The sequence below is a fragment of the Micromonospora olivasterospora genome (assembly GCF_007830265.1).
GTDB classification, from domain to species: domain Bacteria; phylum Actinomycetota; class Actinomycetes; order Mycobacteriales; family Micromonosporaceae; genus Micromonospora; species Micromonospora olivasterospora.
Window position 1 is genome coordinate 3,383,249 of the sequence record NZ_VLKE01000001.1, and the last position, 57,671, is coordinate 3,440,919.

The following is a 57,671-nucleotide window of genomic DNA, read 5'->3' on the forward strand; positions in this document are numbered from 1 at the left end:
CACCAGCTCGACCGCTTGCTCACCACGTTTGGTCAGGCCCACACCGTCGGCTGAGGGGCTGCGGGCGGTGTCGCACCCATTGACAACGCTCGCCAACCTTTCCGTGCGCGCCCAGCAGAGCGAAGGTTGACCGGTCAACGGATCGGGCCTCGAGGCGCTGCTCGGGACACTCGGCCTGACCGCGGCCGACACCGGCGGAGGCGTACGGTTCGACCGGCCGTCCGCGTCGGCCGGGCCGTCGTCGCAGCCCGCGTCGGCCGGGCCGCTGGCGAAGACGTCCGGGTTCTTCGTGGACCCGAACTCCGAGCCGGCGAAGTGGGCCCGCGCCAACAAGAACGATCCCCGTGCCGCGAGGATCAGCGCGGAGATCGCGACCCGGCCGATCGCCAAGTGGTTCGGCGAGTGGTTCACCGACATCGGCACCTCGGTCGACAAATACGTCGACGCCGCCACGGCGGCCGGGAAACTGCCGGTCCTCGTCGCGTACACCCTGCCGGGCCGGGATGCGTGCAGCGGGTTCTCCGGTGGCGGCCAGAAGACACCCGCCGAGTACAAGAGGTGGTTCTCGGCGTTCGCCGGTGCCATCGGCGAACGCCCCGCCGTCGTCATCGTCGAACCCGACGCCCTCGGCGACGCCGAATGCATGTCCGCCGCGCAGATCGCCGTACGCAACGAGCTGCTGAACTTCGCCACCAGCGAGCTGCGCGCCAAGGCACCGCAGGCCTGGGCCTACCTCGACGCCGGCAACGTCGGCTGGGGCGAACCCGCCGAGATGGCGGCCCGCCTGCACGACGCCGGTGTCCGCAACGTGCGGGGCTTCGCCCTCAACGTGTCGAACTTCCACCCGACGGCGAAGACCGTGGAGCACGCCGAGAAGATCAACGCCCAGCTGAAAAACAAGGGCCACACCGCAGGCTTCGTCATCGACACCAGCCGCAACGGCAACGGCCACGCCGGCTCCTGGTGCAACCCCCCGAAGCGCAAACTCGGCTCGGCACCGCAGCCCGGCACCACCGGTGAGGACTACCGCCTCTGGATCAAGACCCCCGGCATCTCGGATGGCCCCTGCGGCACCGCGCCGGGCGTTCCGTCCGGCACGTACAGCCCCGAACTCGCGGTCAAACTCATCGACGGCAGCTGAGCAACACCACGAGGCCTCCCGGCCGCCCGCGGCCGGGTCGGCGGCCGGCCCAGCGTGATCAATCCGGAGATTCTGCGCGCTGCCCGGGACATGCTGCCCAACCCGGAGGCCAGCGTCGCCTCGATCGCCAAACTGCTCGGCGTCAGCCCCGGCACGCTCTACAACCACATCCCCGAGCTGCGCGCCGCCGGCCGGGCCCGGGCCGCGGCGATCACCGCTCCACGCCGCGGCGTCCGGGTGGGTGGGCATCATGGACAGGGTCAGGCCCAGCAGCGCCGCGCTCCACTGGTTCTCCTCGGTCTTGCTGTCCCCCGGGGTGACCGCGGTCCCGTCACGACGGGTCTCGTACAACTGGTTGCCGCTGGTCCCGATCAGGCCGGGATGCGGCAGCGGGGCGATTTCCGACGAAGGTCGTAGGCAGAATGCCGTCCTGCGCCAGATGGCACCACGCCCCCGGTCCCGCAGGCTTTTCCCAGGCACCGGGTGACGCCGCACGGATCCCTCCGGACACCCGATCGGCCTGGAAGGTAGCAGCCCGACATGCTTCGCCAAGATCCCGCCCGGCCCCGGGCGTCCCGCCTGCGCCGGCTCGGCGCGGCTCTGGTGGCGACGGTCGCCGTCGCCGCCACCGCCGCCGGGTGCGGCACCGCACCGACCGCCATGTCCGTTCCCACGCCACCCGCTCCCGGCGCGCCGGCCGACCCGGCCGCGCTGAACGCGGCCGACGTCGACGCCTGGCTCGACGGCCTGCTGCCCGCCGCGCTCCAGCGGACCGGCATCCCCGGCGCCACCGTCGCCGTCGTCCGCGACGGCGAGATCCTCACCACCCGTGGCTACGGCCACGCGGACACCGGCACCGGCACCGGCCAGCCGGTACCGGTCGACCCGGACCGGCACCTGTTCCGGGTCGGCTCGGTGTCGAAGCTGGTCACCGCCGTCGCCGTCCTCCAGCTCGTGCAGAGCGGCGATCTCGACCTCGACGCCGACGTCGACGAGTACCTGGACTTCACGCTGCCCCGCCGCTACGACGAGGCGGTCACGCTGCGGCACCTGCTGACCCACACCGCCGGGTTCGAGGAGCGCATCGCCGGGCTGATCGGCCTCGACGGCAGCAGCCCGGACCTGCGCGCGGCGTTGGCCACCGACCCGCCGGAGCAGATCTACCGGCCGGGCACCGTGCCCGCCTACTCCAACTACGGCAACGCGCTGGCCGGATACATCGTCGAGCACGTCAGCGGGACGCCGTTCGAGGAGTACGTCGACCGCAACGTGCTGGCCCGGGCCGGCATGGCGTCGTCGACGTTCGCGCAGCCGCTGCCCCCGGCCCTGGCCGACCGGATGGCCAGCGGCCACGACGCCGCCGGTGTCGCCGGTCCGTTCGAGATCGTCGGCATTCCCCCGGCGGGCGCGTTGAGCGCACCGGCCACCGACATGGCCCGGTTCATGCTGGCGCTGATCGGCGAACCGGTCGGCGAGGGTCCGCTGCTCGACGCCGCCACCCGCGAGCTGATGCAGCGTCCCGGGCTCGACGCCACCTCGCTCGGCACCCTCGCGGACGGCCCCCGGATGGCGCTGGGGCTGTTCGACGAGAGCCGCAACGGCCGACACATCCTCGGTCACGGCGGCGACACCATGTTCTTCCACTCGCACCTACAGATCTACCCCCGGGAGCGGGCCGGCATCTTCCTCTCGCTCAACGGCGGCGGCCGGGGCGAGCTGGACAGCCTCGAGCTGCGCCAGGCGGTGATGAACGGCTTCGCCGACCGCTACTTCCCGGGCACGTCGGAGCGACCGGCCGGCGTCGACGCGCAGACCAGCGCCGCACACGCCGCCGCCGCAGTCGGTACGTACACCGACTCGCGCGGTTTCGGCAGCAACTTCCTGACCACCATCGGCCTGGTCGGTCGGACCACCGTCAGCGTCGCCGACGATCACCGGCTGCTGTTCGAGCCGGGCCCGCTGTCGGCCACCCCGGCCCTGTACGAGGAGGTGGCTCCCTGGGTCTGGCGCGAGGTGGGCGGGCAGCGCACGCTGGCCATGCGGGTCGCCGACGACCGGGTGACGGCGATCAGCCACGACTCCGCGTTCACCCTGCTGCCGGTCGAGCCGGCACGGGCCACGGCGGTGGTCGTACCGGTGCTCGGTGCCGCCGTGCTGGTGCTTGCGCTGACCGTGCTCTCCTGGCCGTTCGGTGCCCTCGTCCGACGAGTGCTCGGTCGGCCACGCCGTGATCCGGCGGGGCGTACCGCGCGGGTGCTCAGCCGCGTCGCGGTCGCGGGTGCGCTGCTCGCGCTGATCGGCTGGGCGGTGAACATCGCGGCCGTCATGGGGTTGCAGGAGGTCTCCGCCGCCTCGCTGCGCACCGTGCAGGTGCTCCAGGTGATCGGCCTGCTCGGGGTGCTGCCCGCAGGGGTGCGGCTGGTCGACGACGTACGGCGGCGCGTCGGCTGGCACCGGGTCGCCGCCAGCGCCCTGATCCTGCTGGCCCTGGCCGGTACGGGCTGGTTCGCCGTCGAGTTCATGCTGCTCGCGCCTAGCATCTCCTACTGACGCGTCGATCCGGGACGGACCGGAGCAAGGAAGTCCACCGCATGAGCACCCACCCAGATCCGCAGGCCGAGGCGACGCCCCGGACGCCGCGGCTGACCAGGCGGCTTGACGAGCGGCTCACCCGGCTCGGCGTGACCGGCCGGTTCGCCCGGGACGGCCTGCTCGCGGCGGCCGTCACCGTGGCCACCCTGCTGCTGCTGGCGATGCTGTTCTGGATCGTCGCACCGGCGGAGGGTCTCGCCGTCGACCCGGCGCGGGCCTGGCTGGTGCTGGTGCTCTGCGGTGTGCAGGCGGTGCTGCTCTGCCTACGTCGGATCCGTCCGCTGCTCTGCCTCGCCCTGGTCGTCGCCCTGCAACTGGTGGTGGTCGGCCTGTCCCTGCCGGAGATGTCGATCCGGGGCCTCGCGCCGTTCGTCGCCGCGTACACCGTCGGCACGCTGCGGCCGGTCCGGACGGCGCTGCTGATCGCGGGGGTCGCCACGCTGGCGGAGACGGCGGGGGCGGTCGCCACCGCAGTCCTCGTCGCCCCCAACATCCTCCTCGCCACGCTCGGCAGCCTCACCGCGAGTGCCCTGACCTACCTCGGCGCGGCCTTCGTCGGTGGCTACGTCGCCACCTACCGGCGCTACGTCGAGCTGGTCCGGGTACGCGCCGAGGAGGCGGTCCGGGCACAGCAGGCCGGCGTGCAGGCGGCGATCGGCGCGGAACGGTCCCGGATGGCGCGGGAGCTGCACGACGTGGCCGCCCACCACCTCTCCGGCATGGTGGTGCAGGCGGCGGCGGTGGAGCGACTGATCGACCGCGACCCGGCGGCGGCCCGCGCCGGGGTGGCCTGGATCCGCGCCCAGGGCAAGCAGACCCTGGACAACCTGCGACTGGTGGTGGGGGTGCTGCGCGGACGGACCGGGGCGGAGGCGGGCGACGGCACGGTCCCGGTGCCCGGCCTGGCCGTCCTCGACGACCTCGTCCGCACCGCCGCTGACCTCGGCGGCCCGGTCGAGTTCGTCCGCGAGGGGCAACCGCGCGAGGTGCCGCCGATCGCCGACGTGGCGCTCTACCGGGTGGCGCAGGAGTCGCTCTCCAACGCCCGCCAGCACGCCCCCGGCGCCCCGGTCCGGGTGGCTCTGCGCTACCTCGACCGCCGGGTGACGCTCGAGGTACGCAACGACCCGCCGCCCCGGCGGCCCGAGCCGGCCACCCGCACCACCGGCGGCGTGGGCCTGGTGGGCATGCGGGAACGCGCACAGCTCATCGGTGCCGAGTTCACCGCCGGGCCGACCGCCGACGGCGGCTGGACGGTCACGGTGCACCTGCCGACCGCACCGGAGGTCGCCCGCGCCGCGACGGCGACCGCGCAGGGAGACCCGACATGATCAGGGTGATGCTCGTCGACGACCAGGCGGTGGTGCGGACCGGGTTCCGGGTCATCCTGGAACAGGCCGCGGACATCGAGGTGGTGGCCGAGGCGTCGAACGGCGACGCGGCGGTCGACCTGGCCCGCCGGCACTGGCCGGACGTGATCTGCATGGACGTCCGGATGCCCGGCGGCGACGGGCTCACCGCCACCCGCCGGATCGTCGGCGAGGCCACCGAGACGCCGCCCGCCGTGCTCGTGGTGACCACGTTCGACCTCGACGAGTACGTCTTCGGCGCGCTGGAGTCCGGTGCCAGCGGGTTCATCCTCAAGGACTGCGAACCCGAGGAGCTGATCGAGGCGGTATGCCGCCTGGCCGGCGGGTACGGGCTCGTCGACCAGGCGGTCACCCGCCGGGTGATCACCGAGTTCGCCCGCCGCACCGCCGCACCGCGTACCGATGCGGTGGCCGCGCACCAGCTCACCGCGCGGGAGGCCGAGATCGTCCGGCTGCTCGCCCAGGGTCTGTCGAACGTGGAGATCGCCACCGAGCTGTTCATCGAGACCAGCACCGTCAAGTCGCACCTCGGCCGGGCGATGGCCAAGATCGGTGTACGGGACCGGTTGCAGACGGTCGTCTGGGCGTACCAGAACGGTGTCGTGCCGCGCTGACGCGCCTGACCTGGTCCCGCTACGCCGGCGCGAACTTCAGCACCGGCCTGGACGCGGTCCACTCCCGCACACCGGAGCTGTCCACCACCCTGCCCGGCACTCCCACCGTGGTCGCTGAGGCCGGACACCACGGCAGTGGCGGCGAGGCCACCGCCGTCGACCCGGCCGCCACCGACCGGGTCCTCACCGTCGCCCGCACCGCCGGACTCACCGGACCGGTGGAGATCACCCCACCCGAGGACACCCGCTCCGCGTGGACCGTCACCCAGGTCGACAACACCTGGCCGGTACGGTTCGCCATCGGGTGGGCCCTGCCACTGTTCGGGCTCATGCTGCTCGCGTTCCTCGCCATCGACCTCGCTGTGGCCGCTTGGACGAGCCGCCGAGGAGGGCAGCGCCTGCCTGATGTGCCGGTGGCCGCCGACCTGGCGCTCCGCGCGCTTCTCCTGCGCCGGGCACTCCCGACGCGATCAGGATCCGTGGCCGGTCTGGCGAAGCCATGACGGTCACCAGGCCACGCGATCCGGGATGTCGCTGCTTGTACGACACCCGGTGGCACGCCGATCCCCTTTCGCCTCAAGCCGTCAGGATCTCGATCGCGCTTTTCCGAACTGTCGCCGGTGCCGAGTCCACCGAGCCTGAGTGGTAGGGCGGCTCCGGCGCGTACTCGATGATGAGCTGCACGGTCTGCGCCACGTCATCGCCACTGATCAGACCGGCCAGGGTCAACGCCATGTCGATGCCGGCCGACACGCCGGCCGCGGTCGCGTAGTGCCCGTCGATGACGACCCGATCCCTCGACGGTGTCACGCCGAACTCGGTGAGCATGTCCAGCGCAGCCCAGTGGGTGGTAGCCCGGCGGCCGGTGAGGAGGCCCGCTGCGGCGAGTATGAGGGCGCCGCTGCAGACGGACGTCGTCCAGGCGCTGGTCCGGTCGACATCCCGCAGCCATCGGTGCAGGGGTCCGTCGGACATCTGCGCCGACTGGCCGGGTCCGCCTCCGATGAGGACGACATCTGGACTGGTCACATCGTCGAGCGTCGCCATGGCTTCGATCAACAGGCTGCCCAGGTCGTTGCGGACGAGACCCGTGCGCTCGGCGACAAAGACAACCTCGACGTCCGGCAGGCGCCCCAGAACCTCGTAGGGTCCGACTACGTCCAGGGCGGTGAATCCGGGATAGAGAACAACGGCTACCTGCATGTCAGCGCTCCTTGATGAGGTGTGATGCCACTCCGGCTTTCGACTCTCGGGTGTCAGCCCGCTGAGCGAAACCGGTCCGGCCAGCTGCGTCATCGCGGTCGGCCCTCCCGCCGGGTGGCGGGGTGGCCGCTGCGAACACAAAATGCGGACGACCGGTCAGCGGATGGGTGGTCACTGCTCCGCGTACGCCGAAGACGTCGGCCAGATCTTGTCGTCGAACCCACCCGCCCAGGTCGAGATCACCAGGTCCGGAGACTGGGCCAACACCTGCTCGCGGGGCACCTCGAAGTTCTTGTTCAGCTTCAGCCCCGCGGTCGGGACCGCGTCGATCTTCGCGATCATGGTCGGATCGTCGGACACGCCGTACCGCTGACTGTTCGCCACGATGCGGTCCTGCACACCGAGCGCGATCATCGACTCGACCTCGGCCACCGACGCGCCGTTGGGCAGCACCACCCGACGCGGAGCCTGGTTGAACGTGACCTGGCGCCCACAGTTGTCGATCGTCAGCGGATACGTGGTACGAGGCCCGGCCGCCTCGGACGCGCCCGCCGACACCGCCGGCGCATCCGGCACCTTCGTCCCGGAACACGCGCCGAGCGGCAGGAGGATGCCGGCGGCCAGCGCCGTGCGGAAAAATCGGAAATCGCGGGTACGGCTCACCCACCTACCGGCTCGTGCCATCGGGAACTCGCCTTCTGCCGTCGAACCACGTCGGAATCCCGAAGCGCGGGCACCGGACGCCCGTGTCCAAGGCGGAATCCGTACGACCGGCATGCAGATAGTCGGAGCATCGGCACCGATGGTTCCCGACCACAGTTCCGGCCCGAGCAGAGGCTCGCGGGAGCACGTTCCTTTCGTGCGGCTACCGGCCGCGGCTGTCACCGCAACGGTCAACGCCTCCGCGCTGGGAACTGCGCCGACTCCGCACTGGACGGCCGATCCGGTGCAGCGCGAGTTCCTCGGGAACGGGAACGACGCCCGGCCCGCCCGCGGCGACCCACGCCTGGATGATCGCGGCGGTCCCATCGTCGACGATGCCGAACCAGGTCGGCCGGCCACCGGGGCGCCGACCCTGCGGCGACCGACGCACCACGACAACGTCGGCGTAGTCGCATCGACCGAGACACCGCGCGGTCCGGACGGTCGCGAGATCCGGACGATCAGTGGCGAGCGGCCACCTGCGACCGGCGCCCACGTCCGGATCCTGGCTCGCACCAGCGCCCGGGCTCCCACAACAGCAGCCGGCGCAGACGACCAGGGTCGCCATGAATCCCCCCGACCGCCCAATCGGACGGCAGCCTATGACACCGCCAGCCACGACGATCCGCGGGAGGACCACAGAGGATAGTCATGGAGCCTTGCGGCTTGGACGCATCTGTCGGGTTGCAGGATCGCGCTCGCCGCCCCCCTCCCTGTCGGCAGATGGATCGAGGATCGCATCAGCCAGCTAAGGCGTTCACCTATTGGTGCAGCAGACCCGATGCAGTTCAACGCCGTTCAGTGCACCTGGCTGCTCCCCGCCCCCTGGCGTCTCTCCCTTGCCGTCGACGCTCCGCCCACGTTGTGGGTCGCCGCTGCGTTCGCCGAACTCTCCCGGGCGGATCTGACCGCAGACCCGACACGGGAGGTTCAAGGCACCCGCCGATCCCACAACGCAACGGCGCCCGCACGGCTGCTCCCTGTTCCGCGGCCCGCCACGAACCGGCAACCCGGGGTTGATCTCCGGCGAGGATCGTCATGCCCCGCACAGACGTGATCGAACGAGAGGGCATCACCGTGGTGGACATCGATCGCAGGCGGTTCCTGAAGTTGACCGGCGCGGCCTCCGCCGCAGGCCTGGCCCACAGCCTGCTCGGCAGCGTCCAGCGGGCCGCGGCCATCGCCCCACAGGGCAGCACCGGAACGATCATGGACGTCGAACACGTGGTGATCCTGATGCAGGAGAACCGTTCGTTCGACCACTATCTCGCCTCGCTGCGCGGAGTCCGCGGCTTCGGCGACCCGCACCCGGTGCAGCTTCCCTCTGGGAAGTCCGTTTGGCACCAGGCGGACAGCAAGGGGGAGGTGCTCCCCTTCCACCCGCAGGTCGACGACCTGGGCGCCGCATTTTTGCAAGGCCTCGACCACGCCTGGCCGGGCGGCCAGAAGGCGGTCAACAACGGCCACTACGACCAGTGGATCCCCGCCAAGACACCCGCTACCATGGCCTACCTGTTGCGGCAGGACGCCGCGTTTCACTATGCGCTCGCCGATGCGTTCACCATCTGCGATGCGTACTACTGCTCGTTCATCGGCAACACCGACCCCAACCGCTACTACCTGTGGACCGGCTGGACCGGCAACGACGGCAAGGGCGGCGGACCGGTGCTCTACAACGACGAACTCGGCTACGACTGGCCGACCTACCCCGAACGACTGGAAGCGGCCGGGATCTCGTGGAAGATCTATCAGGACATCGGCAGTGGCCTGAACGCCGCCGGCTCCTGGGGCTGGGACAACGACGCCTACATCGGCAACTACGGCGACACCTCGTTGTTGTATTTCAACTCCTACCGCAACGCCCAGCCCGGCGACCCGCTGTACGAGAAGGCCCGCACCGGCACCGAGAACAGAAAGGGCCAAGACTACTTCGAGATCCTCGCCGCCGATGTGAAAGCCGACCGTCTGCCCCAGGTTTCCTGGGTCTCCGCCCCCGAGGCATTCACCGAGCACTCCAACTGGCCCACCAACTACGGTGCCTGGTACATCTCCAAGGTCCTGGACACCCTGACCAGCAACCCCGACGTGTGGGCCAAAACCGCGCTGTTCATCACCTACGACGAGAACGACGGCTTCTTCGACCACCTGGTGCCACCGCACCCGAACACCCCGATCGTTCCCGGCGCCTCCACAGTTTCCACCGAGCACGAGTTCTACCCCGGCAGCAGCCGCGCCAAGCCCGGCCCCTACGGCATGGGCCCTCGGGTACCGATGTTCGTGGTCTCACCCTGGTCCACCGGCGGCTACGTCTGCTCCGAGACCTTCGACCACACCTCGGTGATCCGTTTCCTGGAACAGCGGTTCGGCATCGCCGAACCGCAGATCACCCCCTGGCGGCGCACCGTTGCCGGCGACCTGACCTCGGCCTTCGACTTCTCCCGCAGCGTCACCGGACTCGCGGCCCTGCCAGACACCTCGGCGATGAAGCCGCAAGACCGGTTGCGGCACAAGACCTATTACCCACCCCGTCCGGTCAGCACGAAGATGCCGACCCAGGAGCCCGGTACCCGCCCGGCCCGGCCGCTCGGATACAACCTGAACGTCGTCGAGAAGCCCAGCAACCCGCTGGATCTCACGATCGTGAACAACGGATCCCTGGGTGCGCATTTCCAAGCCCGGCTAATCACCCCGGCCAGACAACCGCACAGCTACACCGTGGGCGCGGGCCACCAGCTCGACACCCAGCTGCCGGTCTCCGGCGCGTACGAGGTGCACCTGCACGGCCCCAACGGCTTCTTCCGCAAACTGGCTGGCGACACCCGCACCGACAGGGTCGCCGTCACTCTGCGACCGCTAGGCGACTCGGGCAAGCTCCGAGTGGAGATCAACGCCCCACACGACGCCACCGAAGTCACCGTCGCCGACGTCTACGCCGGGCCGGTCCGACTCCACGGCAACGGCAAGTACGCCGACCTGGACACACGCGACGCCGGTGGTTGGTACGACATCACCGTCACCGCCGGCAGTTTCGTCCGCGTCTTCGCCGGACACCTGGAAAACGGCTCCGCCAGCATCAGCGACCCCTCCCTCGGCTGACCCAGGCGTTCCCCACGGCCCGCGACCGCTCCAAAAGAGCCGTCGCGGGACCCGACCCAACCCCCCTCACCCAGAGAGGTAGCCAGGCTGCGAGGCACCCGACCCGCCGGCGGACCGCCTCGACCGGTAGCGGGTCGGGTCTCGACGGGTGTGCCGACCGGGGGCTCAGGAATGGGTGGGGTACCGGTACCGGATCAGCTGGGAGTTCTACTTCGCCTTCGGCGCCGCGCTGATCCCCGTCCTGAACTGAACCGTCGCACGTCAACCGGTCCTGGCATCGTCGATGCCAGGACCGGTTGACAACGAGGAAACACCAGGCCAAGCACAGCCGGGTTCACGTAGCTGCGCCGGTCACCTGGGGTCCTACACCCGCCCCAACCCGCTGAAGCGTGGAAGCGGTAGCTGCCGGCGGGACCTCGCCGGCCCGGGGACGACATATGGGAGCCCCACTTGACCATGGTGTGCGAGTCGGTGCCACGACGTGTCCGACACGCCTGACCAGACTCGTCATCTGCGAGTTCATCCTCAGCTTCGGCTGTGGCCATCCGGACAGCCGCGTGTGTTCGTTGACCCGGCCTAGTTTCCGCATTAGGCGCCGCGTGGCGCCTGTCCTGCTCTGAGGGGAAATTCATGTCCACTCGTATCCGCACGCGTTCGGCTGCGGCGGCGGTCGTATTGCTGGCCGGCGCTGTCGGCGCCGGCGTGGTCAGCAGCACGCCGGCGACCGCGGCGGGCGGCAACAACGGTCGGATCAAGAACGTCATCTACCTGCTCGGCGACGGTATGGGTCGCACCCACGTCACCGCAGCCCGCGAGCGCTTCTACGGCGCCGCCGGACACCTGGCGATGGAGACCATGCCGGTCGTCGGGCAGGTCAGCACCTACGCGGTGGAGAAGAACTCCGGCCAGCCGGGTGCCGCCGACTTCGCCCCGAACTATGTCACCGACTCCGCGTCGGCGGCGACCGCGTGGGCGTCGGGAGTCAAGACCTACAACGCGGCCCTCGGGGTCGATGGCAAGGGGAAGGTCGTTCCGACGGTGATGGAGCTGGCCAAGCAGGCCGGCTACCGCACCGGGAACGTGTCCACCGCCGAGATCACCGACGCGACCCCGGCCGGCCAGATGAGCCACGCCCTGGCGCGCGGCTGCCAGGGCCCCAGCTACTCCGCGGCGGCTTGCCAGGACACCAGGGTCACCGGTGACCTGCTGCCCACGTCTGATGTTCGGGTTACCCCGATCGCGGACCAGATCGCCCGTAACGGCACCTCCGACGTCATCCTCGGCGGTGGCCTGGCCCGGTTCGACGCCGCGGACGAGAAGGCCCTGAAGGAGCAGGGCTACACCCTGCTGGGTTCCCCGGCCAGCCAGACGGTCGCCACCCGTGGCGACCTGGCCGCCACGCGCGGCGGCAAGGTGTTCGGGTTGTTCAACAAGGGCAACCTGACCATCGAGAAGTACAAGCGGGAGCACCCGGACTCGCCGCAGGCCGCGGAGCCGGCACTGCCGGAGATGACCAGCAAGGCCATCGACCTGCTCGCCGGCAACAACGGCGGCGGCAAGGGCTTCTACCTGCAGGTCGAGGGCGCGCTGATCGACAAGCGGTCGCACGCCAACGACGCGGCCCAGACGCTGGAGGAGATGAAGGCGTTCGACGACGCGGTGAAGGTGGCGTTGGACTTCGCCAAGCGTGACGGGCACACCCTGGTCATCGTCACCGCCGACCACGAGTGCGCCGGATTCAACATCATCGAGAAGGGCAGCTTCACCAACGCGGAGGCCGCCGCCCCGCCGGTCAACGTCGACGGCGGCAACACGGCCAACAACTCCACCCCCACCCGACCGAGTGGCAACGTCAAGGACCCGAACCGGTCGACCGGCATCATCAACGGCGCCGGCGCCACTGATCCGCGGAACTTCGCCCCCGCCACGTTCCGCACCCCGGATGACCCCGCCGCCGTCCGCGACGGGTCGCCCGAGGCCAGCCTCTGGCTCACCTACCTGTCCGGCAACCACACCGGCGCCGACGTGCCGGTGTTCGCCTACGGCGCCGGCGCTGAGGCCATGGCCGGCAGCATCGACAACACCGCCCTGTTCGCCGTCGTCGGCCGCGCCCTCAGCCTGACCAACTGAACACCCCTGCCACGGGTGGGTCGGAAGCCACACGGGCTTCCGACCCACCCGCTCCACACGAGGAGAGACCCGTGCCGAACAAACGGCATCTCACCCTGGCTGGCCTGCTGGCCGCCGCAGTGGGGCTAGCCGCCACCACCGCCTGCTCCGACCAGCCCGACGCCGAGCACGCTCCAGCCCCGGCCGCAGCGGTGAAGACCGCGTTTCCAGGGCTGACACCCGCCTCCGGCGAGCCGACGCTGCCAAGGCTCAGCCGGCAGCATCCTGCCCCCGGCACCGTCACCACCGTTCCGGGCCCCTTCGACGACCGCTTCGACTTCGCCGACCTGACCCTGAACCGTGACACGGTCGGCGGATCGATCAAGGTCACCAGCGATGTCAGTGCGATCCTGGAGCTCCAGGTTGTCGCCGGCCTATACGACAGCAACGGACAGCTACTGCACACCGGCCGGTTCGTCCACCACCTCACCGAGGACGGACACGACCACGGGGCACCAGAAGAACGCGAACTGTTCAGCATCTCCATCCCCGGCCAGCTTCGCGGCCGGGTGGTGTCCGCCGCAGTGGGTGTCCCCGTCCTGGTGAACGAATAGCCCACCGACCGCCGTGGACGTGACTCGCTCGCATCCCCGGCGCCCACTGGTGTCGGGCTCGCCCGAGCGGCTCGAGGATCTGGAATGCCGCCACCACCGGGACTGACTTCCGGAGGCGGGCCGGCGGTGCGACCGGCCCGCCCCCGGAGGGCGCTCAGGCCAGCGGCAGGTAGACCCGGGCCCCGGCGGAGACGAACTCCTCGGACTTGTCCTTCATCCCCCGCGCGGCGTAGTCCTTCAGCTCCTGGGTGATCTTCATCGAGCAGAACTTCGGCCCGCACATCGAGCAGAAGTGCGCGGTCTTCGCCGGCTCCGCCGGCAGCGTCGCGTCGTGGTAGGACCGCGCGGTCTCCGGGTCCAGCGAGAGGTTGAACTGGTCCTCCCAGCGGAACTCGAAGCGCGCCGTGGAGAGCGCGTCGTCCCACGCCTGGGCCCCGGGGTGCCCCTTGGCCAGGTCCGCCGCGTGCGCCGCGATCTTGTACGCGATCACGCCCGCCTTGACGTCGTCCCGGTCGGGGAGCCCGAGGTGCTCCTTCGGGGTGACGTAGCAGAGCATCGCGGTGCCGAACATGCCGATCATCGCGGCGCCGATCGCCGAGGTGATGTGGTCGTACGCCGGAGCGATGTCCGTGGTCAGCGGGCCCAGCGTGTAGAAGGGCGCCTGGTGGCACCACTCCTGCTGGCGGTCCACGTTCTCCTTGATCTTGTGCATCGGCACGTGACCCGGTCCCTCGATCATCACCTGGACGTCGTACTCCCAGGCCACCTCGGTCAGCTCGCCGAGCGTCCTCAGCTCGGCGAACTGCGCCTCGTCGTTGGCGTCCGCGATGGAGCCCGGCCGCAGCCCGTCGCCGAGCGAGAACGTCACGTCGTAGCGGGCCAGGATCTCGCACAGCTCCCGGAAGTTGGTGTAGAGGAAGTTCTCCTCGTGGTGCGCCAGGCACCAGGCCGCCATGATCGAACCACCCCGGGAGACGATCCCGGTCACCCGGTCCACCGCCAGCGGCACGTACGGCAGCAGCACCCCGGCGTGCACCGTCATGTAGTCGACGCCCTGCTCGGCCTGCTCGATGACGGTCTCCCGGAACACCTCCCAGCTCAGCTTCACCGGGTCACCGCCGACCTTCTCCAGCGCCTGGTAGATCGGCACGGTGCCGATCGGCACCGGGGAGTTCCGCACGATCGCCTCGCGGGTCTCGTGGATCCGCTTGCCCGTGGACAGGTCCATCACGGTGTCCGCACCCCACCGGGTGGCCCAGGTCAGCTTCTCCACCTCCTCGGCGATGGAGGAGGTGACCGCAGAGGTGCCGATGTTGGCGTTCACCTTCACCAGGAACGCCTTGCCGATGATCGCCGGCTCGCACTCCGGGTGGTTGACGTTGAGCGGCAGCACGGCCCGCCCGGCCGCGATCTCGTCCCGGACGAAGTCGGGCGCGACGCCCTCCCGGATCGCCGCGAACTCCATCTCCGGGGTGACCACCCCCGCCCGGGCGTACGCGAGCTGCGTCGGGCGCTTCCCGTCCGCGCCCGCCAGCGGCGTCCCGGCGCCCCGCACCGGAGCGACGTCACCCCGCTCGGCGATCCACTTCCCGCGCAGCGGCGGCAGCCCGACCTCCGGGTCGGAGCCGGGACCGGAGGTGTCGTACAGGCGGACCGGCGGGTTGCCCCCGGTCAGCTCCACCTCGGCGAACGGCACCTGGAGATCCGGCCGCGTCCCCTCCACGTAGACCTTGCGTCGTGCCTGCATGACAGCCTCCCTGATGGTCAACAGGACCAGCCGAAGTGGTCCAGCGGGCCGCGTCCCGCGCCCAACTCCCAGTGCCGCGCGCCGGTCAGCGCGCGGGTCACGTACTCCTTCGCGGCGGCCACCGCGACCGGCACCGGATCGCCGGACGCCAGCCGGACGGCGATCGCCGCCGAGAACGAACAGCCCGTGCCGTGGCTGTGCCGGGTGGTTACCCGGGGCCCCCGTAGCAGCGTGGTCGTGCCGCCGCCGACCAGCACGTCCACCGACTCGCCGTCGGCGTCCAGGTCGCCGCCGGTCACCACCACGTGCGCCGGGCCACCGGCCGCGATGGCCTCGGCCGCCGAGACCATGTCCACGACCGTGGTTACCGGACGTCGGGCGAGGACGCCGGCCTCCGCGCAGTTCGGCGTCGCCACCTCGGCGTACGGGAGCAGCCGCTCGACCGCCTCCACCACGCCGAGCCGGTGCCCACTGGTGGCGACCAGCACCGGGTCGACGACCAGCCGGGGCAGCCGGCCCGCCTGCGCCGCCTCGGCCACCGCGTCGGCGACCGCCGGGGTGGCGAGCATGCCGGTCTTCACCGCGCGTACCGCGAAGTCGCCGAGCACGCTGTCCAACTGGTCGCGGACGGTCTGCGGGGGCAGTGGCAGGACGGCGTCGACGCCCCGGGTGTTCTGCGCGGTGACCGCGGTGATCACGCTGGTGCCGTACGCGCCGAGGGCGGCGAAGACCTTGAGGTCGGCCTGGATGCCGGCTCCTGCGCCGGAGTCGGATCCGGCGATGGTGAGTACTGTTCGCGGCGTCACGCCTTCCCCTCTCTGGTTGCGCTTGATCCCTCCGTGGGCACGGTCGGCCGCAGCCCTGTCGCGGGGACCGCCGTCGTTCGGTGCCGGCTGCGCGGCAGCGAGCCGACCGCCTCGCGGAAGTTCTCGGTCAGCGTGGTGGCTGCCTCGGTGGGGTGCTCGGCTCGCATGAGCGCGCCGAGCACGGCCACCCCGGTGGCGCCTGCCGCGACGCATGCGGTGACGTGGTCGGGGGTGTCGACTCCGCCCAGCGCCAGGACCGGCACCGGGCTGGTCGTGATCAGCTTGGCGAGACCGGTCGGCCGGAGGGGCGGGCCGTAGCCGGGTTTGGTCTTTGTCGGGAAGACCGGGGAGAGGGTGGCGTAGTCCTCTGTGCTGAGTCGGGCGAGTTCCGCCTGGTCGTGGCAGGAGCGGCCGACCAGTCCCGCGCACGGCGGCGGGTACGGGCCGGCCGCCGGCAGGTGCACGGCGTCCCCGCCGAGCGGGTCCGGGCCGGCCACGATCAACGCGCCGGCCACCTCGGCGAGGATCGCCCGCAGATCGGCGGCGAGGGCGAGGCGCTCGGCGCGCGGCAGGTCCTTCTCCCGCAGCACCACCCACCGCACCCCCCCACGGACGGCCCCGGCGACGACGTCGACGAGTGGCCCCCGCGCCACCCGCCGGTCCGTCAGCAGCACCACGCCCGACGGCACGGCGCGGCCCGGGATCCTGGAGGATTCCGGCCCCGCCACGGGCCACCTCCTGCCAAGATCTGGAGCCGAAGCTGCGACACTGCGGCCAACCGACCCCTGGCGGGGAGGATTCGCACCGGGATCCGCCGGAGCGAGGTGCGACGCGCGGCTCACAGGTCCGGCCGTCCCTCGTCCGGGGTGGAGGCGAGGGCGTGGAAGCGGCAGGCGATCCGGCCCGCCCGGTACGCGAGCCGTCCGGCCTCCACGGCGTACCGCATGGCGGTGGCCATCGCCACCGGGTCCGCCGCCCGGGTGACCGCGCTTGCCAGCAGCACCGCGTCGCAGCCCAGCTCCATGGCGAGCGCCGCGTCCGAGGCGGTGCCGATGCCGGCGTCGAGGATCACCGGCACGTCCACGCTCTGCCGGATCAGCCGGATGTGGTGCGGGTTGCTCACCCCCAGCCCGGAGCCGATCGGGGCGCCGGCCGGCATCACCGCCGCACACCCGACGTCGGCCAGCCGCCGGGCCAGCACCGGGTCGTCCGAGGTGTACGGCAGCACGGTGAAGCCGTCCGCGACCAGCTCCTCGGCCGCGCGCAGCAGCTCCACCCCGTCGGGCAGCAGAGTGCGGTCGTCTCCGATCACCTCCAGCTTCACCCAGTCGGTGCCGAACGCCTCCCGGGCCAGGTGGGCCACCTTCACCGCCTCCGACGCGGTGTAGCAGCCCGCGGTGTTCGGCAGCAGCCGTACGCCGCAGCGATCCAGCAGGTCGAGCAGCCCGCCGGCGGTGCCCGGGGCGGTGTTTACCCGGCGCAGCGCCACCGTGACCAGCTCGGTGCCGGAGGCCCGGACGGCCTGCTCCAGCACGTGCAGGTTGGCCGCGCCACCGGTGCCGAGGATGAGCCGGGAGCCGAAGCCGACCCCGCCGAGTTCGAAGGACACGCCGCTCACCCGCCCTGGGCGGCGCTGAGCACCTCGACCCGGTCGCCGTCGCGCAGCACGGTCACCGACCAGCCGCCGCGCGGCACGACCTCACCGTTGACCGCGACCGCGAGGCCGCGCTCCTGGTCGGTGACCGTGCGGACGACCTCCGCGAGGGTCGTCCCGCCGGGCAGGTCACGCCCCGTGCCGTTGACGATCAGTTGCACGTCTCCTCCTCGATGGCGGATGCGTCCGATCCCGGCCCGTGGTGGCCGGCGCGTCGGGTGCCGGCGAACCGGTCGGGGGTGAAGGGGGCGAGCAGCGGGTCCGGCTCGCCGGTGACGATCAGCTCGGTGACCAGGTCGGCGGTGATCGGGGTGAGCACGATGCCGTGCCGGTGGTGTCCGGTGGCGGCGAGCACGCCGGGCCGGCCGGGCAGCGCCCCGATGATCGGCGCGTTGTCCGGCGTACCGGGGCGCAGCCCGGCGGATGCCTCGGCCAGGTGGTACTCGGCCAGCTCGGGGACCAGGTCCACGGCGGCGCGGAGCAGCCGGAGCACCCCGCCGGCGGTCACCTCGGTGTCGGCGCACTCCTCGACGGTCGCTCCGACCACCACCTCGCCGCTGTCCCGGGGCACCAGGTAGACCGACTCGCCGTCGGCGTACCCCCGGACCACGTGCCGGAAGTCCGGCGCGCCGCGACCGGGCGCGCGGAGCCGCAGCACCTGGCCCTTCACCGGACGGACCGGGAGCCCGGTGAGCGCCGCCGCGCCGCAGCCGGCCGCGACCACGGTGACCCGGGCGTCCACCTCGGACAGGTCGCCGACAACACCCGGCCGCCACACCGCGCCGGCCTGCTCGGCGGCGGTCCGCAACGCGGCGACCAGCCGGCGCGGGTCGACCTGGTGGTCGCCGGGGGCGATCGCACCGCCGCGCACGCGCGGGGCCAGCGCCGGTTCGCGGTCCCGCAGCTCCGTCGGGCGCAGCGGCGTGATCGGCAGCCCCAACCCCTGCTGGTACGTCCAGAGTCGACGCGCCTCGGCCAGGTCGTCGGTGGTCAGCCCGACCACCAGGGTGCCGTCGGTGCGGTAGCCGAGATCGGTGCCGGCGGCCTCGGCCAGCTCGGCGGCGAAGCCGGGCCAGCGAGCGGCGGACTCGGTGAGCAGCCCGGTCAGCTGATGCTCCCCGAAGTACGCCTCGGCGACCGGCGCGAGCATCCCGGCCGCCACGTGCGACGCGCCCCTACCAGGGGCAGGATCGTGCACCGTCACGCGCAGTCCCCGGGACGCGCACCGCCACGCGACAGCCAGCCCGACCGGTCCCGCCCCCACGACAGCGACGTCCGGTCGGGTCAGCACGTCAGGGCCTCGATCAGGTCAGCAGTCGTGCGTGCGGGGTCGGGACTGGCGGAAATCGCCCCGACCACCGCCACCCCGTACGCCCCGGCGGCGCGCAACGCCGGCACCGACGCGGCGGTCACCCCGCCGATCGCGATGACCGGCACGTCCACCGCTCCGGCAACCGCGCGTACCCCCGCGGGGCCGATCGGCTCGGGCAGCCCGGCCTTGGTGGTGGTGGCGTGGCAGGGGCCGACGCCCAGGTAGCTCGCCCCGGCGGCGACCGCCTCGGCGGCGGCCACCGGTTCCCGGGCGGTCGCGCCGAGCACGGCGGTGGCGCCGAGCACCTGGCGGGCCGCCCGCACCGGCAGGTCGTCGGCGCCGACGTGGCCACCCGCCGCGTCCACCGCCAGCGCCACGTGCAGCCGGTCGTTGACCAGGCACGTCGCCCCGTACGGCCGGCACAGCGCGACCACCTGGCGGGCCAGCTCGTACGCCTCTCGGTCGGTGGCGTCGTCCTCCACCCGGACCTGGACGACCAGCTCGGCGCGGGCCACCGGCAGGGCGGCCCGCAGCACGCCGAGCGGATCCCGCCCCGGCCGGGTGTCGGTGATCAGATGCAGTCGTCCCAGGGACGGCACGGCAACACTCCTCCCTGCGCCGGCATTACCCGGATCAGGTTCGACGGTCGGGGGCTTCCAGCCCCCCTCTCAGCCCGGTACGCACCGGGCTCCCGTGGGTCACTTGCGGCCTACCATACGACGTTCCACCGGAACCGCCAAGGGTGGGTGACGCTTGTCCCACCCACGATCCCGGGTGGAGGCGGGGACAGCGCGCTTGCCGGAGTAGCGCTTTCCGCAGCCCTGATGGGCGCCGTCGCCGGGCCTGCGGCGGCCTGGGTGAGCGTGGGATCCAAGACGCAGTACCCGTCGGAAGGCGGCACCTGGCAGTACGGATTTTGGGACGTCAAGCTCCGTTCCTACTACACGGTGCTGGCGGTCCGTTGGTATCTGCGGTTCAATCTCTCGTGCCGGAATGTGGAGGAGTTGCTGGTCGAGCGGGATGTCGAGGTGGATCACGTTACGGTCTACCGGCGGGTGCAGCGGTTGCTGGTCGAGGTTCTCGCGCTGCGGCATGAGGTAGCGGTGCTCCGCCGACAGGTTCCCGGCCGGCCGCGGCCGTCCTGGCCGGAGAGAACCCGCGATGGGGACACCGCAGGATCCTCGGCGACGCCACCCGGTTCCCGTCCGCCGCGCACTTCAAGTCCTACCTCGGCCTGGCACCGCGGGCGTCGGAGACCGGCAACACCGATCGCAAGGGCCAGCCCATGTCCAAGGCCGGGTCCCCGGCTGGCCCGGTCCACCCTGATCCGCGCCGCGGACTGGGCCCGCAAACAGGACCCGCAAATGGCGCGGGTCTACCACCAGCAGATGGTCGAACGCGGCGCCGAGCACCTCAAGGCCTGCTGCGTTGTGGCCGCCCGGCTGGCCGAACGGCTCTGGGTGGTGATGCGCCGCCGCATGCCATACGTGATCTGCGACGTCGACGGCATCCCGGTCAGCGCGTTGGCGGCGTAGCGGGATTCCGCCGAAGCGGGCGACCAGTGGTTTCCTGCCCCGGTCCCGGGGGACGGTGACCTGGAAACAGGTCCGTGGCCCGTCGGGGGTGCCGATGACGGTCTTGTACTTGGCAACCAGCTTCGTGACGGTGGACCGAATCCCGTGACGACACCGGGCCGGACCGTGAACGAGAGGTCGTCGACGACGGTCTTCTCACCGTAGCGGCTCGTGAAGTTCTGGCTGACGATCATGTCTTCAATCCTTGAGATCGATCGTCTGCGCGGCGTCGGCCCGTGGTATCGCTTGTCACCGACCGTGGTATCGCTGCCCGCCGACCGTCGTACCCTCCGCGCCGAGCGTCCGCCTCGCACGCACGTGCGCGACGGCGTCGACGACCGTGAGCGCCATGGCGAGCGCGCCGTCGATCCCCGCGCGGTCGGCGGCCGGGCCGATCGCGTCGCTCGTGAACGCCGGCGTGTGCGGTGCCGAGGCGCAACCCTCGATCGCGATGATCGGATGGATCGCGGGCACGGCGTGCGAGACGTTGCCCATGTCGGTCGATCCGCGCGGCGCCCCCGCGTACGGCTGCGGCGAGCGACCGATCACGGCGAGGTTGCGATCCCACGCGCCGGCGAGCACGGGGTTCTGCACGACATCCGCGTAGGTCGGCTCGGCGTCCTCCCAGCTCCACTCGCATCCCGTGGCGACGGCGCCGCCCTCGAAGCACGCGAGGATCCGGCGTCGCGCGGTCTCGACGGCTTCCAGCGTGTCCGCACGCACTTCGACGCGGACGCGCGTTGCCGACGGGATGATGTTCGTCGCTTCGCCGCCCTCGGAGACGAAAGCGTTGGCCCGCGTGCCGTCGGGCAAGTGCTGCCGCAGGAGTCCGAGCGCGACGAGGCCGATCGTCGCGGCGTTCGCGGCGTTCACCCCGTCGGGGCTGGGTGCGCCCGCGTGACCTGGACGGCCTTGGAAGGACACGTCGAACCGCGCGACGGCCTGAGTACGCACGTCGGCGCAGCGCAGGTCGTGCCCCGGGCCGCCGTGCACCATGAGCGAGAAGTCGACGTCGTCCCACGCCCCGGCCTCGAGCATGAGGATCTTCCCGCCGCCGTGCTCTTCGGCCGGAGTGCCGAGGAGCTTCACGCGAAGGCCGATGGCGTCGGCGACGCTCGCGAGCGCGATCGCAGCTCCGGCACCGGCCGCGGCGATGACGTTGTGACCGCACGCGTGTCCGATGCCGGGAAGCGCATCGTACTCGGCGCAGATCGCGACGGTGATGTCGCCCTCGCCGTAGGTCGCATCGACCGCGGTGTCGAGCCCGAAGGCCCCTACGGTCGCCGTGAATCCGGCTGCACGGAGGGTGTCGGCCACGCGCGCGGCGGCGTGATGCTCGGCGAACGCGAGTTCGGGATTGCGGTGGATGTCGGCACTCAAGGCGATGATCGAGTCCTCCCATGCCGCCCGCGAGGCGAGCACGGCATCGCGGATCTCATCGGTCGCGTGGTCGGAAGGTTGCGGTGGTGAGATGGTCATCGGTCCTCGATCGTCTGGGCGGTGGGAAGGTCTGGTGCGGACTGCGGCGCGGCGGCGGGCGCTGTGGCCCGGATCCGCAGCCCGACGACCGCGAGGACGAGAGCTATTGCGAGGCAGATGGCCCACACGGCGAAGAACGACAGCGGGGTCGACTGGGCATCGGTCGTGGCGTCGGCGGTGCTCGCTGTCACGAACAGAGTCATGACGAGCGCGAAGACCGCACCGGCCGCCGCCCCCGCCGCCGTGCGTGCCGTGTTGAACAGTGCCGAGGCGATCCCCACCGAGTCCGCCGGTGCATTGCGCACGACGACGGCCGGAAGGACCGCGAGAAGGACGCCCGCCGAGACCCCGCCGATCGCCATGAAGGTGATGAACAGCGCGCTCACCCCCGCGAAGCAGATCATGAGAGCGAAGCTCGCGGCTGCGACTACTCCCGCGAGCGCGATTGCGCGCGACGCCGAGATCCTGCGTGCGAGGCGATCACCGATGAGCGTGCCGAGGAACGCCGCGAGCGCGTACAGGACGATGATCGCGCCGGCGGCCGCGGGCGCGATTCCGAGTCCGTAACCGTCGCGCGCGGAGTCGCCGAGGAGCCAGAGGAAGCTCGCCGTCTGCCCGCCGTAGGTCTGTGCGCCGAAGAGCACCGATGCGATGATCGGCAGCCCGATGCCACCACGGGTGAGCATCGTCAGGTCGACGAGTGGATCCTGGATCCTGCGCTCGACGAACACCCAGAGCGCCAGCAGCACGGTGCCGCCCAGGATCAGGGCAATCGTGCGCAGGTCGAACCAGCCCCACGTACCGGCGTTCGAGACACCCGTCAGCACGGCGAGGAGACCCGCCGTGAGCAGGATCGCGCCGATCACGTCGACGCGTCCGTGTCTGCGCACCGTCGTCTCGGGGACGAGCAGCACGACGACCGGCACGCACAGCGCGATGAGCACCGCGGGGATCAGCAGGACGATGCCGAGGTCGCCGATCGCGCCGATCAGGAGTCCTGACAGCAGCGAGCCGGCGGCGGCTCCGAGGGTGAGTGCGCCGACGAGGACGCCGATGCTCTTGCTCGCTGACCGCTCGTCTCGCGCGCGGACGATCGCGAACTCCAGCGGGAGGAATGCCGCCAGCGGGGCCTGCAGCGCCCGGCCGAGAAGGAAGACCTCGAAGCTCGGCGCGAACGCGACGACGAAAGAGCCGACGGCCACGAGAGTGGACGCCACGACGAGGAGGCGCTTGTGGCCGAACATGTCGCCGAGCTTGGCGAGGATGGGTACGCACGCGACCGTCATGAGCATGTACATCGCGTTCACCCAGTTCAGCGCGCCGGGGCCGACGTCGAACTGTCGGCCGATGGCAGCGAGCAGCGGCGAGAACCAGCCTTGGAGCGCGCCGCTGCCGAGTTCCATGACGACGAGGAAGCCCACGACGCCGAACGTCGAGCGAGCTCTCGGAAGTCTTCGCTGCATTGGCAGCTCCTCACACGGTGTCTCGGGGAATGCACCATGGTGGCTCGGCGCGGCAGCGCGATGGCCTAAGGTGAAGGTTCATGAACACACGCGAGGTCTCTACGCAGGTTCACAGTCTCGATGAGACCGATCGGCGACTGATCCACGCACTCCAGATCAACCCGCGGGCTCGCTGGGCAGCGATCGCCCCGATCATCGGAGTGGATTCGGTCACGCTCGCCCGCCGCTGGGAGCGACTGACCGACGACGGGCTGGCGTGGGTCGCTGGTCACCCTGGCGCCGAGGCACGCGGACCGTCCGCCATCCTCGAGGTCGGAGCGGAGCCTGGCGCGACCTTACAGATCGCGAGCGCACTCGCTGCCGACCCCGAGGCGTTCACGGTCGATTACACCGCCGGAGGGCGCGATCTCCTCGTGATGGTCGGTGCCGCCGACCTGAACGGCCTGAGCGAGTACATCATGGGCCGGCTGCGTGGGCTCGAGGGTGTGCGCGCCACCCGCACGCACATCCTCTCGTCGCCGTTCACCGACGCGGGCCAGTGGCGTCTGCGGGCGTTGTCGGCAGATGAAGCCACGGCCGTCGAACGCACGGTCGTGTCTTCGATGGCGACGCGCGCCCGCGTCGACGAGCAGTTGGAGCACGAACTGCTGCAGATCCTCGCCCATGACGGACGCGCGACAGTCGCCGCTATCGCGAGGAGTCTGGGGATCGGGCAGCGGCGGATCCGCGAGACTCTCACGACGCTCAGCGCCCGCGGGCGGCTCGTCGTGCGCACGGAGATCGCGCGCGCACACTCGGGCTGGCCCATTCACGCGTGGTACTTCCTGCGGGTGCCGGCTGCCATGGCGGACCGGGTGGGATCGGCCGTCACGCGCCTCCGCGAAGTGCGTCTGGCCGTCTCGACGATCGGCCCCTACAACCTCGCGCTGTCGGTGTGGCTGAAGACCCTCGCCGACGTCCAGCGACTCGAAGTCGCCATCGAGGAGAGCGTCCGGGGCGTGTCCATCGCCGACCGCTCGGTGGTGCTGCGCAGCTTTAAGAAGGAGGGGATGCACGTGAACGCGCAGGGTATGGCAACCGGCGTGATGGTTCCTCTGCCGATATCTTTACTGCACTGATAGAGGCATCCCGACAGTAAATCTGCATCTCGATGCAGCTGGTGATCACGCAACGTATCGTGCCCCTCCATGACGTACGCGCAGCCAGCCATCGGGGTGTTCGATCTGTTCACAGTCGGGATCGGCCCGTCGAGCTCTCACACCGTCGGCCCGATGAAGGCCGCGGCCGAGTTCGTCGGGTTGATCGGCGAGCGAGGCGTCATCGAGCAGGTGGCACAGGTTCGCGTCGAGATCTTCGGCTCCCTCGCCGCGACGGGTGCCGGTCACGGCACGTTCACGGCCGTCCTGTTGGGGCTGGCCGGCGCACGCTCGGACGAGATCACGCCCGACGAGATCCCCGCGCATCTCGACGAGATCACGCGCACGGGCCTGGTCTCCCTCGGCGGGCGACACCCCGTCCCCTGCCGGATGGAGGACTTCGTCCTGCGCCCGCTGACCGTACACCCCCGGCACCCCAACGCCCTCTCGTTCACCGTGGTCGACGCCGCCGGCGACGAGCTCGCGAGCGAGACGTACTTCTCGGTCGGCGGCGGGTTCATCGTGCGCGAAGGCGACGAATCTCCTGCCGACCAGGCCGAGCCGCAGACGCCTCCCCTGCCGTTCCGCTCGGGGGCGGAGCTTCTCGCCGTGTGCGACGAGACCGGCCTCGCGGTGAGCGACGTGATGCGCGAGAACGAGCGCGCCCGACGCTCGGACGACGAGATCAGGGCGGACCTCAAGCACATCTGGGACGTCATGGAAGCATGCGTGCGCTCGTCCATCGGTCGAGCGGGCGTGCTGCCCGGCGGCTTGCAGGTACGCCGCAGGGCGGGCGACTGGGCGGCGCGGCTGGCAGCGGAGGATCCCGACCACGACGGCGAGCACTGGCAACAGCGAGTGAACCTCGTCGCCCTCGCCGTGAACGAGGAGAATGCGAGCGGCGGGCGGGTCGTGACCGCGCCGACGAACGGGGCGGCGGGCATCGTGCCCGCCGTGCTCTACTACGCGCTGCACTACACGCCCGCGGGTCGATCGACGGCCGAGGGCGCTCGCGAAGAGGTCATCCAGCGGTTCCTTCTCACCGCGGCGGCGATCGGCACACTGTACAAGGCCAACGCCTCGATCTCGGGTGCCGAGGTCGGTTGCCAAGGGGAGGTCGGATCGGCGTCGTCGATGGCGGCGGCGGGACTGGCCGAGATCATGGGCGGGACCCCTCGCCAAGTCGAGAACGCCGCCGAGATCGCGATGGAGCACAACCTCGGTCTGACGTGCGATCCGATCGGCGGGCTCGTGCAGATCCCGTGCATCGAACGCAATGCGATCGCAGCCTCGAAGGCTATCAATGCGGCGCGGATGGCCCTGTGGGGCGACGGCGAGCACCGCGTCTCGCTCGACCAGGTGATCACGACGATGCGCGACACAGGCGCAGACATGAGCCACAAGTACAAGGAGACGGCGCTGGGTGGCCTCGCCGTCAACGTGGTCGAGTGCTGACGGGGGCGAGTGTGACGGGCGGAGGGTCGACATGCTGAAGCGCACGGTCTTCGCGGGAGGTACCGTGTTCGACGGAGCCTCGACCTCACGGGTCGACGTCGCCGTGAGCGGTGACCGCATCGTCGACGTCGGAACCGGCCTGGACGGCGATGACGTCGTCGACTGCTCGGAGATGTCGATCGTTCCCGGGCTGTTCGACTGCCATGTGCACGTCATGGTGCGAGACCTCAACATCTCCCGTGCCGAGCAGGAGCCGTTCTCTCTCCAGTACTACGAGGCTCTGCGCAATCTATCGCTCCTCCTCGATCAGGGGATCACCTCGGCGCGCGATGCAGCCGGTGCGGACCTGGGCGTCAAGCGGGCGATCGAGCAGAAGCTCATCGAGGGGCCGCGCCTGCAGATCGCGCTCGTCATGCTGTCCCAAACCGGAGGCCACAGCGATCTGCACCTGCCCTCCGGCGGTAGCCGTTCGATGTCGATGATGATGCCGCACCCCGGGCGGCCGCGCGCGGTGCGCGACGGAGTAGACGACGTGCGCCGCGGTGTGCGAGAGGTGCTGCGCGCGGGGGCCGACACGATCAAGGTCGCAACCACCGGGGGTGTCATGTCGCCGGGGGACGATCCGCGACACGCGCACTTCCGCGACGACGAGCTTGAGGTGATCGCCGCCGAGGCAGCGGCCGCGGGGACCGACTTCTTTGCGCACGCGCAGGGCACCGAGGGGATCAAGGCGGCGCTCCGACACGGGGCGCGCTCGATCGAGCACGGGTATTACCTCGACGACGAGGCGATAGATCTCATGCTGCGCGCGGACGCTTGGCTCGTGCCGACGCTCTCGGCAACCCGCGCGATCGTCGACGCTGCCGACCGCGGCGTGCCGATCCCCGCCGAGAGCCTGGCACTCGCGCGTGAGGCTCTCGAGGCGCACCGGGCGAGTTTCGCTCGAGCGGTAGACGCGGGCGTCAAGATCGCGATGGGCACCGACTCCCCGCCCTACGCCCACCCCTCGGCGAGCAACCTCGACGAGTTGCAGCTCATGACCGAGGCATCGTCGATGACACCGCACGATGCGTGGCGGGCTGCAACCTCGAGTGCTGCCGCGTTGCTCCGGCAGGACGGCCTCGGCGCCATTGCCCCGGGGATGCTCGCCGATCTCGTCGTAGTGGACGGCAGCCTCGACGACCTGCGGGGACTGCGCGACCGCATCCGCCACGTGAGCCTCGGCGGGCAGCGCGTACGGTGACCTGAGGCAGCGCGTGAGAGGTGACGAACGTCGCGCCACGTCACGGCACGGCACGGCACGCGACTGCAGTCACCGGTTGCGACTGTGGTCGCCGCGTGTCCGCCAGGAACGCGGCGATCGCGCTCGCAGCGCGCGCGGGCTGGTCGTTCTCCCACGCGTGACCGGCCCCCGCGAGCACGAGGACATCGGCGTGTGTGATCTCCCCCGCCATCGCCAGCGCATCCTGGATCGGCACCACCGCATCATCGCGTCCGTGCACGACAAGGGTTCTCGCGACGATCGCAGCCAGACGCCCGCAGGTGTCGAAGGCACGCGTCGCCGCGAAGCGACGCATGAGCGCGTCGTTGCGGGCGGGCGCGCTTTGGAGGCCGCCATCCCCCGTGGCGGAGGCGGTTTCGCCCCGATCCCGCTGGTCATACGTGATCACGGTGAAAGCGGACACGAGGTGCGGCCGCAGTTCGGCGAAGAGCTCCTGCCCCACCTGCGGCCCGTGAACGAGGACGAGGGGAGGCCCGGCGCCCTCGACGCGGAATGATGTCACTCCGTCGTCGGTGGAGACACACGACGCTTCGCCTCCCGTCATCCGCGTTACCAGACCTTGCGCTGGCGGGCGTCGGCGACCAGGTCGGGGTCGGGAATGAGCGCCTTCGACGCCACCGTGGCGAGCGACTGCTGCGAGAAGTGGAAGCCGAAGTCCTCGGCGACGAGCTTGCGCCACGGGCGGTTGAGGATGTTGTGCGTCGCCCAGCGCGCGAACCGCGGGCGCTTCATGATGTCCCGCGCGAGCTGCCATGCCTTGGGTACGAGCTCCTCGCGGGGCAGCACGTCGCTGACGAGCCCGTACTCGAGCGCCTTGCGTGCGGGAATCGAGGTCCCGCCGTAGATGGCGTACGCGGCGCGCTTCGTGCCCATGAGGTGCTGCAGCGCGAGTGCGAGACCGTCACCCGGTGCCGTACCGACCATGAAGTGGGGATCCATGAAGTCGGCGTCCTCTGCCGTGAGCGTCACGTCGCACATGAGCGCGAACTCGGTGTGGATCCCGGGTCCGTTCACCGCCGCGATGGTGGGGATGTCGATGTTGTTGACGAAGTTCTCGATCAGCTTCCACGCGTCGATCGTCTGCTGGAAGATGTAGTCCGGCGTTTCTTCGACGAGCGGCTTGGGCCAGGTCTGTCGCGGGTCGCCCTGGAACCAGGTCTCTCCCGTGCCCGTGATGATGAGCACGTGATTTTCGGGGTCGTTCCCCACGTCCTGCCATACGCGGTTCCAAGCGTTGTGGGCGGCCCAGTTGTGCACGTACGGTCCGCCGTCCGTGTGCAGGCGCAGTTCGAGGATGCCGTCCTCTCGGCGCATCTCGAAGAAGTCGGCGTAGCGCCGCGAGTACTCCTCGAGGGGCGTGGGGGCCACATGGCCGTCCCATCCGAAGCTCGACGTGTCCACCATGGTGAGTCCCTTCGTCGAAGCGAGCCGTTCCCGCCCACTAATGAGACAACCTATCTCTCTAAGAGGAGCGACCGTGCGTATCCGGACGAACATCGCAGGGAATGGACACTGACTGGTCGATCGACGAAGATTCCGAGGCTCAGTCGCGGTGATTCCGCCACAATCCGGCTACGACGAGTTCGACGATCTCGCGTGCGTCGGTGAGCGTGAAGGGTCGCGACCGGCGCAGGACGAACCATTGCACGGGGCCTGCGAGCATCATGTTGACGAAAGGTGCATCGACGGGCGGTAGCTGCTCGGCCTCGGCTGCCCGGTCGAGGCGCCGCTGCAGGTCGTCGGTGCGACGATCGAGGAGTTCGAGCCCCATGCGGTGCAGCCCGCCTCCCTCGTCGACGCGTCGGAGGAGGATCTGCAGGACTGCACGACCCGTCGGCGTGGCAGAGGCCTCCGCGAATGCATGCAGGAATGTCGTGAGGTCGTGGACGACGTCGCCGGTGTCGGCGATCGGCACCGACGCCTCGGCGAACCGGGCGAGCACGTCGCGAAGGAGATCGTCTCGGTTCGACCACCGTCGGTAGACCGTCGCGCGCCCGACCTTTGCGCGGGCGGCGAGCTCTTCGTACTGCAGTCCGTCGACGCCCTTCTCGGCGAGGATGTCGAGCGCTGCGGCCGACAGCCGTTCGGTGACCTGACGCGTTCGCCCGCCGGGGCGACGCGCCCGTGATCCGTCCCCAGTCATGCGCCCTGGCCCTCCGTTCGACGCCTCCCGACCTTATCCATCGCGCGACGGCTTCCGGAAACCCGCAGCCGACAATTTCCGTCTCGCTCGCGCTTTTGGGTGAGAGTGAGGATTACTGCGCCACGTAGGTGATGAGTGCCCAGTTCCTGCATCTTCGACGCACCGGAACTCCTTCACACAAGAATGACCGAAATGGCGCAGCAGGGTTGGCAGGGTGCGTTCCTGCGCCGCGGGGGTCTGTTGCGTTGGTACACCAGCCCTTCCGGTTTCGCGGTCGCTCTCGACAAGCGCACCGTCCAGATCCTCCGCGAACACGACGGCGCTACGAGATCAACAATCCCGCCGCGAGGCGGCCGGAAAACCCTGGGTCGACTCCGGCTACGTGTTCGTCCGCAAGCCCGGCAGCCCCATCCACCCCGGCTATGCCAACGGCCGGTTCCGGCTGCTGGTCAAACAGGCCGGTTCCCGCCAGTCCGGCTGCACGAGCTGCGCCACGACGCCGCGTCCCTCGCCCATGAAGCCGGAGCCGACCTCAAGACCCTGCGAGACATGCTCGGACACTCCAGCATCGGGTTACCGCCGACACCTACACCGGCGTCCTACCCCTGGCCCAGCGGTGCAGCGCAGACGCCACCGCCCACCTGGTCCTCGCCGCCGCCCACCGCACCCGCAGCAAGATCCGGAAGAAAGCCACCGCAACCGACTCGAGGCTCCAGGTCAAGAACCCACAAAAGGCCGCAGGTAAGGCGGCGGCTGCCTCTCTGCCCAGGTTTCCGGCTGATGGGTGGGAGAGCGGGCTTGATGCGAGCAATCCCGCCACGGCCCCGCCGGGCGGGGCCGCTCGCGATGCTGCCCGCAACGGCTTGGTGGCCATCGATGATGTGTGGGATGTGTGCTCTCCAGCAGGTGCCAACGCGGGTCAACTGATGCCGCTCCTGGTCAACCCAGGCCGCCGATCGTGGCCGCCGACGTGATCCGTGTGGTCGGCGTGTGGTCATGGCCCGGCGTGACCAGCCCGGACGACGTAGGTCAACGCGGGTCACTCCCTGCCGCTGCGTGCCGCCCCGCAGGTCGCTAGACTAGGCCCTCGCGCCCTCGTAGCTCAGGGGATAGAGCATCGGTTTCCTAAACCGTGTGTCGCAGGTTCGAATCCTGCCGGGGGCACCAGCATGAGGTCCTGATCAGCAGTAAGCCGGTCGGGGCCTAGATGCTTATCTATGCGATTTTGAATCGTCCCCCGAAAAACCCGGTAACCCGGTGGGTGTCAAGCCCCGGGTTTGATGGAGATCACACCGAGTGGTGTTCGCCCTTGCCGACATCCAGGCCCAGGAACACCGCGTAGCCTCACCGTGGCACGTCCTGTCTCGTCACAGGCGCCAAGAGGGGGTGGGCTTGGGCCCGGTCACCGGTATGGTGCCGACCGCCGGCACCCACGTTACGAGGAGATCTACCGGAAGGCGACCCGGTCCCTATCAGCGGTCGGACGGCGCCACCAGGCCCGGCGACAACACCCCCCGGATCATGCGAACGACAGGGGCAACCAGTCATACCGGGCCAGGTGACCAGGCAGTCGCTGACGGGGACCACGAAAAAGGTAACGAGGGCGAGGGGCACTGCGTCTACCCGGACAGGCTAACCGGTCCGTCGGCGAGCGCGGCGTTGCCGGCCGGTCGGCAGGACCTCAGGTGCCCCCGATCGGCACCGCCTCCGGCGTCCCGGTCGCGGCCGCCTGGGTCACCGCGGCGCGTCGGGGGGCCGCGAGCCAGATGATGACGATCCAGAGCAGCGCACACCCGCCGGCGATCACAAAGCTCAGCCCGTAGCTGCCGGTCGTGGAGTAACTGAAGCCACCGAACCAGGTCGCGAAGGCTGAGCCGATGGCGCTGGCAACCTGGAAGAAGCCGATTGCCCGAGCGAGGCGGGAACCGGTGAAGAGATCGCCGACGGCGGCGATCCGGGCTCCAATGATCATGCCAACCCCGGAGCCGAGCAGAAGAATGGCCAGGACCAGCAACGGTGTCGGCGGTAGGATCCAGAGTAGGCCGAGACCCGCGAGGAAGGCGATCGCGCCGACAGTGGCGGTAAACTCCCGGTTTGTGCGGTCGGAGAGCACGCCGCCGAGCAGTTGACCGCCGGCGTAACTCAGGCCGGTCATGCCCAGCAGGAGCCCGGAGATCGCGACACCGTGCCCCTCGGTGGTCAGAAATGGCACGATGGTCTGGAAGGTGAAGAAGTCGGTGACGCTAGCGGTCAGGGCGGCGAGGCAGACTAACCAGAACACCGGACTACGGAACAGGTTCGTCGCGCGTTCCATCGGCGTCGGCGTCTCCTCGATCACCGCGCCGGCGGCCCCGGGCTGGTCCATGAAGAGGAAGCCGACCGTGCCCAGCGCGGCGAGGCAGCCGGCCACCAGATAGCCGCCGCGCCAGCCGTACTCCTGAACAACGAGGGCGAGCAGCGAGAAGAGCAGGAAGTTGCCGACCCCGAGGCAGGCGTACGCGATTCCGGTCGCTCGGCCCCGGTCCTCGGCGTAGCCGCTGGTGATGATCACCTGGCTGGCCACGACGAGCATCGTCGTCGCTGGCGCCAACACCACCATGTAGAGAAGGTAGAACTGCCACAGCTCGGTCGGCAGCGACGCCGCCGCCACGGCCGCCGCGAAGAGCGGCAGGAAGATCAAGATGATCCGGCGTGCGCCGTAGCGGCCGACGACACGTCCCGCGAACGGGCCGGCGACCATGCTGGCGAGCAGGTACCCCGCGAACATCCCGGACGCCTGCGCGCGGTCCAACCCGAGATCGACCACGAACGACGAGTAGAAAATGGAAAAGCCTTCCACCACTCCGAACACGGTGGCGAGCACGATCCCGCTGGCGAACGCGACCCGCCAGCGGCTCAGGAATCCTTGGCGCCTCCGGCGCGTCTCGTCAGCGGCGGTCACTGGTGGATGGCCGGAGCTAGTGAACGGGGAAACCGGGGCGGGCCGAGCAGGGGCGCCGGGGGGATAAGGTCGACCGCCTCGTACGCCTCCGCGATCCGCTGCCGGGTGCGGCAGTTCGATTCGAGCGCCTCGGCCCCGCCGGTAAGCATCTCCCGGCTGGCGTCGTCGGTCGCGTCGAACCATGAGACCAGGAGCTGAGGGTGGAATCCCATCCGGACCTTGAAGCCGTACATGCTGCGGCCCATCTCGATGCGCCGGACACCCAGTCGCTCCGCGAGATCCAACGTGTTGGCGTAGAGCGCGTAGTAGGTGGCGTATTCCTTGTGGAAGTCGTAGTTCAGGCCGGCGATCCACGCGTACAGGGTGTCAGCGCGGTGCAGCAGGATGAACCCACCCAGCAGCACGTCGTCCTTCCAGATGGTCAGGAAGTGCAACTGCTCACGAAGGTGCCGGAAGATGCTGCGGATGTTGTCGGGCGGGTTGATCGTAGGGATGCCGTGGCGGGCGCAGACATCCTCCACGAGCCCGGCGAACGCATCGACGTATCCGGGGTCCACATCCGTGCGTACCGTGACGCCCAGGCGCTCCGAACGACGACGCAGCCGGCCGAACTCCCGGCGAACCTTGTTCTTGAGACCGGCTAGATGCGCCTCGGCGGTGCCCACGAAGTTCACCCCGCTGGTCGCCTCGGTGTAGATGCTCACGAAGCCGAGGCGGTCGAGTTCGTCGCAGAGCGGATCTGTCTCCGGCACGCCGGGAAAGCCGTAAAGCGGGCTGCCGAGGTCGGTGGCGACCTCGCGCATCGTCGCGACCAGTCCGGGCGCGACCTCGGCGGCCGGCAGCGTGGAACAGATCCCGTTGAAGTATGAGTAGAACGAGTGCCCGACGAGCATCCGGGCCCGCAGGATCGGGTGATCGAATCCGTAGTCCGGCCCGTAGCCGGTGTAGTGCGGGTCCTCCGACGCGTAGTACATCGGAGCGACGGCCCGCAGCTTGCCATTCTCGCGCCACACCAGGTGGCGGACGGCGTGCAGCGGCGCGGGCGGCTCCTTCTCATAGGCACTGAGCCACTCGACCGTGGAGAAGACGGAACCCCCTGCTGCGTCGACCACCTCGTTCCATTCCGTTGGATCGACGTGATCGATGGAGTCAATGACCTGCCAGCCGTCGCTCATGCACTCCTCATTCCACTACGGCCTTCGGCTGCGGGTGCGTTCACGCCGACGACTGGAATCAGCAGGGACATCCGGACCATGGCCCGGGTGATTGCCGAGACCGCCAACACCGCCGCCGCCTGATCGAGCGGCTTGCCGGCGTCAGAGAGCGACGATGCGATCTGACGCTCGGTAGCCCCCTGACCGAGGTCATAATATATGCGCTCCAGATGAGCCGAAGCATCCTGGATGGCGCTGAGGCCCGCCACCGACCAGAACTCGTCGGGCATCCGCCGCAGTTCGGCACCGACCTTCAGCGCCAACTCCTCGACGGGCAGGCTCCGGCCGGTGCCCCGGTACGACTGCCGCGCATCGATCAGGTCCGGAGCGGGCACGTGGGCGCGTATGCCGCTGCCGTTTCGTCGGATCCGCAGCGTCGAACAGTGGTAGTGGGTCCAGCCCCGCTCCGCGCAGCGCCGCTGCAACTCCTCGGTGATCTCCTCGGCGTCGCGCTGACCGTCCAGCGTGGAGGCACGCGCCGCGGTGATGGCATTGCGCACCAGCATCGGCACGGCACTGTCGGTAACGACGAGGATGTCGCAGCCCGGTGGCATGAGGCCGGCGAGCTCGGTCACGGCGATCGGCGTCCGCGGGCCACCTGGGCACTGGAAGCGCATGACCAGGCTGTCGGCGGTGCTCATGGTGGCGTACCACCGCCAGAGCGCCCGAATCAGCCGCAGCCCGTCCGGACCGCCGTCTCCTGCCGTCGGGTACGGCACCCCGTCCGGTACTGGCACTCCGGGCAGGTTGGCCACCACGGCGTCGTACCCGTCGCCGCGGTCCAGGTCGAGAAAGTCGCCCACCTCGGCCCGGCAGTCGGCCACGCCGGAATTGAGCGCCGCCGATATTCTGAACGCCTCGACCGCCGCTGGCAGCACGTCGAGCCCGTGTACCTGGTGGGCGGTGCGGGCGGCTGCCATGCTCGCGAGGCCCGATCCGCAGCCGATGTCCAGCACTCGCCCGCGCGGCGCCGCGGCGAGCACTGCGGAGGCGAAGCGCAGCGAATCCTCGCCGATGTGGATGTCGCCGGTGCCGGAACCGTACTCCCGGTGGCCGGCGGCGAGGACGCCACGGAACGCCGTTACCGCCCACGACGCGGCCACCAGCCGGTCGGATTCCCGCCGGCCCAGGCCGAGCTGAACGATCAGCTCGGCCTGGGCCGGGTCGACCGCGCCGGCGGGCACCTCGACGCCGAGGTGCAACAGTCGCAGAAGGCTCGCCCCCGGCGGCACGACCTCGGCTGGAAGCCATGGCTCCCAGACGTTTAGGTGCCGGGAGCGGGCTAGCTCGATCGTGGCGGCGAAGGCCGCGCTGGCGAGGCCGGTTCCGGTCATGGGGACCCGCTCAGTCTTCGTGCCTGGCGTGCGACTCTGGATAGAGCGCCGCCATCGACGAGTGGTCGACCGGGCGCTGCAGGTCCGCCTCGGTGGCGAACGAGTAGCAGACGATCATTCGCTCGTCCGCCACCGACAGTGGCTTGACCCGGTGCAGCGCGGTGTCCGCCTTCAGCAGGTACGCCGCGCCGACGCCCGGGTGCCGGGTCCAGACCGGGCCCTGCGCAACGAGCTTCTCCGGCTGCGGGTTCTCCCGGTCCCACGGGGCGTCCTTGATGTATTCGAGGCTGCCGCCGTGCTCGGCCGGGGGCATCTTGAACACCCAGACGATCGCCCATGTGTAGTCGTCCCAGTGCCAGCCGTGCACGTCGTTCGGCTCGTGCAGCCGCGACGCGATGTACTCCTCCGGGGTGTAGGGCACCGGCAGCACCCGCTCGCCGACGATGCTCTCCAGCAGCTCGTACAGTGCCGGCGCGCGGTAGATCGCCGGAATGATACCGCCGTCCTGGTGGATCGCGTCTCGGTCGATGTTGCTGTAGCGCCGCGGGGTGTTGCCGGACTGGGCGACGATGAGGTCGCGGCGGCGGGCGTTCGCCGCGAAGAGAGCCTCGAGCTCGGTGTGGGCGGCGGCCTGCAGATCTTCCGGTACGAACGGGTCGATTTCGATGTAGTGCTCGGTCTTGTAGCGATCGCGGAGGTCGGACAGCTGTCCGGCGAATCCCGCGAAGTGCTTCTCCAATCGGTCGTTGACGTTGAGTGTCAAGGTCATCGAATTTCCCTCCGCTAAACCATTACCCGGGCCGTTTCTGGACACCAAAAAAGCCTTGCGGGCCCGCATCATCGAGAGCCTGCTCGCCCGGAAATTCGGAACCGAGGTTGAATTCAGCCGACGATCGGATCGGCTGAGATGTGCAGGGAGCGTTCCAGCTCGTCCAGTCGTTGCTCGCACTCTGCCTCGTTCGCGCCGGTCACTATCGCGTATCCGACACGATCGAGGAAGCCGTGGGGTGGCAGGCGCAGAACATCGCCGTCCGTCGCCTCGATCACAAACGACACCAGCCATTCCGGTGCCGCCGCGGCGACCTCGCTGGACGCCGACCGGAAAACCATGTCCTTACCGGGGGAGAAAAACCGGACCGCCGCCGCCGGTGCCACCGGCTCCCGGGCCGCCGGCGCCGGCCGGCCCATCGCGGCAGCCGCCGCAGCGACAGTCAGATCGACGCCGGTGGCGAGGAGCACCAGCAGCGGGATGACGTCGCCGGCCGGCCGCGCGGCTACTTCGATCACCCGGGGGCCGACCGCGCCCAGCCGGATCTCGGTGTGCGTCGCACCCCACTGGATGCCGAGCGCCCGCTGTGCCCGCTCGGCCAGCCGCGCGATCTCCTCCGGCACCGGACCGCCGACCACCACGTGACCGGACTCCTCGAACCACGGCGGTGGCACCAGCCTCTTGCGAGTCATCGCCACGGTCTGCACCTCACCGGCCCTGACCAGTGACTCAACGCTGACCTCTGGACCTTCGACGTACTCCTCGACCAAGATTGCGTTCGAAACAGCGCCATACTCAGCCCGCCCCGAGGCCCGGCACCTGCGGTACGCCTCACGCAGCTCGTTCGGTTGCCGCACCAGCACCACGCCGATGCTGCCCGCCAGATCGACTGGCTTGAGGACCAGCGGAAAGCCGGTTCTCTGGGCCGCGGCCGTCACCTCGGCCAGTGTGGTGGCCGCGACGCTGACCGGAGAGGCGACCCCGGCCGCCTCGAAGGCCGCCCGCATCTGCCGCTTGTCCCGGCACCGGGCGGCGGCCGCTGGCGAGGAACCCCGCAGTCTCAACTCTGCGGCGACCCGGGCGGCCGACTCCACGCTGAACTCGTCGTAGGTCACCACACCGGCCAGGCCCATCGGCCCGCTGTCTCGTAATGCCGCCAAAGTCGCCAATGGATCACGCGGGTCGGCGAGCACCAACGTGTGAATGTGTGGCGTCGCCCACTTTGGCTCTTGCGGGGCAACCAGTACGAGATCGCAGAATTCTCCGAGTGCCGTTAATGCGTACTCGCGATAATAGGGATCTCCGGCACCCAGTAGCACGCAAAGGCCCCTGGTGTCCACGATGTCCCCCCCCCGGGTTTGACGCGGTGCTCCTGCCCCGATAGATCAGATTGTCTAGAGGCGATGGTTACGCTAGCAGGAAGGAGTTGCGGAAAGTGTGCCCCATTTGACAGCGAGGCTAGTCAGGACGGGGATCGGTCACTTTTGGTGATGGTTCGTTGTGGGGTTGTCGTTGGCCGGCCCCGCGAGGTGACGGACCATCGCCAGTGCTGTCACCCGGAGTGGGTGATCGATCCGGCATTCGGGGTGATGGCCTTCGATGCGCACTCTCGGTGACGGGCACCGATATGAGGGTGTCGACTGTATCACTCACTGTGTCTTGCATCGTGAGAAGAGAGATCTCCGGTACCGGCCCCCGAACTCCCGCAGCGGGCGTCGTGGAGGACGGCGCACGCCTCGATCTCCATTGGCGCGTCCGGCTCGACGCTGATGCGGGGTGATACATAGCGGCGGTCCCCGGCGCGATCAATCGCAGCCGCGGTCGCCGTGGCCGCCCACGACCACGCCGGACCGTTTCGTTGCGCCCTCGGCCGGCGAACTGGGTTCTCTGTTCGCCCCTCTACCGCCAGCGTGCCTGCTGGCGCTGCGCAGTTCTGTGACGTGCCCCCCGGCAGGCACCAGCTGCGCCATCATTCTGGTCCGGGACCCGCCAGGGACCGGGATATCGCAACCGACTCGAACGGTAGCCAAGGAGGAGCGTCGGCCCTTCGTTGATGGGCGGGAGTCGTAACGATCAGAACCCACTGGGCTGGCCTTGTTATTGCGTCTCGCCACCCCCATTGCCCTCGCGGGGAACAGGGATGAGGTGAGGAAATGCTTGATCACTTTGGTGCCCCCGGCAGGGCGCCAACCTGCGCCATCATTCCCGGCCCGGTCCCAGGATCCTCCAGGCCCGGGTCTCCGCCGAGGCCGAGCTGTGGATCCCGGTGGGACGCACCGCGTGAGGACGGGCCGGCCCGCCCGTGGTCGCGGGGGACACGGGCGGGCCGGTGGCGTACTCAGCGGGCCGCGCGCAGCGCCTCGGCGAGGGTGGTGGGCCGCCGGCCGATCAGCGTCGCCAGGTCGTCGCCCTCGACGTACAGCTCGCCTCCGGCGATGCCCCGGTCGCTGTCGGCGAGGACCGCGGCGAACGGCTCGGGCACACCGGCCCCGACCAGCACCTCGGTGTACTTCTCCACCGGCAGGTCGACGTAGCCGATCTCCCGGCCGGTCTGCCGGGACAGTTCCGCGGCCAGCTCGGCGAGCGTGAACGGCGCGCCGCCCAGCTCGTACACCCGGCCGGGCTCCCCGGCGCCGGTGAGGACCGCGGCGGCGGCCTCGGCGTAGTCCTCGCGGGTGGCGGCGCTGACCCGCCCCTCACCCGCCGCGCCGGCCACCCCGTGCTCGAGGTACGTCGGGAGCTGGCCGGTGTAGTTCTCCAGGTACCAGCTGTTGCGCAGGATCATGTGCGGCAGGCCGGACGCGGTTAGCTCCCGCTCGGTCTCCCGGTGCTCCCGGGCCAGGATCATGGTGGAGGTGTCGGCCCGGGTGATGCTGGTGTAGACGACCAGCCCGACGCCGGCCTCGCGGGCAGCGGCGATCACGTTGTGGTGCTGGGCCACCCGCTGCCCGACCTCGCTGCCGGAGACGAACATCAGCTTGTCGGCGCCGGCGAACGCGGCCCGCAGCGAGTCGGGGTCGGTGTAGTCGGCCTGTCGCACGACGACCCCGCGCTGGGCGAGGTCGGCGAGCCGGCCGGTGTCCCGGCCGAGCGCCACGATCTCCCCGGCCGGTACGCCCCGGCGGAGCAGCGCGGAGACGATCAGCCGGCCGAGGTGGCCGGTGGCACCGGTGACGACGATGGACATGCTGGGACTCCCTGAGTGTGCGGACGATCCGTCTCCCCGACCAACGGGAAGGAATCCCCGATACTTCCCGTTGGAGAGTAGGCACCTTGAAGTAAGCCACTTACCGATGGAGAGTAATAAGGTGAAGCCCGACATCTTCGCCCGGAACTGCGGGAGCCGGCAGGTCGTCGACAGGATCGGCGACCGGTGGAGCGTACTCGTGGTGCTCACCCTGGCCGACGGCCGCAAGCGCTTCGGCGAGCTGGCCCAGCGCATCGAGGGGGTGAGCCAGAAGATGCTCACCCAGACCGTGCGCGGGCTGGAGCGCGACGGCCTGGTCACCCGCACGGTGCACGCCACCGTGCCGCCCCGGGTCGACTACGAGCTCACCGACCTCGGCCGCAGCCTGCTCGACCTGGTTTCCGGGCTGGAGGCGTGGGCGACCACGCACCTCGGGGAGGTCGAGGCGGCCCGCGCCCGGTACGACGCCCGCGGCTGACGCCGGATCGGGCGGGAACCGGCGCCGGCCGCCGCCTCCGCTCAGGACGGCAGTTCGCCCGCGTGGCGGATCACCTTGTCGATCAGGCCGTACTCGCGGGCCTGCTCCGGGGTGAACCAGCGGTCGCGGTCCCAGTCCCGCTGGATCTCGTCGAGGGTGCGCCCGCTGTGCTGGGCGATCAGCTCCTGCATCGTCCGCTTGGTGTGCAGCATGTTCTCGGCCTGGATGGTGATGTCGGCGACGGTGCCGCCGAACCCGCCCGACGGCTGGTGCATCATGATCCGCGAGTGCGGCAGCGCGAACCGCTTCCCGGCCGCACCCGCACAGAGCAGGAACTGCCCCATCGAGCCGGCGAAGCCGAGCGCCAGGGTGGCCACGTCGTTGCGGACGTACCGCATGGTGTCGTATACCGCCATTCCGGCGCTGACCGAGCCGCCCGGCGAGTTGATGTAGAGGAAGATGTCGCGCTCGCTGTCCTCGGCGGCCAGCAGCAGGATCTGCGCGCAGATCTGGTTGGCCGACTCGTCGGTGACCTCGGTGCCGAGGAAGACGATGCGTTCCCGCAGCAGCCGCTGGAAGACCTGGTCGCCGAAGGACGGCTGCCCGCCGTCCAGCATCAGTACGTCGTACCTGATCATGTCGACCTCCACCGTGCCGGTGGGCGGCGTCGGCCGCCCGGGGACCGGCCCGTCCAGCGTGCGCCCGGCGCACGCCGCCGCCCCAGCGGTTCTGCCGCCGGCAGATCCGCCGACGGCAGAACGCCGCTCAGCCGGCGACCGGCCGCAGGGTGCCCGCGCCGGCCCGCGGGCAGTGCGCGAACCGGGTGGTACGCGGGCCGACGACGAGCGAGGCGCCGGGCAGCGTCGGCCGCTGACCGCCCGCGCGCTCCAGCCGGGCCAGCCGGACCCCGTGGCGGGGGAGCGGCAGGTGCGCGGCGGGCGTCCCGGCGGCCGACCGCGGCCCCACCGGGGTACGCGGCTCCAGCCGGCGGAGGTCGTCGCGGGCCTCTTCGAGCAGGTCGGACAGGCGGATGCCGAGCGCGCGGCAGATCGCCGCCAGCACCTCCGACGACGCCTCCTTGCGGCCCCGCTCGACCTCGGACAGGTAGGGCAGCGACACCCCGGCCGCCTCCGCGACCTCGCGCAGCGTGCGGCCCTGCCGGGTCCTGATCCGGCGCAGTACCCCGCCGATCACCCGTCGCAGCAACGACATGACGGCCTCGCTCTCGCCTCGTCCCTCCGCCGACAGCCTCATCATGCCCGTCCGTGAGCCCGCTGGCAGTACCGGTCGGCCGGCGGGGCGCCGACCGGCACCCCGGGATGCGGAACCGCGCGTACCCGCTATGTTGAGCACGTGCAGGCCACGGACGCGGAGCAGGAGCTACGGTGATCCATTTTCCCGCCCAGCGGCGGGGCCCGCTGAGCGCGCTGAGCCTGCGCCTGGCCGCCGCCGTGGGCCTGGTGTTCGCGGTCGTCGCCGCGGTCTACCTCGACCGGGACGGCTACCGCGACGTCAACGAGGACGGCCTCACCCTCCTCGACTGCTTCTACTACGCGGTGGTCTCCCTCTCCACCACCGGGTACGGCGACATCACCCCGGCGGCGCAGTCCGCACGGCTGGTCAACGTCCTCTTCGTCACCCCGGCCCGGGTGCTCTTCCTGATCATCCTGGTCGGCACCACCCTGGAAGTCCTGACCGAGCAGTACCGGACCGGCCGTCGCCTGTCGCGGTGGAGGAGAAGCGTGAAGGACCACGTCATCATCTGCGGCTACGGCACCAAGGGCCGCAGCGCGGTCTCCGCGCTGCTGGAGAATGGTATGGACAAGTCCCGGATCGTGGTGGTCGAGCGCAGCGCCGCCGCGCTGCGGCAGGCCACCTCGGCCGGGCTGGTCGCGATCGAGGGCTCGGCGACGCGCTCCTCGGTGCTCAACGAGGCGCACGTGAAGACCGCGAAGGCGGTCATCATCGCGACCGACAGCGACGACGCCGCCGTCCTGGTGGCGCTCACCGTCCGTCAGCTCACCGCCGGGCAGGTGCGGATCATCGCCGGGGCCCGGGAGGCCGAGAACGCGCCGCTGCTCAAGCAGAGCGGCGCCCACCATGTGATCGTCTCCTCCGCCACCGCGGGTCGGCTGCTGGGCCTGTCGACGTCGGCGCCGCCGCTGATCGACGTGGTGGAGGATCTGCTCACCCCCGGTCAGGGCATGGCGCTGGCCATGCGCTCCGCCGAGCGCGGCGAGGTGGGTCGCTCACCCCGCGAGCTGGACAGCCTGGTCATCGCGCTGGTCCGCCGTGGGCGGGTGGTCACCCTGACCGATCGGGCCGGCGCGACCATCGAGACGGGCGACATGCTCGTGTACGTCCGCGACGACCGCCCTCAGCCGACGGGCGTGCCGGGCTGAGCCGGCTCCTCGCGGGTGCGACCACCCGATCGACGTACCCGGATATGCGGTCTCGGCCACGAAATACCGTCCTGTTGAATCTTCCTTCGCAGCCGAGTGCTTGCTACCGTTTGGCCGCTTGGAATTGCCAATGGGCGTGGCATCCGTTTGCCGTCGGCGCCCTCTGACTGGCTTGAGCAACGGGGGATCCAACAGGACGCACGGGGGCGCACACGCCCCGGGCCCGTCGTCGTCTCCCCGCTCGATCGACGCTCCGCATGTCGGCAGTTTCGAGTGCCTCGTTAATCGAACGACGGGAAGAAATTTAGTGGTTGAAGTGGCAAACACCGCAGGATCCCGCCGGCGGCGGGTGGCCGGGATCGTGGCCGGCCTCGCTCTCGGCAGCGCGGCGGTCGTCGCGCCGAACACGGTCGCCCAGGCGGCCGCCCCGGCGGACGGCGTGCAGGCGACGAGCGGCGTCCAGAGCGGGAACCGGACGACCTCGTCGAGCAACTACCGGGCGGGCACGTTCACCCCGCCCGCACCGGGCGCCTACGGGCCCCGGTTCCAGGCGCCGCTTCCGTCCACCCGGATCACCGGCGGCACTCTGGCCAACGTGTCCAACTACAAGTCCGTCGTCGGCGTCGTCACCTACGACAGCACGGGCGTCGGTTGGTGCACCGGCACGGTCATCGCCCGGAACAAGGTGCTGACCGCGGCGCACTGCACCGTCGACTTCGTCGGCACCGCGCGCGTGATCGCCGGCCGTAACCAGCTTCTCACCGAGCTTCCGGACGGGAACTGGGGCATCCCCGACAACAGCGGTGGGTACGTGCTCGAGGTCGCCTCGACCTGGACTCACCAGGGTTACAACCTGGCCGCCCTGATCAACGGGACCGCCGACAAGATCCTCGACGATGTCGCGGTGCTCACGCTCAAGCAGAACCTCCCCGTGGAGTACACGCCGGTCACCCTGAGCGAGCAGGGCGACCAGACGTACTACGCGCCCGACACCGCCGGCGAAATCGTCGGCTACGGGGTGGACAGCGAGATCGCGAACGACCCCAACGACCCGGAGGGGGACGACGACCCCGCCGACGAGACGGTGCTCCGCCGGGCCGCGGTGACCATGAAGGCCAACGAGGTCTGCGGGCGGTACGGGCACTACGACGCCAACCGGATGATCTGCGCCGGCGGCGACATGCGGGAAGACGAGAGCGTCACCACCGACACCTGCGGCGGTGACTCCGGCGGTCCGCTGTTCGTGAACGGCAAGCAGGTCGGCATCACCGACTGGGGCTACATCCCGTGTGGCAGCTTCCCCGGCTTCTACGAGCGGATCAGCTACTACGCGAACTCGATCAAGGCCGACCTGACCCGTCCGGCCCTGGTGAACGCGGACTGGACCGGCGACGGCCACACCGACCTGATCGCGCGCGACACCAGCGGCAGGCTCCGCCTCTTCACGGGCCGGGGCTTCAGCAACGACGGCAACGGTGGCTTCGTCTCCTCGAAGATCATCAACTCTGGCTGGGGCAGCGCCAAGCGGGTCTTCCGGGTCTACAACTGGAACGGCGACCGCAAACCGTCCATCATGGCGGTGAACACGCTCGGCGAGCTGTGGATCTACAACAACGACGGGAAGGGCGGCATCCTCAGCGGCAAGCGGATCGGCACCGGCTGGGGCAACTTCACCGCCCTGATGGTGACCAACAACTGGCTGGGCAACAACCTGCCGAGCCTGCTTGTCCGCAAGTCGAACGGCGAGCTGTGGCGCTACACGAGCAACGGTAGCGGCGGCTGGCTGAACCCGGCGGGCACCCGGATCGGCACCGGCTGGAACGGGTTCAACCTGTTCCTCACCCCGGGCGCCTGGAAGGGCGACGGGCTCGATGTCATCATCGGCCGCACCTCGACCGGCTACCTGAAGATGTACCAGTCGGACGGCAAGGGCGGCTGGACCAACCCGGCCGGCACCCAGATCGGCAGCGGCTGGGGCAGCTACAAGAACATCATCACGCCGGGCGACTGGAACGGCGACAACATGATGGACATGCTCGGCGTCAACAGCACCTACAGCATGCGGCTCTACACCACCGACGGCAAGGGCAACTGGATCGACGCCAGCGGCAAGGTGATCTCCAGCGGCTGGAGCAGCTACAACCTGGTCTTCTGACCGGACCGTCGCGGACGGAAAGGACAGGGCCCGCAACCTGCGAAGGTTGCGGGCCCTGTCCCGTGTCGCGGGGAACCACTCAGAGGATCGTCCAGGTGTCGCCGCTGGCGAGCAGGCCCGCGAGCTGCTGCTCCGGGGTCTCGGTGCCCTTGGCCTTCGCCGCCTCGACCTGGTCCTGCACCACGCTGTCGTACGACGGGCGGTCGACCGAGCGGAACACACCGATCGGGGTGTTGCGCAGGTCGAGCCCGGGCAGCCGGGACAGCGCGAACGCGTACGCCGGATCGTTGACCGTCGCGTCGTGTACGACGACCTCCTCCGGGGCGACCGACGCGGTCTCCCGGACCTCCAGCCCGAAACCGCCCGGCGGGTGGACGACGCAGAACTGCCCGTCCTTGCCGAACGTGATCGGCTGCCCGTGCTCCAGCCGGATCAGGAAGTCGTCCCGGGTGGCCGGTTCCTTCAGCGGGTCGAACGCCCCGTCGTTGAAGATGTTGCAGTTCTGGTAGATCTCCACGAACGCTGAGCCCTGGTGCTCCGCCGCCGCCCGCAGCACCGACTGCAGGTGCTTGCGGTCGGAGTCGATGGTCCGGGCGACGAAGGTCGCCTCGGCGCCCAGAGCGAGCGAGAGCGGGTTGAACGGCGCGTCCGCCGAGCCGACCGGGGTCGACTTGGTGATCTTGCCGACCTCGGAGGTGGGCGAGTACTGCCCCTTGGTCAGGCCGTAGATCCGGTTGTTGAACAGCAGGATCTTGAGGTTGACGTTGCGGCGCAGCGCGTGGATCAGGTGGTTGCCGCCGATCGACAGCGCGTCGCCGTCGCCGGTGACCACCCAGACCGACAGGTCCGGCCGGGTGACGGACAGGCCGGTGGCGATCGCCGGGGCACGCCCGTGGATCGAGTGCATCCCGTAGGTGTTCATGTAGTACGGGAAGCGCGACGAGCAGCCGATGCCGGAGACGAAGACGATCCGCTCGCGCGGGATGTTCAGCTCCGGCATGAAGCCCTGGACCGCGGCGAGGACCGCGTAGTCACCGCAGCCGGGGCACCAGCGCACCTCCTGGTCGGACTTGAAGTCCTTGGCGGTGAGCTTGAGGGCGACGGGCTCAGACATTCTTCAGGACCTCTTCCAGCATCGTCTCCAGCTCGGCGGCGGTGAACGGCAGGCCACGGACCTGGTTGTAGCCGATCGCGTCGACGAGGTACTTGGACCGGATCACCTGGGCGAGCTGACCGAGGTTCATCTCGGGGATGACCACCCGGTCGTAGGCGTGCAGCACCTGGCCGAGGTTGGCGGGCATCGGGGCCAGGTGCCGCAGGTGCGCCTGGGCGACGGAGAGGCCCCGCTGACGCAGGCCCCGGCACGCCGCGCCGATCGGCCCGTACGTCGAGCCCCAGCCGAGCACCAGCACGCGGGCGTCGCCGTCCGGGTCGTCGACCTCGACGTCCGGCACGGGGATGGTCTCGATCCGGGCGGCCCGGGTACGCACCATGAAGTCGTGGTTCGCCGGGTCGTACGAGATGTCGCCGGTCTTGTCGGCCTTCTCCAGCCCGCCGATCCGGTGCTCCAGGCCGGGGGTGCCCGGGACGGCCCACGGCCGGGCGAGGGTCTCCGGGTCCCGCAGGTACGGCAGGAACGTGGTGCCGTCCTCGCCGTTGGGCGCGGTGGCGAAGTCGACCCGCAGGTCGGGCAGGGACTCCACGTCCGGCAGCAGCCACGGCTCCGAGCCGTTGGCGACGTAGTTGTCGGACAGCAGGATCACCGGGGTGCGGTAGGTCAGTGCGATCCGGGCCGCCTCGATGGCCGCGTGGAAGCAGTCCGCGGGCGACTTCGGCGCGATGACCGCGACCGGGGCCTCGCCGTGCCGGCCGTACAGGGCCATGTTGAGGTCGGCCTGCTCGGTCTTGGTCGGCATACCGGTGGACGGCCCGGCGCGCTGCACGTCCACGATGACCAGCGGCAGCTCCAGCGCCACAGCCAGCGAGATCGTCTCGCTCTTGAGCGCGACGCCCGGCCCGCTGGTCGTGGTGACGCCGAGCGACCCGCCGTACGAGGCACCGAGCGCCGCCCCGACGGCCGCGATCTCGTCCTCGGCCTGCATGGTGACCACGCCGAACCGCTTGTGCTTGCTCAGTTCGTGCAGGATGTCCGACGCCGGGGTGATCGGGTACGCGCCGAGGAAGACCGGCAGCCCGGAACGGACGCCGGCGGCAACCAGGCCCAGGGAGAGCGCCTGGTTGCCGGTGATGTTGCGGTAGGTGCCCGACACCATCTTCGCCGGCTTGACCTCGTACCGGACCGAGAAGTCCTCGGTCGTCTCGCCGAAGTTCCAGCCCGCCCGGAAGGCGGCCACGTTCGCCGCGACCAGCTCGGGACGGGCGGCGAACTTGCGCCCGAGGAAGCGCAGCGTCGACTCGTACGGCCGGGAGTACATCCAGGAGAGCAGGCCGAGGGCGAACATGTTCTTGGCCCGCTCGGCGTCCTTCTTGGACACGGCGTGCTCGGCCAGGGCCCCGATGGTCATCGAGGTGAGGGCGACCGGGTGCACCACGTACCCGGCGAGGGAGTCGTCGTCCAGCGGGCTGGTCTGGTATCCGACCTTGGCCAGGTTGCGCTTGGTGAACTCGTCGGTGTTGACGATGATGTCGGCGCCGCGCGGCAGGTCGGCCAGGTTGGCCTTGAGCGCGGCCGGGTTCATCGCCACCAGCACGTTCGGCGCGTCGCCCGGGGTGAGGATGTCGTAGTCGGCGAAGTGCACCTGGAAGCTAGACACGCCCGGCAGCGTGCCTGCGGGTGCCCGGATCTCGGCGGGGAAGTTGGGCAGCGTGGAGATGTCGTTGCCCAGCTGCGCGGTCTCCGAGGTGAACCGGTCGCCGGTCAGCTGCATGCCGTCGCCGGAGTCGCCGGCGAACCGGATGACCACGCGGTCGAGTTGACGGATCTGCTTGGTCACGCCTGCACCTCGCTTCGCTCAGCGCGGTCGCGCGGGCGGGTGAACATGATGGTGACCTCGCCTTGCCCGGCCACGTGACCTCCTTGACGCACCGCTGCACCGCACCGCCCGTGGCTGGTCCGGTCCGCTGTAGTTCTCTCTCCCAAGAGCCTACGTCGCACGGCGGTCCCATCCTGTCCGGAGGTCCGCCCAGTGGACCGGATTCCGGCCCTATATGTCCGCGATCGTGCCACTACGCCCAGGCCGTCGTAACCAGAATCACCGGGTCTCGATCGCGCCGCGGGCCGCCTCGTCCAGCCGGCGGCCCCGGTTCGGGCCGCTCGGAATCGCCGGGTCTCGATCTGGCCTCGACTTGGCCTCGACCCGGACGCCGAGCCGCTCCGCCCCGGCCGGGTCCCCGGGCACCGGCGCGGGCCCCGGGACGGCAGCGGTGGGTCGGCGCGTCAGTCCGCGGGGGTCGGCGCCGGTGCGGGATCGCCCGGGGCGGCCAGCCGGCGGCGCAGCGAGACGACGGCCAGCCCGAGTGTCAGCGCCACCAGCAGCCCGGAGACCGCGATCAGGGCGAGGGCGGCGTGCCGCACGGAACCGCCCGCGCCGAAGAAGCCCGGATCGGCGGCGGCGATCATCCCCGGCGAGCCGACCGGCGCGGGCGTGGCAACGGCCACCGTCTCCGTCGCGGCGGCGGTGATCCGGAAGCTCATCTGCACCTGCCGGGTCCGGCCGCTGCCGGGGTCGAGCCGGCCGACCACCGCGCCGGCCAGCGGCGCGTCCCGCTGGGCCTGGGCGGTCGCCGCCAGCGGGAGCCGCAGGACGGCGGTGTCGCCGGAGGGCACGGTGCCGACGTCGCACCGGGTACGGGTCGCGCTGACCGCGGCGCAGCCCGCGGGCGGGACGGGAACGCTGACGCCGGTGGGCAGGACCACCTCGACCCGGCCGGCGGCGTCGACCCGGCCGGTGTTGCCGAGCCGGACGTCCAGTTCGCTGGCGTTCGCGCCGATGTCGAAGGCGACCTCCCCCGCCCGCAACGCGATGCCCGGCACCGGCGGCCCGGGCGGGAAGAGCACCGCGAAGCCCTGCTTGTCCCCGGCCGATCCGCGCACCCCGGGGGCGGTCGCGCTGACCCGGACCGTGCCGCTCAGCGGCATCCGGCGCCAGGCGGCGGCGTCGACGCGTACCCGGAGCAGGGCGCTGAACCGGGCGCCCGGCGCGGTCCTCCACTCGCCGCAGCGGTGGTCGCCGCCGCCCGTCGGGGAACAGCCGGCGGTGCCGGCGTCCGTGAGGCCGGGTGGCAGCGTGTACGTCAGGCGCATCCGCTGCGCCACGTCGCCCGTGTTGGCGACGGTGACGCGCAGGGTGGTCGTCGTGCGCCTGGCCTTCCAGTACGCCTCGCCCAGCCGCACGTCCCCCGTCGTGACCCGGACGCCGAGCCGGGGCGAGGCCGGCGGGTTCGCGCCGGGCGCCGAGGTGCGGGCGGGTGTGGAGGGGGCCGGCGGCGGCGCGGCGGTGGTGGTCGGCGCGGTGGGGGACGGCGTCGGGGGGACGGGCTCGGTAGGCGTGGGCGCCGGGGCGGTCGTCTCCGGAGGTGGCGGCACGGTCGACGGCGGGTCGGTGGGCGCCGGGTCGGTCGTGGGGGGCTCGCCCGGCGTGCCGCCGCCCGGCTCTTCGGCCGGATCGGTCGCCGCCACCGCCACGGCGGTCGCCGCCACCGCCACGGCGGTCGCCGCCACCGCCACGGCGGTCGCCGCCACCGCCACGGCGGTCGCCGCCACCGCCACGGCGGTCGCCCGCCGACGGGACGGCCGCCGGGCCGCCCGGGACCGCGACCGTGGCCAGCGCGCCGATCGCGAGGGACGCCGTGAGCAGCGACGCGACACGTCGGTCGGCCGGCCGCCGAACGGGCCGTACGTCCACGCGGGCCAGATGTCCTCCGTGACCAGGAGTGCGTTGATATTCGCCGCCAGGTGTTGCGTCGCGCCGGCTTCGCTCGCTGAAACAACGCCGGGACGTGGTCGCTGCGAGACCGGGTGTGCGGCCGGTAGGCTGCCCACCGTGACCGGTTACCTGGGCTCGTACGCGACGCTCGGGCTGTTGCTGCTTGCCGGTGCGCTCTTCTTCGTTGCAGCGTTTTCGGTCAATCGGGTGTTACAACCTGCCCGACCGGCTGATCCCCCTGGCAAGCGGGCCAGCTACGAGTGCGGTCTCGACCCGGTGGGCGGCGACTGGGCGCAGATGCAGATTCGCTACTACGTGTACGCGTATTTGTACGTACTGTTCGCGGTCGAGGCGGTGTTCCTCTTCCCCTGGGCGGTCGTCTTCGACCGGCCCGGGTTCGGGCTGGTGACGGTCGCCGAGATGGGCGTCTTCGTCGCGGTGCTGGCGCTCGGCATCCTCTACGCCTGGCGGAAGAACATCCTCCGCTGGGCCTGACCCGCTTCCCGCCCTGAGTCGCGGGCCGCGCCGGGCCAGGTCGCGCGGCGGCGTCAGGCCAGGCCGCGGCGGGTGCGGGCCGGCGGGCGGTCGCCCCGGATCGACGCCACCATGTCCAGCACGCGGCGGGTCGGCAGCACCTGGTGGGCGCGGAAGACCCGGGCGCCCAGCCACGCCGACACCGCCGTCGCCGCGAGGGTGCCCTCCAGCCGCTCCACGACCGGTAGGTCCAGCGTCTCGCCGACGAAATCCTTGTTCGACAGCGCGACGAGCAGGGGCCACCCCGTGCCGGTGAGCTCGTCGAGGCGGCGGGTGATCTCCAGCGAGTGCCGGGTGTTCTTGCCGAAGTCGTGCGCCGGGTCGATCAGGATGCCGTCCCGGCGTACCCCCAGGGCGACCGCGCGCTCGGCGAGGCCGGTCACCGTCGCGACGACGTCGGCCACCACGTCGTCGAAGGCCGCGCGGTGCGGGCGGGTGCGCGGCGCCAGCCCGCCGGCGTGCGAACAGACCAGCCCGGCGCCGGTCTCGGCGGCGACCCGGGCCAGCGCGGGGTCCGCGCCGGACCAGGTGTCGTTGAGCAGGTCGGCGCCGGCGGCGACCGCCTCCACCGCCACCTCGGCCCGCCAGGTGTCGATCGAGAGCACCACGTCCGGGAACGCGGCCCGGACCGCGGCGATGGTGTCGACGGTGCGGCGGATCTCCTCCGCCACGTCCACTTCGTCGCCGGGCCCGGCCTTGACGCCGCCGATGTCGATGATCTCCGCACCCTCGGCCACGGCCCGCTCCACCGCCCGGAGCGCGCTGTCCGCGGCGAAGGTGGCGCCCCGGTCGAAGAAGGAGTCGGGGGTGCGGTTGACGATGGCCATCACCACCAGCTCGCCGGGCGCGAACGTCCGATCTCCGAGCCGAAGCACCCCCGCCATGCCCGTCCCCGCCATGCCCGCCTCCGCATCTCCGCCGCCGTCGGCCGGGCGAAGCCCGGCCGCCCCCGACGCTAACCGGTCGGTACCGAACCGGGCCGCCCGGCACGTCCCGCACGGGCGCACACAGATCCGCGGGCGTACCGCCCGGCGGGTTCGCTCGCGGCCCGTCCGCGTGCCACGATCTCTTGCATGGGTCAGGTGCTGCTCCTGCTGGTCGTCGCACTCACGGTCGCGGCGGTGGTGTTCGGGGTGACGGTGCTGGTCACCGGCCGCGATCCCGGCCTCGCGCCGGCCGAGCCAGACGGCCGGGCCGTGCCCCTGCCCAGCAACCGCCCGCTGCGCGAGTCGGACATCGGTGACGTCCGTTTCGACACGGCGCTGCGCGGGTACCGGATGGCCCAGGTCGACCAGGCGCTGCGCCGGGCGGCCTACGACATCGGGTACAAGTCGGAGCTGATCGGCGTGCTGGAGGCAGAGGTCGCCGCGTTGCGCGAGGGGCGGATCGCGGACGCCGACACGCTGCGCCGCACCCGCGAGCAGGCGTCCGCTGCCGTCGCCGAGTCGGCCGTCGCCGAGGCCGTCGTCGCCGAGCGGGCCGTCGCCGAGCGGGCCGTCGCCGAGCCGGCCGTCGCCGAGCGGGCCGTCGTCGCGGAATCCGCTGCCGCGGCCGCGCCCGGCTCGGCGGGGGGCGACCGGCGGGACGACGTCGCCGGACCGGCCGGAGCGGTGGCCGGGCCCGCCGGGCTGACCGGGCCCGCCGGGTCCACCGAGTCCGCCGGGCTGGCCGGGCCTGCCGGGCTGGCCGAGTCCGCCGGGCTGGCCGAGTCCGCCGACTCTGCCGGGCCCGCCGGGTCCACCGAGTCTGCCGGGCCAGCCCCGGCACCGGCCGAGCCGGACGCGCCGGAGAGCCCCGCCGCCGGGTCGGGCGGCGGCGAGCCGGCCGACGCGGCGGGCGGGCGCGGGGCGGCGGTCCGGTCGGAGCCCGCGTGACGGGCCCGGCCGACGGCGACGGCCTGGGCGAGGCGGCCCAACCCGGGGCGGGCGAGGTCACCGCGACGGTGATCGTCAACGCGCCGGCCGACCGGGTCTTCGCCGCCCTGACCGCGTGGGAGCGGCAGTCCGACTGGATCCCGTTCACCACCGTCCGGGTGGTCGAGGGGGACGGCGGCGAGGGCAGCATCGTGGAGGCGGTCACCGTGATCGGTCCCGCCGTCCTGCGCGACGAGATGCGGGTGGTCCGGGTCGACGCGCCCTACGAGGTCGGCGTGGTGCACTGCGGCAAGCTGCTGCGCGGCCCGGGGGTGCTGCGCTGCACCCCGATCGAGGGCGACCGCACCCAGGTGGTCTGGCACGAGTGGTTCCACCTGCCGGGCGGCACGGCCGGGCGGGTCGCCTGGCCAATGCTGTGGCCCGGTTCCAAGATCAGCCTGAACCAGGCACTCCGGAAGTTCGGCCGGCTGGTCGAGCAGGGCCGGCTGCCCTGACGGGCGGCGCCGTCCGGGAGCACCCCGCATCCGGCGACATGGGGGTGTCCCGACGGGCCGGACACCGCCACATCACCGCCACGGCCGCGCGCTGTCGGCGCGCCGGTCTAGCGTGTACGCCGTGACTGACCTGGTGATCGGCGCCGACGGGCTGCCCCGCTGCGCCTGGGGGGCGAGCACCCCCGACTACGCCGTCTACCATGACCGCGAGTGGGGCCGGCCGCTGCACGGCGACGACGCGCTCTACGAGCGGATGACCCTGGAGGCGTTCCAGTCGGGGTTGTCCTGGCTGACCATCCTCCGCAAGCGCCCGGCCTTCCGGCTGGCCTTCGACGAGTTCCGGATCGAGAAGGTGGCCGGCTATGGCGAGGCCGACGTGACCCGGCTGCTCGCCGACGCCGGGATCGTCCGCAACCGGTCCAAGATCGAGGCCGCGATAGCGAACGCCCGGGTCGCCCTGGACCTGCCCGAGGGGCTCTCCGCCCTGCTCTGGTCGTACGCGCCGCCGCCCCGGGCCGCCCGGCCGGAGTCGTTCGCCCAGGTGCCGGCGCTGAGCCCGGAGTCCACCGCGCTGGCGAAGGCACTGAAGAAGCGCGGCTTCCGGTTCGTGGGCCCCACCACCGCGTACGCGCTGATGCAGGCCACGGGAATGGTCGACGACCACCTCGCCGGTTGCCACGTCGCCACTGCCGGGCAGGCGTGATGGGATTGGGTGCATGACCGACACCGACCACCGCGTGAGCGGCGCGATCCACGCCCGGGGCGACAGCGGGCGGGACGATGCCTGGGCCGTGCTCCTCCCGCCGGGCCGGTACGACGCCGAGCGGCTCGTCCACCACGACACGCTGGAGCTGACCGGGCTGGAGCCCCCCATCGGGGCCGCGGTGGCGGGTCCCCGCCCCGGCGACCGGGTGGCGGTGCTGGTCGAGGAGCCGCTGCGGCTGGTGGCCCTCGGCCGGGTCGCCCGGCCCACCGCCGAGCGCCGGGAGGACCCGGACGACCCGCAGTCCGACCCGGCCCCCGGGGCGCTGGTGGTGACGTACATCCGGCGGGCCTTCGACGATCCGGTGCCGGCCGAGGGGCTGGCGCTCCAAGGGCCGGTCTCGGCGTTGCCCGCCGACGCGTACGGGGAGTTGGCCGAGCGGCTGGGCCCGCCGCCGGAGCGCCGGTCCTGGCTGGTCAGCGTCGACATTCCGGTCGAGGCGGCCACCCGGGCCGAGGCCGTCCGGCTGTTCTGGTCGTACGTGCGGGACCTCGGCCCCCGCGAGTTGCCCGCGTTCGTCTGGCCGGCCGGCGACGAGCTGGCCATGCAGGCGTACGTGCTGGGCGCGGAGGCCAACCAGGACCCGGAGGAGGAGGACGACTAGGCCGGGCCGGGCCGGGTAACGGGCCCTGTCGGGTCGGCCGGTGCCGGCCCAGCGAGGGAGGGCCGATGCGGTTTCAGGACAGGGTCGTTCTCGTCACCGGCGGCGCCTCCGGGCTCGGCGAGGCCACCGTTCGGCGGTTCGCCGCCGAGGGGGCCCGGGTGGTGATCGCCGACACCGACGCGGAGGGGGCGCAGCGTGTGGCCGGCGGCCTGCCGGACGCCCACGCGGTCACCGTCGACACCGGCGACGCCGGGTCGGTCGAGCGGGGCGTAGCGGAGACCGTCGAGCGCTACGGCCGGCTCGACGTGATCTTCAACAACGCCGGGATCGACGGCAGGCAGCAGCCACTGCACGAGATGGACCTGGCGAACTGGGACCAGGTCCGCCGGGTCAACGGCGACGGCGTCTTCTTCGTTCTCAAGTACGGCATCGCGGCGATGCTGCGCACCGGCGGGGGAGTCATCGTCAACACGTCGTCCACGACCGCGCTGGCCGCCCAGGAGAACATCTCGCCGTACACCTTCACGAAGGCCGGCATCGTGGGCCTGACCCGGTCCGCCGCCGTCGAGTACGCGGCCCGCGGCATCCGGGTCAACGCGGTGGCCCCGACCGTGGTGATGACCCCGCTGGTGCAGCACTTCATCGACAGCGCCCCGGATCCGGCGCAGATGCGGCGGCAGATGGAGTCGTTCAATCCTAAACCGGGCATCCCCACCCCGGACGACGTGGCCGGGGTGGTGCTCTTCCTCGCCTCCGACGACGCGGCCTGGATCACCGGCCACACCATCCCGATCGACGGCGGCTACGTGGCCCGCTGACGCCCGCGCGCCGCACTCCCCGAAGGCGCACTTTCGGCGGAAAGAGGGGTTATTCTGCGCCGGATAGCCACCTTTCCGTGGATCTGCACCCATCGTCCCGGGCGTCTGCACCCATCGTCGTGGGTCGAGCGGGAACGGTCAGTGGCCGGCGAAGGTGGGCTTCTGCTTGTTGACGAAGGCCATCGTGGCCTCGCGGTGGTCCGTCGTGGCGCCGCAGATGGCCTGCGCCTGTGCCTCCGCGGCCAGCGCGTCGGCGAGGGTGCCCGCGTCGGCGATGGAGAGCTGCCGCTTGATCGCCCCGTACGCGACGGTCGGCCCGGCGGCGAGCCGGGCGGCCAGTTCCTGTGCCGCCGGCAGCACCTGCTCGTCGTCGTCGACCAGCCTGGTCAGCAGGCCCAGCCGGTTGGCCTCCTCGGCGCGCACCGGCTCGGCGAGCATCAGCAGCTCGACGGCCTTGGCGTGGCCGACCAGCCGGGGCAGCGTCCAGGAGGCGCCCGTGTCGGCGGCGAGCCCCACCCCGGCGAAGGCCATCAGGAAGCGCGTGCCCGGCCCGCCGATGCGGAAGTCGGCGAGGAAGGCCAGCGACGCCCCGGCCCCGGCGGCCATGCCCCGGACCGCGGCGACCACCGGCTTGGGCAGGTTGGCCAGCCGGGCGGCGATCGGGTTGTAGTGGGCCGGGACGGTGCCGAGCGGGTCCGCCACCCCCGACTCGAGGGTCCGCACGTGCTCGCGCAGGTCCTGGCCGGCGCTGAACGACCCGCCCGCGCCGGCGAGGACCACCGCCCGGCAGGCCCGGTCGGCCTCCAGCTCGGCCAGGGTGTCCCGCAGCGCCTCCTTCAGCGCCACGTCGAGCGAGTTCATCGCCGACGGGCGGTTCAGCGTCAGGGTGACGACGGCATCGGTGCGGTCGACCAGCAGCGGCTCGGTCACTTTCTAACGACCCTTCTGTCGGGCGATGCGGTTGGTGGCGTCGAGGCACTGTTCGACGTACCGATCGGCGGCCGGCCGCAGCCGGGCCGCGTGCCGGTCGAAGAAGCTGGCCGCGGCGGTGCCGGGCCAGCGGTCGGGCAGCAGCGCCGGAGGCAGCTGCGGGTCCCGGAAGAGGAACGTACGCCACGCGTGCACCAGCCGGAACCGCGCCGCGTAGGCCTCCTCGTCACCGCTGCGGGCGGTCACCCCGGCCAGCAGGGGACGCTGCTCGGCGACGAACCGCTCGTAGGCGCGCCCGATCTCGGCGAGGTCCCAGGCCCGGCGGACCACCCCCATCGCCCCGGGCGTGCCCGCGGCGTGGGCGGCGGTGAACCGCTCGTACCGCACGCCCGCCTCTTCCAGCAGCACGTCCACGTCCTCGGCGGGACGCGTGCCCACCCAGGTCTGCTCGTCGAGTGCGCCGTAGCCGAGGAAGCTCAGACTGGCGGCGAGCCGCTGGCGGTCCCGCCGGGGGGTGGGGGTCACCAGGATGAGCAGGTCGAACCGCCCGTCCCAGCTGACCCGGCCGGTACGGTAGATCCGGGCGGCCGCCTCGTCGAGCCGCCGCGCCGCCTTCGCCGTGATCGAGTATCCCGGCCCGGTGGACATCCGGAGTGGCTCCAGCCAGCCCTGGCGGACCATGCGGCTGACCGCGGTCCGTACCGCCGGGGGTGCGATCCCGAGCGGCGCGAGTAGCTTGACCAGGGCGGCGACCGGCGCGCGGCCACCTCGTGGCCGGAGGTGGTCACCGTACAGGTCGAAGAGTGCCGACCGTGCCTGCATGACCGCACATTGTGACAGGCCTTCTCAAGATATGCTAGATGCTGTTACATCAATACTGCCTCGGTTTGGGTCCGGCGGTGTTCATCAGGGAAAATCGTTGGTCGGCGCCCCCACACACGTTGCGGCGGGTGTTGCGAGAAGGCTGTGGGGCAACCCACCGACCCTGGTGTAGGTCTGAGGGGAGACAACATGGCGGCGATGAAGCCGCGGACGGGCGACGGTCCGCTGGAAGTCACCAAGGAGGGCCGGGGCATCGTCATGCGGGTCCCGCTGGAGGGTGGTGGCCGGCTCGTCGTCGAGATGACTCCCGACGAGGCCAACGCGCTCGGTGACGCGCTGAAGGCAGCCGCCGGCTGACCGAGCAGCGGTCCGGGCGGCGTTCGTCGAGCGGACGGTCCATACATCCCTGAGCCACCGGCCCGGCCGGTGGCTCAGGGTCTTTACCCCGCGGTGGGCGGCCGGCTCGGCAGGCCAACCCCCGCATTTCCGACTTTCTGGAGGTACGGTCCAGCGTGCTGGCCATCCGTCTGGTGAGCGGGCCCGAGCGGCTCGACGCCCTGGTCCTGCCCATCCGATCCGCCGGGACCGCCGAGGACGGGGGCGCTCAGGCGGCGCTGCCGTCCGGCCTGCCGGCCCTCGCCGACGACCTGCTCGCCGAGGCGACCGCACTGGTCCCCGCCGCCCGCGCCACCGGGCGGGCCGGCGAGGTGCACGTACACCTGCGTCCGGCGCGCAGCCCGGGCCGGCTGCTGCTGGTGGGCGTCGGCGACGCGGACGAGCGCGGCTGGCGGGCGGCTGGCGCGGCGCTGGCCCGATCGGCCTCGGATGAGACACATGTCACCATCGCGGTGCCGGGCGACGCCCCCGCCGCCTCGGTGCGCGGCCTCGTCGAGGGGCTGTTGCTGGCGTCGTACCGGTTCCGGCTGAGGGCGCACGACGAGGCCCCGGCGCTCGCCGGCGTGGACATCGTGGTGTCCGACCCCGCCGCGTACGGCGAGGTGGTCGAGGCGGCCGAGGTCACCGCCCGCATGACGCGCCTGGCCCGGGACCTGACCAACACCCCGTCGTCCGTGAAGAACCCGCAGTGGTTCGCCGAGCAGGTCGAGGCGGCCGTGGTCGGCCAGCCCGACCTGCACCTGCGGGTCCGGCAGCCGGACGAGCTGGTGGCCGAGGGCTTCGGCGGCATCCTCGCCGTCGGCGGCGGGTCGGCCAGCGGGCCGCGCCTCGTCGAGCTGGACTGGCGGTCGGCGGGGGCGCGTACCCACGTGGTCCTGGTCGGCAAGGGGATCACCTTCGACACCGGCGGCATCTCCATCAAGCCGGTGCCGGCGATGAAGCTGATGCGCAAGGACATGGCCGGCGCCGCCGCGGTGGTCGCCGCGACCCTGGGGGCGGCGGCGCTGCGGCTGCCGGTCCGGGTCACCGCCCTGGCGCCGCTGGCGGAGAACATGGTCAGCGGGTCGGCGTTCCGCCCCGGCGACGTCGTGCGGCACTACGGCGGCCTCACGAGCGAGACCACCAACTCGGACGCCGAGGGTCGGCTGGTGCTCGCGGACGCGCTCGCGTACGCCGTCGCCGAGCTCAAGCCCGACCTGCTGCTCGACCTGGCCACCCTCACCGGCGCGAACGCGATCGCGCTGGGCAGCCGCACGGGCGCGCTGTACAGCGAGAACGACGAGCTGGCCGCCGACGTGCTGGCCGCCATCGACGCGGCCGGCGAGGCGGCCTGGCGGATGCCGCTGCCGGCCGACTACGTCGAGTACCTCGGCAGCGACATCGCCGACCTGTACAGCGCCCCCGCGCAGGGCGCCGGCTCGGTGACGGCCGCGCTCTTCCTGCGCGAGTTCACCGGCGACCTGCGGCAGCGCTGGCTGCACGTCGACATGTCCGCGCCGTCCTGGGCGGAGCGCGACCACGGGGAGCTGACCAAGGGCGCCACGGGCTGGGGCGTCCGCGGCCTGCTCCGCTGGCTGG

The 57,671-nt window shown here is 71.1% G+C and carries 52 protein-coding genes, 1 tRNA gene, 3 pseudogenes and 1 riboswitch (2 of these 57 running past the window's edge); of the genes and pseudogenes, 27 read left to right on the forward strand and 29 right to left on the reverse strand.

Annotated features, from left to right (window positions below; genetic code table 11):
- The 7 genes from JD77_RS15365 to JD77_RS15395 all read left to right on the forward strand — a co-directional run.
- On the forward strand, positions 1-54 hold the 3' portion of the coding sequence (locus JD77_RS15365; RefSeq protein WP_145775014.1) for an LLM class flavin-dependent oxidoreductase. It extends 975 nt beyond the left edge of the window; only the last 54 of its 1,029 coding nucleotides appear in the window; its start codon lies beyond the left edge, outside the window; it ends in the stop codon at positions 52-54.
- Positions 55-289: 235 nt separating this feature from the next.
- Positions 290-1,141, forward strand: coding sequence for a glycoside hydrolase family 6 protein (locus JD77_RS15370; RefSeq protein WP_211372575.1), 852 nt, complete (start codon positions 290-292; stop codon positions 1,139-1,141).
- Between the two features lie 54 nt (positions 1,142-1,195).
- Positions 1,196-1,558 carry a helix-turn-helix domain-containing protein gene (locus JD77_RS33630; protein ID WP_246140683.1) on the forward strand — a complete coding sequence of 121 codons (363 nt, stop codon included), beginning with the start codon at positions 1,196-1,198 and terminating at the stop codon, positions 1,556-1,558.
- A gap of 123 nt (positions 1,559-1,681) precedes the next feature.
- Complete coding sequence (locus JD77_RS15380) at positions 1,682-3,691, forward strand: serine hydrolase domain-containing protein (RefSeq protein WP_145775016.1); 2,010 nt, start codon at positions 1,682-1,684, stop codon at positions 3,689-3,691.
- A 41-nt stretch (positions 3,692-3,732) separates the two neighbouring features.
- Positions 3,733-5,064, forward strand: a complete 1,332-nt coding sequence (locus JD77_RS15385) for a sensor histidine kinase (RefSeq protein WP_145775017.1) — start codon at positions 3,733-3,735, stop codon at positions 5,062-5,064.
- Positions 5,061-5,717 carry a response regulator gene (locus JD77_RS15390; RefSeq protein WP_145775018.1) on the forward strand — a complete coding sequence of 219 codons (657 nt, stop codon included), beginning with the start codon at positions 5,061-5,063 and terminating at the stop codon, positions 5,715-5,717. The genes JD77_RS15385 and JD77_RS15390 overlap by 4 nt, the downstream gene beginning before the upstream one ends.
- A 107-nt stretch (positions 5,718-5,824) precedes the next feature.
- Positions 5,825-6,220 (forward strand): hypothetical protein, encoded by a 396-nt coding sequence (locus JD77_RS15395; protein ID WP_145775019.1) that lies wholly within the window; start codon positions 5,825-5,827, stop codon positions 6,218-6,220.
- Positions 6,221-6,293: 73 nt separating this feature from the next.
- Here the strand turns inward: JD77_RS15395 and JD77_RS15400 are convergent, their stop codons facing one another.
- Positions 6,294-6,920 carry a DJ-1/PfpI family protein gene (locus JD77_RS15400; protein WP_145775020.1) on the reverse strand — a complete coding sequence of 209 codons (627 nt, stop codon included), beginning with the start codon at positions 6,918-6,920 and terminating at the stop codon, positions 6,294-6,296.
- Positions 6,921-7,091: 171 nt separating this feature from the next.
- Positions 7,092-7,583 carry a TroA family protein gene (locus tag JD77_RS32845; protein ID WP_211372576.1) on the reverse strand — a complete coding sequence of 164 codons (492 nt, stop codon included), beginning with the start codon at positions 7,581-7,583 and terminating at the stop codon, positions 7,092-7,094.
- 1,077 nt (positions 7,584-8,660) lie between these two features.
- Here JD77_RS32845 and JD77_RS15410 point away from each other — a divergent pair.
- From JD77_RS15410 to JD77_RS15420, 3 genes are all read left to right on the forward strand, one after another.
- Positions 8,661-10,718, forward strand: coding sequence for a phosphocholine-specific phospholipase C (locus tag JD77_RS15410; RefSeq protein ID WP_246140684.1), 2,058 nt, complete (start codon positions 8,661-8,663; stop codon positions 10,716-10,718).
- 630 nt (positions 10,719-11,348) lie between these two features.
- Entirely contained in the window at positions 11,349-12,848 is a 1,500-nt protein-coding gene (locus tag JD77_RS15415) for an alkaline phosphatase (protein ID WP_145775021.1), read from the forward strand.
- A 71-nt stretch (positions 12,849-12,919) separates the two neighbouring features.
- Complete coding sequence (locus JD77_RS15420) at positions 12,920-13,441, forward strand: hypothetical protein (protein ID WP_145775022.1); 522 nt, start codon at positions 12,920-12,922, stop codon at positions 13,439-13,441.
- A gap of 154 nt (positions 13,442-13,595) precedes the next feature.
- Here JD77_RS15420 and thiC read toward each other — a convergent pair whose 3' ends face one another.
- From thiC to thiE, 7 genes are all read right to left on the reverse strand, one after another.
- The gene (gene thiC, locus JD77_RS15425) at positions 13,596-15,188 is read right to left on the reverse strand and encodes a phosphomethylpyrimidine synthase ThiC (RefSeq protein WP_145775023.1); all 1,593 of its coding nucleotides are present in this window, start codon (positions 15,186-15,188) and stop codon (positions 13,596-13,598) included.
- 17 nt (positions 15,189-15,205) lie between these two features.
- Complete coding sequence (gene thiD / locus JD77_RS15430; protein ID WP_145775024.1) at positions 15,206-15,994, reverse strand: bifunctional hydroxymethylpyrimidine kinase/phosphomethylpyrimidine kinase; 789 nt, start codon at positions 15,992-15,994, stop codon at positions 15,206-15,208.
- Entirely contained in the window at positions 15,991-16,722 is a 732-nt protein-coding gene (locus JD77_RS15435; RefSeq protein WP_246140685.1) for a thiamine phosphate synthase, read from the reverse strand. The genes thiD and JD77_RS15435 overlap by 4 nt, the downstream gene beginning before the upstream one ends.
- A 110-nt stretch (positions 16,723-16,832) precedes the next feature.
- Positions 16,833-17,612: a thiazole synthase gene (locus tag JD77_RS15440; RefSeq protein WP_145775025.1), complete on the reverse strand. Its 780-nt coding sequence runs from the start codon at positions 17,610-17,612 to the stop codon at positions 16,833-16,835.
- Entirely contained in the window at positions 17,609-17,809 is a 201-nt protein-coding gene (gene thiS, locus JD77_RS15445) for a sulfur carrier protein ThiS (protein WP_145775026.1), read from the reverse strand. The genes JD77_RS15440 and thiS overlap by 4 nt, the downstream gene beginning before the upstream one ends.
- Complete coding sequence (gene thiO, locus JD77_RS15450) at positions 17,800-18,939, reverse strand: glycine oxidase ThiO (RefSeq protein ID WP_145775027.1); 1,140 nt, start codon at positions 18,937-18,939, stop codon at positions 17,800-17,802. The genes thiS and thiO overlap by 10 nt, the downstream gene beginning before the upstream one ends.
- The gene (gene thiE, locus JD77_RS15455) at positions 18,933-19,559 is read right to left on the reverse strand and encodes a thiamine phosphate synthase (protein WP_145775028.1); all 627 of its coding nucleotides are present in this window, start codon (positions 19,557-19,559) and stop codon (positions 18,933-18,935) included. The genes thiO and thiE overlap by 7 nt, the downstream gene beginning before the upstream one ends.
- Positions 19,554-19,664: riboswitch (TPP riboswitch) on the reverse strand. It overlaps the preceding gene by 6 nt.
- Positions 19,665-19,907: 243 nt before the next feature.
- Between thiE and JD77_RS35495 the strand changes: the two are divergent.
- A pseudogene (locus JD77_RS35495) lies at positions 19,908-20,030 on the forward strand (IS6 family transposase); the annotation flags it as partial.
- 164 nt (positions 20,031-20,194) lie between these two features.
- Positions 20,195-20,554, forward strand: coding sequence for a hypothetical protein (locus JD77_RS35500; RefSeq protein WP_387227532.1), 360 nt, complete (start codon positions 20,195-20,197; stop codon positions 20,552-20,554).
- A gap of 229 nt (positions 20,555-20,783) precedes the next feature.
- Here the strand turns inward: JD77_RS35500 and JD77_RS15480 are convergent, their stop codons facing one another.
- The gene (locus tag JD77_RS15480; RefSeq protein WP_145775029.1) at positions 20,784-22,013 is read right to left on the reverse strand and encodes an amidohydrolase; all 1,230 of its coding nucleotides are present in this window, start codon (positions 22,011-22,013) and stop codon (positions 20,784-20,786) included.
- Positions 22,010-23,434: an MFS transporter gene (locus JD77_RS15485; protein WP_211372577.1), complete on the reverse strand. Its 1,425-nt coding sequence runs from the start codon at positions 23,432-23,434 to the stop codon at positions 22,010-22,012. The genes JD77_RS15480 and JD77_RS15485 overlap by 4 nt, the downstream gene beginning before the upstream one ends.
- Positions 23,435-23,556: 122 nt before the next feature.
- Here JD77_RS15485 and JD77_RS15490 point away from each other — a divergent pair, with 122 nt between their 5' ends.
- From JD77_RS15490 to JD77_RS15500, 3 genes are all read left to right on the forward strand, one after another.
- Positions 23,557-24,594 carry an Lrp/AsnC family transcriptional regulator gene (locus tag JD77_RS15490; RefSeq protein WP_145775031.1) on the forward strand — a complete coding sequence of 346 codons (1,038 nt, stop codon included), beginning with the start codon at positions 23,557-23,559 and terminating at the stop codon, positions 24,592-24,594.
- 69 nt (positions 24,595-24,663) lie between these two features.
- A complete protein-coding gene (locus JD77_RS15495; RefSeq protein WP_145775032.1) occupies positions 24,664-26,067 on the forward strand; it encodes an L-serine ammonia-lyase in 1,404 nt (467 codons plus the stop codon).
- Positions 26,068-26,098: 31 nt separating this feature from the next.
- Positions 26,099-27,310 carry a metal-dependent hydrolase family protein gene (locus JD77_RS15500; protein ID WP_145775033.1) on the forward strand — a complete coding sequence of 404 codons (1,212 nt, stop codon included), beginning with the start codon at positions 26,099-26,101 and terminating at the stop codon, positions 27,308-27,310.
- 40 nt (positions 27,311-27,350) lie between these two features.
- Here the strand turns inward: JD77_RS15500 and JD77_RS15505 are convergent, their stop codons facing one another.
- The 3 genes from JD77_RS15505 to JD77_RS15515 form a co-directional block, all read right to left on the reverse strand.
- On the reverse strand, positions 27,351-27,791 hold the full coding sequence (locus JD77_RS15505; protein ID WP_170286454.1) for an alpha/beta fold hydrolase: 441 nt from the start codon (positions 27,789-27,791) through the stop codon (positions 27,351-27,353).
- A gap of 107 nt (positions 27,792-27,898) precedes the next feature.
- The gene (locus tag JD77_RS15510) at positions 27,899-28,753 is read right to left on the reverse strand and encodes an enoyl-CoA hydratase/isomerase family protein (RefSeq protein ID WP_170286455.1); all 855 of its coding nucleotides are present in this window, start codon (positions 28,751-28,753) and stop codon (positions 27,899-27,901) included.
- A 139-nt stretch (positions 28,754-28,892) separates the two neighbouring features.
- On the reverse strand, positions 28,893-29,492 hold the full coding sequence (locus JD77_RS15515; protein WP_145775036.1) for a TetR/AcrR family transcriptional regulator: 600 nt from the start codon (positions 29,490-29,492) through the stop codon (positions 28,893-28,895).
- 1,091 nt (positions 29,493-30,583) lie between these two features.
- On the opposite strand from JD77_RS15515, the gene JD77_RS15525 reads away from it, so the two are divergent.
- A tRNA-Arg gene (locus tag JD77_RS15525) sits at positions 30,584-30,659 on the forward strand.
- 514 nt (positions 30,660-31,173) lie between these two features.
- On the opposite strand, the gene JD77_RS15535 is transcribed toward JD77_RS15525, so the two are convergent.
- The 6 genes from JD77_RS15535 to JD77_RS15560 form a co-directional block, all read right to left on the reverse strand.
- The gene (locus tag JD77_RS15535) at positions 31,174-32,433 is read right to left on the reverse strand and encodes an MFS transporter (RefSeq protein WP_170286456.1); all 1,260 of its coding nucleotides are present in this window, start codon (positions 32,431-32,433) and stop codon (positions 31,174-31,176) included.
- Positions 32,430-33,608: a GNAT family N-acetyltransferase gene (locus tag JD77_RS15540; protein WP_145775039.1), complete on the reverse strand. Its 1,179-nt coding sequence runs from the start codon at positions 33,606-33,608 to the stop codon at positions 32,430-32,432. The genes JD77_RS15535 and JD77_RS15540 overlap by 4 nt, the downstream gene beginning before the upstream one ends.
- The gene (locus JD77_RS15545) at positions 33,605-34,750 is read right to left on the reverse strand and encodes a methyltransferase domain-containing protein (RefSeq protein ID WP_170286457.1); all 1,146 of its coding nucleotides are present in this window, start codon (positions 34,748-34,750) and stop codon (positions 33,605-33,607) included. Before JD77_RS15545 ends, JD77_RS15540 begins: the two co-directional genes overlap by 4 nt.
- A gap of 241 nt (positions 34,751-34,991) precedes the next feature.
- Positions 34,992-35,750 (reverse strand): HalD/BesD family halogenase, encoded by a 759-nt coding sequence (locus JD77_RS15550; RefSeq protein WP_145775041.1) that lies wholly within the window; start codon positions 35,748-35,750, stop codon positions 34,992-34,994.
- Between the two features lie 113 nt (positions 35,751-35,863).
- Complete coding sequence (locus tag JD77_RS15555) at positions 35,864-37,090, reverse strand: ATP-grasp domain-containing protein (RefSeq protein WP_145775042.1); 1,227 nt, start codon at positions 37,088-37,090, stop codon at positions 35,864-35,866.
- A 998-nt stretch (positions 37,091-38,088) separates the two neighbouring features.
- Positions 38,089-38,937 (reverse strand): SDR family oxidoreductase, encoded by an 849-nt coding sequence (locus JD77_RS15560; RefSeq protein WP_145775043.1) that lies wholly within the window; start codon positions 38,935-38,937, stop codon positions 38,089-38,091.
- A gap of 106 nt (positions 38,938-39,043) precedes the next feature.
- On the opposite strand from JD77_RS15560, the gene JD77_RS15565 reads away from it, so the two are divergent.
- On the forward strand, positions 39,044-39,415 hold the full coding sequence (locus JD77_RS15565) for a winged helix-turn-helix transcriptional regulator (protein WP_145775044.1): 372 nt from the start codon (positions 39,044-39,046) through the stop codon (positions 39,413-39,415).
- A 41-nt stretch (positions 39,416-39,456) separates the two neighbouring features.
- On the opposite strand, the gene JD77_RS15570 is transcribed toward JD77_RS15565, so the two are convergent.
- A complete protein-coding gene (locus JD77_RS15570) occupies positions 39,457-40,053 on the reverse strand; it encodes a ClpP family protease (RefSeq protein WP_145775045.1) in 597 nt (198 codons plus the stop codon).
- A 327-nt stretch (positions 40,054-40,380) separates the two neighbouring features.
- A pseudogene (locus JD77_RS15575) lies at positions 40,381-40,627 on the reverse strand (helix-turn-helix domain-containing protein); the annotation flags it as partial.
- Between the two features lie 173 nt (positions 40,628-40,800).
- Between JD77_RS15575 and JD77_RS15580 the strand changes: the two are divergent.
- Both JD77_RS15580 and JD77_RS15585 read left to right on the forward strand, forming a co-directional pair.
- Positions 40,801-41,817: a potassium channel family protein gene (locus tag JD77_RS15580; protein WP_145775046.1), complete on the forward strand. Its 1,017-nt coding sequence runs from the start codon at positions 40,801-40,803 to the stop codon at positions 41,815-41,817.
- 316 nt (positions 41,818-42,133) lie between these two features.
- A complete protein-coding gene (locus JD77_RS15585; RefSeq protein ID WP_170286458.1) occupies positions 42,134-43,972 on the forward strand; it encodes a trypsin-like serine protease in 1,839 nt (612 codons plus the stop codon).
- Positions 43,973-44,051: 79 nt separating this feature from the next.
- On the opposite strand, the gene JD77_RS15590 is transcribed toward JD77_RS15585, so the two are convergent.
- The 4 genes from JD77_RS15590 to JD77_RS15600 form a co-directional block, all read right to left on the reverse strand.
- On the reverse strand, positions 44,052-45,086 hold the full coding sequence (locus JD77_RS15590) for a 2-oxoacid:ferredoxin oxidoreductase subunit beta (RefSeq protein ID WP_145775048.1): 1,035 nt from the start codon (positions 45,084-45,086) through the stop codon (positions 44,052-44,054).
- A complete protein-coding gene (locus JD77_RS15595) occupies positions 45,079-46,926 on the reverse strand; it encodes a 2-oxoacid:acceptor oxidoreductase subunit alpha (RefSeq protein ID WP_145775049.1) in 1,848 nt (615 codons plus the stop codon). Before JD77_RS15595 ends, JD77_RS15590 begins: the two co-directional genes overlap by 8 nt.
- A 258-nt stretch (positions 46,927-47,184) precedes the next feature.
- Positions 47,185-47,331 carry a hypothetical protein gene (locus JD77_RS32105; RefSeq protein ID WP_170286459.1) on the reverse strand — a complete coding sequence of 49 codons (147 nt, stop codon included), beginning with the start codon at positions 47,329-47,331 and terminating at the stop codon, positions 47,185-47,187.
- Positions 47,332-47,369: 38 nt separating this feature from the next.
- Positions 47,370-48,695 (reverse strand): hypothetical protein, encoded by a 1,326-nt coding sequence (locus tag JD77_RS15600; RefSeq protein ID WP_211372578.1) that lies wholly within the window; start codon positions 48,693-48,695, stop codon positions 47,370-47,372.
- 280 nt (positions 48,696-48,975) lie between these two features.
- Between JD77_RS15600 and ndhC the strand changes: the two genes are divergently transcribed.
- Positions 48,976-49,353: an NADH-quinone oxidoreductase subunit A gene (gene ndhC / locus JD77_RS15605; protein ID WP_145775050.1), complete on the forward strand. Its 378-nt coding sequence runs from the start codon at positions 48,976-48,978 to the stop codon at positions 49,351-49,353.
- 53 nt (positions 49,354-49,406) lie between these two features.
- Here the strand turns inward: ndhC and folP are convergent, their stop codons facing one another.
- Entirely contained in the window at positions 49,407-50,276 is an 870-nt protein-coding gene (gene folP, locus JD77_RS15610) for a dihydropteroate synthase (protein ID WP_145777604.1), read from the reverse strand.
- 189 nt (positions 50,277-50,465) lie between these two features.
- Here folP and JD77_RS33635 point away from each other — a divergent pair.
- The 5 genes and pseudogenes from JD77_RS33635 to JD77_RS15635 form a co-directional block, all read left to right on the forward strand.
- Positions 50,466-50,828, forward strand: a pseudogene (locus tag JD77_RS33635) (DivIVA domain-containing protein); the annotation flags it as partial.
- Between the two features lie 434 nt (positions 50,829-51,262).
- Complete coding sequence (locus JD77_RS15620; RefSeq protein WP_145775052.1) at positions 51,263-51,760, forward strand: SRPBCC family protein; 498 nt, start codon at positions 51,263-51,265, stop codon at positions 51,758-51,760.
- 121 nt (positions 51,761-51,881) lie between these two features.
- The gene (locus tag JD77_RS15625; RefSeq protein ID WP_145775053.1) at positions 51,882-52,463 is read left to right on the forward strand and encodes a DNA-3-methyladenine glycosylase I; all 582 of its coding nucleotides are present in this window, start codon (positions 51,882-51,884) and stop codon (positions 52,461-52,463) included.
- A gap of 13 nt (positions 52,464-52,476) precedes the next feature.
- Positions 52,477-53,127: a hypothetical protein gene (locus JD77_RS15630; RefSeq protein WP_145775054.1), complete on the forward strand. Its 651-nt coding sequence runs from the start codon at positions 52,477-52,479 to the stop codon at positions 53,125-53,127.
- 65 nt (positions 53,128-53,192) lie between these two features.
- On the forward strand, positions 53,193-53,945 hold the full coding sequence (locus tag JD77_RS15635; RefSeq protein ID WP_145775055.1) for an SDR family NAD(P)-dependent oxidoreductase: 753 nt from the start codon (positions 53,193-53,195) through the stop codon (positions 53,943-53,945).
- A 138-nt stretch (positions 53,946-54,083) separates the two neighbouring features.
- Here JD77_RS15635 and JD77_RS15640 read toward each other — a convergent pair whose 3' ends face one another.
- Positions 54,084-54,875, reverse strand: coding sequence for an enoyl-CoA hydratase/isomerase family protein (locus tag JD77_RS15640; RefSeq protein WP_145775056.1), 792 nt, complete (start codon positions 54,873-54,875; stop codon positions 54,084-54,086).
- Between the two features lie 3 nt (positions 54,876-54,878).
- Entirely contained in the window at positions 54,879-55,697 is an 819-nt protein-coding gene (locus JD77_RS15645) for a PaaX family transcriptional regulator (RefSeq protein WP_145775057.1), read from the reverse strand.
- A 189-nt stretch (positions 55,698-55,886) separates the two neighbouring features.
- On the opposite strand from JD77_RS15645, the gene JD77_RS15650 reads away from it, so the two are divergent.
- Positions 55,887-56,054, forward strand: coding sequence for a DUF3117 domain-containing protein (locus JD77_RS15650; protein WP_007455245.1), 168 nt, complete (start codon positions 55,887-55,889; stop codon positions 56,052-56,054).
- 257 nt (positions 56,055-56,311) lie between these two features.
- A protein-coding gene (locus tag JD77_RS15655) for a leucyl aminopeptidase family protein (protein ID WP_484213897.1) crosses the window boundary here: on the forward strand, positions 56,312-57,671 show its 5' portion. 14 nt of this gene lie beyond the right edge of the window; only the first 1,360 of its 1,374 coding nucleotides appear in the window; it begins with the start codon at positions 56,312-56,314; the stop codon falls past the right edge of the window.

What these genes read in the sequence shown, in the direction of transcription:
- JD77_RS15380 (WP_145775016.1), top strand. Translation starts at nt 1,682, where the DNA reads ATGCTTCGCCAAGATCCCGCCCGGCCCCGGGCGTCCCGCCTGCGCCGG.
- JD77_RS15385 (WP_145775017.1), top strand. Translation starts at nt 3,733, where the DNA reads ATGAGCACCCACCCAGATCCGCAGGCCGAGGCGACGCCCCGGACGCCG.
- JD77_RS15390 (WP_145775018.1), top strand. Translation starts at nt 5,061, where the DNA reads ATGATCAGGGTGATGCTCGTCGACGACCAGGCGGTGGTGCGGACCGGG.
- JD77_RS15400 (WP_145775020.1), bottom strand. Translation starts at nt 6,920, where the DNA reads ATGCAGGTAGCCGTTGTTCTCTATCCCGGATTCACCGCCCTGGACGTA.
- JD77_RS15410 (WP_246140684.1), top strand. Translation starts at nt 8,661, where the DNA reads ATGCCCCGCACAGACGTGATCGAACGAGAGGGCATCACCGTGGTGGAC.
- JD77_RS15415 (WP_145775021.1), top strand. Translation starts at nt 11,349, where the DNA reads ATGTCCACTCGTATCCGCACGCGTTCGGCTGCGGCGGCGGTCGTATTG.
- thiC (WP_145775023.1), bottom strand. Translation starts at nt 15,188, where the DNA reads ATGCAGGCACGACGCAAGGTCTACGTGGAGGGGACGCGGCCGGATCTC.
- JD77_RS15480 (WP_145775029.1), bottom strand. Translation starts at nt 22,013, where the DNA reads ATGACCATCTCACCACCGCAACCTTCCGACCACGCGACCGATGAGATC.
- JD77_RS15490 (WP_145775031.1), top strand. Translation starts at nt 23,557, where the DNA reads ATGAACACACGCGAGGTCTCTACGCAGGTTCACAGTCTCGATGAGACC.
- JD77_RS15495 (WP_145775032.1), top strand. Translation starts at nt 24,664, where the DNA reads ATGACGTACGCGCAGCCAGCCATCGGGGTGTTCGATCTGTTCACAGTC.
- JD77_RS15500 (WP_145775033.1), top strand. Translation starts at nt 26,099, where the DNA reads ATGCTGAAGCGCACGGTCTTCGCGGGAGGTACCGTGTTCGACGGAGCC.
- JD77_RS15510 (WP_170286455.1), bottom strand. Translation starts at nt 28,753, where the DNA reads ATGGTGGACACGTCGAGCTTCGGATGGGACGGCCATGTGGCCCCCACG.
- JD77_RS15515 (WP_145775036.1), bottom strand. Translation starts at nt 29,492, where the DNA reads ATGACTGGGGACGGATCACGGGCGCGTCGCCCCGGCGGGCGAACGCGT.
- JD77_RS15540 (WP_145775039.1), bottom strand. Translation starts at nt 33,608, where the DNA reads ATGAGCGACGGCTGGCAGGTCATTGACTCCATCGATCACGTCGATCCA.
- JD77_RS15550 (WP_145775041.1), bottom strand. Translation starts at nt 35,750, where the DNA reads ATGACCTTGACACTCAACGTCAACGACCGATTGGAGAAGCACTTCGCG.
- JD77_RS15560 (WP_145775043.1), bottom strand. Translation starts at nt 38,937, where the DNA reads ATGTCCATCGTCGTCACCGGTGCCACCGGCCACCTCGGCCGGCTGATC.
- JD77_RS15565 (WP_145775044.1), top strand. Translation starts at nt 39,044, where the DNA reads ATGGAGAGTAATAAGGTGAAGCCCGACATCTTCGCCCGGAACTGCGGG.
- JD77_RS15570 (WP_145775045.1), bottom strand. Translation starts at nt 40,053, where the DNA reads ATGATCAGGTACGACGTACTGATGCTGGACGGCGGGCAGCCGTCCTTC.
- JD77_RS15590 (WP_145775048.1), bottom strand. Translation starts at nt 45,086, where the DNA reads ATGTCTGAGCCCGTCGCCCTCAAGCTCACCGCCAAGGACTTCAAGTCC.
- folP (WP_145777604.1), bottom strand. Translation starts at nt 50,276, where the DNA reads ATGGCGGGGGTGCTTCGGCTCGGAGATCGGACGTTCGCGCCCGGCGAG.
- JD77_RS15630 (WP_145775054.1), top strand. Translation starts at nt 52,477, where the DNA reads ATGACCGACACCGACCACCGCGTGAGCGGCGCGATCCACGCCCGGGGC.
- JD77_RS15635 (WP_145775055.1), top strand. Translation starts at nt 53,193, where the DNA reads ATGCGGTTTCAGGACAGGGTCGTTCTCGTCACCGGCGGCGCCTCCGGG.
- JD77_RS15645 (WP_145775057.1), bottom strand. Translation starts at nt 55,697, where the DNA reads ATGCAGGCACGGTCGGCACTCTTCGACCTGTACGGTGACCACCTCCGG.
- JD77_RS15650 (WP_007455245.1), top strand. Translation starts at nt 55,887, where the DNA reads ATGGCGGCGATGAAGCCGCGGACGGGCGACGGTCCGCTGGAAGTCACC.